This is a genomic window from Streptacidiphilus cavernicola (assembly GCF_042510955.1).
Lineage (GTDB): Bacteria > Actinomycetota > Actinomycetes > Streptomycetales > Streptomycetaceae > Streptacidiphilus > Streptacidiphilus cavernicola.
Map to the genome: position 1 here is coordinate 112,612 of NZ_JBHFAB010000009.1, position 56,836 is coordinate 169,447.

Here is a 56,836-nt window from a genome sequence, read left to right on the forward strand (position 1 = left end):
CTGCAGCACAAGGTGCTCGGAACGGCCCAGATCAGCGGCAACAAGGCGGCGGCGGCCCGGATGACCGTGCTCGGCTCCGAGGTGGCCGGCTCCAGTCCGGTCACCGACCTGCGCAAGGACGCCTCGGTCGACCTGGTCCTCGGCAACGGCTTCACCGCGCTGGCCACCCCGGCCCAGCAGGCGCAGACCCTCGCCCTGGCCGCCAAGCCGGTCGCCGCCCCGTCCCCGGGGCACTGCTGACCGGCTCCCTCAGCCCCTGGCGGGCCGTGGAGCTCAGCCCCTCGCGGTGCTGCTCAGTCCCCCGCGGTGCCGTTCAGTCCCCCGCGGTGCCGTAGAGGCGGTCCCCGGCGTCGCCCAGGCCCGGGACGATGTAGCCCTGCTCGTTGAGGTGGTCGTCCACCGCGGCGGTCACCACGGTCACCGGCAGCCCGGCGAGCTCCTTCTCCAGCACCGCCACCCCCTCCGGCGCGGCCAGCAGGCAGATCGCGGTCACGTCGTCCGCGCCGCGCGCGATCAGCAGCCGGATCGCCGCCACCAGCGTGCCGCCGGTCGCCAGCATCGGGTCGAGCACGTACACCTGGCGGCCGGAGAGGTCGTCCGGCATCCGGGTCGCGTAGGTCGACGCCTGCAGGGTGTCCTCGTTGCGGACCATGCCGAGGAAGCCCACCTCGGCGGTCGGCAGCAGCCGGGTCATACCGTCCAGCATGCCGAGCCCGGCCCGCAGGATCGGGACCACCAGCGGGCGCGGGTAGCTCAGCCGGGTGCCGGTGGTGACCGCGACCGGCGTGGTGACCTCGACCGGCTCGGTCCTGACATCCCGGGTGGCCTCGTAGGCGAGCAGGGTCACCAGCTCGTCCGCGAGGCGGCGGAAGGTGGGGGAGTCGGTGCGCTCGTCGCGCAACGTGGTGAGCTTGTGCGCCACCAGGGGGTGGTCCAGGACATGAATCCGCATGCAGCGACAGTATCCCGAGGCGCCCCGCCCGCACGACGCCGCGGGGTGCCGCGGGGTGCCGCGGGCCGCCGCGCGGGCGGCATCGGGGAGCGGCTCCGGCGGCGGCTCAGGGGCTTTCTGGCGGGGACATGGCAAAATAGTGTCAGTTCGCGCTCGCGGGGAAGGTGGTGAAACACAGCACCCGACCGACCCGAGCGGTGGCGAGCATGCCCGACGAACCGAACGACGACGCCGAGCAGCGGCAGCGGACCGAAAGTCCGATAGAACGCCGCCGCCGCCGCGCCGCATTCCTCCGTGAGCTGGACGAGGCCAAGGAGTTGCAGGCCAGGGTGCACCCGCGGCGCACCAAGAACGAGCGGATGCGCCAGGCGCTGAGAATGCGCACCTTCCGGATCTGAGGCCCGCCGCAGCCGCCTTCCCCCCGCCCCACACCTCCGCCATCCGGGCCAGCCACCCCCCTCTCGCGACACGACCAGCGAAGACGCAGGGCCGAACACTCCCCGGAGCGGCCTGCTTTCTGTCACGATGCCGATGGGGCGTTCGCATGGACCCCTGGACTCCGGGCCCGCGCAGAGCCCGGTCCTGTGGCCAAGACCTGGGAGAGTCGCTGGTGGCGTACTTCGCTGCATTGCTCGCTCGCACCGAGGACGGGTGGGACGTGAGCGAGACCGAGCTTGATGACGTCGAAACCCTCGCTGACCTGGCTGACCTGGCGCGCGAGGCCGCGGAGGACGAGGAGACCGTCCTGGTCTTCATCGAGCAGGAGGACTCCTGGTTCGCCGTGGTCCGCGTCGACGGCGAGGAGGATCCCCGGATCTTCGTCTCCGACGCCGCCGCCGCCTCGCGCAGCGCCTACGGCGAGATCGTCCTCACCGACGAACTCACCGGCCGGGGCTCGGGTGACGACCTGGACGACCTGGTGGTCGAACTCGACGAGGACGATGACACGGACTCCGCGGACCCGGACGAGGACGACGACGCTGACGACGAGGCAGCCGCGCTCGACACCGACGGCCTGCCCAACGGGCCGCTGGGCGACGCCGGCCTGCTGATCGACTTCGGCGTCGGCGCCAAGGAGCTGATGGACATGAGCGTCGAGGGCTCCGTCCCCGGCGACGCCCTCACCGAGATCGCCGACGCCCTGGGCTGCGGCGACGTACTGGAAGCAGTCCGCTAGCGCCGCGGGCGCCGACAGCCGCCCACACGGCCCGTGCGGGCAGGCGAGGCCCGGCGTACCACGACGTCCGCCGGGCCTCGCCGCCCCGCGCGCCGTCGGACCACGCCACCTGGCTTCGCCTCCGCCTCCCCGTACCGCCGGACCACCCAGCGGGTCCAGCCCCTCCGGGGGTCCGCCCGCCCAGCAGGACTGACCGGTACAGCAGGTCCAGCCCTCCAACGCGTCCGGCCGGTGCAGCGGGTCCGGCCGCCCAGTAGGTCCAACCACCCAACGCGCCTGACCCTCCCCACGCACCTGACCGCCCCTGCGAACCGGGCCGGTGCAGCAGACTGGTGCCATGCGCGCCTCTGCTCCTGCTCCCGCCGGCTCCGGCGACGGCCCCCGCCTCCGGCCGGACCCGCTTCGCGACCCCTGGGCCCCTGCCATGCGCCTCGCCCTGGCGGAAGCCGACCTCGCGCTGCCCACGGACGACGTCCCGGTGGGCGCACTCGTGCTGGACCCGTCCGGTGCGGTCCTCGGCCGCGGCCACAACGAACGCGAGGCCGTCGGCGACCCGACCGCCCACGCCGAGGTGCTCGCCATCCGCGACGCCGCCCGCACCCTCCGCCGGGACGGTGGAGCCCGCGACTGGCGCCTGACCGGCTGCACCCTGGTGGTCACCCTGGAGCCGTGCACCATGTGCGCGGGCGCGATCGTCCTCTCCCGGCTGGCCCGGGTCGTCTACGGCGCCTGGGACGACAAGGCCGGCGCGGCCGGCTCCCTCTGGGACGTCATCCGCGACCGTAGGCTGAACCACCGCCCTGAGGTCGTCCCCGGCGTCCTCGCCGCCGACTGCGCCACCGCGCTGACCGCCTTCTTCGACGCCCGCCGCGCCGCCGACCCGTCCGAGGAATCCGTTTAGGAGCACTCCCCCACGTCCGGTAGGCTGTCCCACGGTAGCGTGTCCGAGCGGCCAAAGGAGCACGCCTCGAAAGCGTGTGTGGGGGCAACTTCACCGTGGGTTCGAATCCCACCGCTACCGCCGTGAGCAGGAAAACGTGAGGCCCCGACCAGCGATGGTCGGGGCCTCACGCGTTGTAGTCTCGATCGAGGTCCCGACACGGCCATGCCCCGGCCGCAAATCCGCTAGTCAAGAGCGATTCAGCGAACGCCCAGGGCAAGGAACACGCTCCTGGCATTGTCGACGCTCCGCAGTCGGTCCGGCCAAGGCAACATCAGTCCTGTTCCAGAGCCCGGTACTTGCTTGTGACACCTCGTCCTCCGAGCAGCTCAGCATGCCCTTCCGCGCGCAGCAGTTCCAGGGCGTACTGGGCCTGCCGCTCGCTCAGGCCGCAGCTCATAGCAAGTTCGCCGAGCGTGGCCGGGCCGCCACGCGACAACAGGTCAAGGATCTGCTCGGCGTTGCCACGACGGCTGGTGTACCGGCGCTTGCCGCCCTCCCCTGTTGCACGCCCAGGAGACCGTGCGGGCTCTGCCCGTCCCCTACCCGCTAGGCGGTAGACGCGCCCCGCCCCGTCACCGGACGGCTCAGCCAGTCCCGCGGCAACGAGCCCTGTCAGTGCCACGGTGGCAGTTCTGGAGTCCATCGGGTAGGCCGCACGCAGTGACTTATTGCTCCACACTGCCCCCCCGCGCATGGCCACCAGCGCGTGCCGCTGTACCTCGGAGAGCCTTGCCGCCGCTGCAACCTCTGCCAGCCAGGCGAGATCGTCCGGTGCCAGCAGTGCCTCGTTCGGCACCCGTACGGTGAACCGGATGCCCTGGTCATGGAATCGAGGGGGCACCATGCCGGCATCGCGAAGGCTCCCGAGAATGGCGGGCACCCCGGAGGCCAGAGCTTCGACCACTCGTCGGTCACGTCCCGTGCGGACGTTCTGACAGATCCGGGCAAGGTAGCTGTTCCGAGTGGACGTCACACCAGCTGTTCCCAGGCTGCTCACAGTCAGGCCCCACAACCCGCCCGGATTGCTGATCAGCAGTTGATCGGCACCGAGCTTGAGGGTGATCGCCTGAGTGAGGGCATGCGGGCCGAGATCCCGGTGCACCAATGCGTTCGAGAGCAACTCCCGTACCGCCTCTCGTGGGTACTCGGGCTCGTCGTGGCCATGCCCATCCGGGGTGAAACGGATCCTTGTGCGGGTGTTGCGCGCCACCCACGTCAGCGCCTCCTCCAACATGAGTGGGATCGGCCCGTCGAAGCGCCGGGTGTCCCGGGCCCGGGTCCCGAGCGGATCTCCGACCTGGGGAGCCACACTCGCCTGGATCACTGCATTGGGGACAAACTGCTGTGGATGAACGCCGAGGGCGAGCAGGCCCGCCAGGGTCGGGGATCGCTCAGCTCCTGCGGTCACACCAGTCCTGAACAGGATGTCCGCATCGGTCAGGCGCGCCAGACTCGCCGACGACCTCCGGCAGGAGTCCACGTAGGCGTCGACAAGCTCGGGGTCCAAGTCCCCCTCGATGCTCGCTCCCTGCACCACTTCCTGGTCGAATCTCGGCGCGTCCCGATTTGCCAGGAATGCCTGCTCTTCGACCTGTGACAACTCGAAGTCACCGTCGCCAGCTCGCAGGTACGCCCGCCCCGTGGCATTGACCCTGACCGGCTTGGCCGAACCGGGCGCTTCGTGAATCTCGGCCACCACCAGTGACACCCCCTCGAACCCGAGGGTCTCCGCCACGAACGTCACCGGAGGATCCATCGCCTGCCTGGCCAAGGAGGCAAGCGCAGCCTTGCACTGGGCCGCGTTGTAGACCCCTGTCGCCGAGAACCCCGCCTCCTCGTCCAAGCCAAAGATCAGCAGCCCGCCTCCCGGCGCATTGGCAAACGCTGAGACGGTTGCCGCCACCGACCGCGGGAAGCCTCCGGCGGCCTGCTTGACTTCGACCTCCGCAAGGTCACTCCCCTCGGCGCGGAGCACGTCGATGAGGTCCGGGAGCTGGGAGAGGTCCATGGCAGAAATCTACAATCAAATCCCCAAACAAATCAACAATCCAACTTTAGCGATTCCCAGCAGCGCCCCGGCCCCACTCACATCCTGGGGCTCGATCGCGTTCACGCCAGCCTCCCGTATGCGCAGCCGCGGCAACCGCCGGAACGGCTGCCGGCCGGATTATTCGCTCTATAGTGCTATGCCGCTATTTGTCAGCACCTGCCCCTACTCTCAGGCGGAGCAACGAGTAGCGCGGCGAAAGGGAGCAGATGAACAGCGGCCGACGCGTACCAGCCAAGGCGTGGCGTGACCGGAGCAACTCAATCGGCTACCTCCAAGGCGGCACGGAAGCCCAGGTGGCCATGCTCCGGCAAGTGCTCAATCAACTGCCTTGCGCGGGCGATGAAGTGCTGGCGTGGCGGACGCCGGAGGGGAAGCCTGTCAGCGGACGATGCGAGGACCTGTGCCGGCGGATGCTTTCCCCTCTGGGTCTCGCCGAGCGGCCAGGCGAAACTCAGTGGCAGCCAAGTGCCCACGCGCGGCAATGGCTGGCAAGTGAGGACAACTCCTTCCTGACAGCTCATCTGCACACCCATGTGAAGTTCTTCGGTGAACTCCTTCAGGCGATTGGGGACCAGACGAAGCATGCAGATCTGCTGGAGGTAGCGACCGAGACATACGGGCTGAACTGGTCAACTCTGTCTCCGGTGCGGGACCGCACCGGGTGGCTCAGGAGTCTGGGGATGGTCGAACTGTGGGGTCAACGGGTCGTCAGGACCGAGTTGGGGGACGCCCTGCTGGAGGTCCTTCCACTCTGCCCGCCCGAGACCGCCCGGGGAGAAGGGGAGGATGCCGTCGAACTGGACGGCAGCGAAGAAGCGCTGCCGGAATTCTTCGGCGATTTCATACAGTTGGAACAGGTTGATCTCAGGAACCGTCGTGCTCTGATCGGCTACATCCCACGGGGAATCGCTTCCGACACTCGCGACGGGGACTCGGCTCTGACAGTGACCGCCGCCCTGTGGAGGCTGGTGGAGCTGTTGAGCGACGGTGCCGGGCTCGAGGAGTTCGGCGAGCTGTGCGGCAGCGAGTTCAGCATCAGCAGGACGTCCTTCACCTCCGTGACGCACGCCCTTCGTCACATCGGACTCGTCGAGCAGACGAAGTTCAATCACTTCGCGCCAAGCGAGAACGCACACCGACTCGTCGACGAGGGAAACGAGCGGCTGCTCGCCGCCTATCTCCACGCGCGGTATCTGTTTTTCGGTGAGATCCTGCTCCACCTGGGCAAGTCCGCGACGACCTCGGCGCTGGTGAGCGTGGCGAAGGAGGTGTACGGCTACATCCAGGCCTCAAACGGAGAGATCCGTCTCAGGCTAGCCTTCCTCCAAGACGCGGGCCTCGTCGAACGGATGGACTGGCAGCGGTTCCGGGTCACCGCAGCAGGACGCAGTTTCGCGAAGGGCCTGACACTTCAGCTGCCTGTCGAGGACGAACCAGAGGCGAACGATCCGGCAGAACCGCAGGATGCTCACTCTTGCCTGTTACCCGATGGGATCATCGACCAGTTGCGGCAGTACGGCAATGTCGGGACGGATAGCCAGGAGTTCGAAGCGGCCGTCGGCCGTGCCTTCGCGTTCCTCGGCTTCCAAGCCGAGCACCTCGGTGGCTCGGGTCGCAGCGACGTGCTCGGCATCGCACAGTTGGCCACCAAGGACCGCTACCGGGTCATCGTGGACGCGAAGAGCTCAGGGAACGGCCAGGTAGCCGAATCCAGCGTTAAGTTCGACGCACTGCGCGACCATAAGCGCAAGCACAAGGCCGATCACGTTCTCGTCGTAGGCCCGGAATTCGCTCCACGACTTAAGAATTGGGCAGTGGAGCACGAGGTCATCCTGCTGCACATCGAGGACCTCGCAGTTCTGCTCACCCGCCACTCGCAGAACCCGATGCCCCTCACCGAACTCCGTGACGCCTTCTCCCGCGTCGACACGTTCAATGACGACCTGGCCGAGCGGTACTCGGCACTGGAGCGGCGCTCACTGCTGATGGGCAGAATCATCGGCCTAGCCTTCCAAGAAGCTGTGGACGAAGACCCCGTCGACGACGGGTACATCAGCGTAGAGAACATTCTCTACGCCCTGCGGAAGGAGTTCACTCCCCGCCCCTCCCGGCAGGAGGTGGACGAGCTGATCGCGTTTCTGGCGAGTCCTGTCGTGACAGCGCTGGAATCCGTCAAGGGCCGCCACAAGCTGATCGACTCACCTCGGAATCTGGCGCTACGTCTAGCTGGTCTAGGTGGCAGCGTCTCCACGGGCTGAGCGGACAGCCCTCAGTACATCTGCCCGAGACGCTAAGGCAGGGTCCCGCGCACGCAGTCTCGTCTATGGACTCATCCGCTGGCGTTCGGCTGTGTACGGCATTGGTCGATCGGTTCATGCGCAGGGCGCTGACCAGTGCAAACGCAGGTCTAGGCTCTCCCGAACCGCCGCGGACGGCCACTATGATGCAGGTGCAGACCTCGAAAGCGTGGGGGCAACTTCACCGTGGGTTCGAATCCCACCGCTACCGCTCTGAGCAGCAACGATGAGGCCAGGCTGATGTCGAGCCCCAGCGCGGCCACATCGGCAAGCGGGCCAGGTTGCCCCCCACTGCCGGCCACTTCACGTCCACCGATGGTGGGTGCGCTATCACGTCCTCCGGCACGTCCTCGCCTTCGCAGGCCGGCCGCCATGCGAGTCCAAGGGCAATAGCAGATAGCGCTCAGTTTGGTGGATCTTTCAGTGACTTCGTGCGGCCATGCTGGGAAAACGCGTAAGACGCGGTGATTTCGGCCTATTTATGGGCACTTGGAGGTCACCGACAGTCGCGTTAGCGTCGCCGTCGGACGCGCAGCGCCCGGCGGTTCGGGAAAACCGTCGACCCGAATGCTGCGCGCCCTCACATTGACGTCAACCGAGGACGAAACCTTGAAAAGGCCACCTCAGCCACGACGGTCCAGGCTCCGAACGGGGCCTGCTCGCGGTGCACAGCCTAACGCGAACGACAAAAGCATCCGAAGGATGAACCGATTGGGCAAGCGTGCCCAACAGTGCATCGTCTCTAGGACGACCCGCGAGCCGCACACCTCCGCGGAGATGTGCCAGCCCCCGCGTGACACCCAGACGCGACCCCGTGCAACCCGTCATCGCGTCAGGCCGCCCCGCTCGACCACGCCGTCTCCGACCCGACCCGGCCCACTATGGTTTCGTCGTCCGACGCCCGCAGATCGCATCGCAATCGGCGACGAATCCCCCGGTTCCCCCACCACTTTTCCCTCAGCTTCTAGACGGAGGTCCACCATCATGCCCGGCGCTGTCTGCGCATGCTGCGGTCGACAGTTACAGCATCAGGCCACTGGCCGCCCAAGGAAGTTCTGCTCCACCAAGTGCCGTCAGACCACGCACCGCACTCAGCGCCGCCTCCCCCCGGACAGCACACCCAGCAGCGCGCGCACCCCGCAGCACGAGGACTCCGGCCAGGTGCCGGCACCCGCGCCCGGCCCGGCCCGGCCCGCCGTGCACAACAGCTCCCCGAGGATCCTGGCGGGGCAGGCGATCGACGACATCCGCGATATGCAGGATGCTCTGCGCCAGATCACCCGCAACCTCAACCAAGGTGCCCGCGCCGTGGAGGCACTGCCCTACGTGGTCGACCTCGACCGCCAACTCCGGCAGCTGACACGCACACTGACGACCCTCGCCCGCGACCAGCGCACACCCTGGCGGCCGATCGGCCACGCCCTCGGCGTCAGCCCCGACACCGCCCGCGGGCACTACCGCGGCGACCACGCGGAGTGGCGGCTGCGCCGCACAGCCCGGCCCGGAAGGCCCGGAACCACCCCCGTGGCTCCGGCCCCGGACAGCCACACCGCGCCGATCTCCGTCCACGACCCGGGCCCCGCCGCCAACCGCCTCTCCCCCCTGTTGTCCAGGCTGGCCCGCCGGTCCGGACTCACCGGCCAGACCATCGCCGACCACCTCGACTGTTCCCCCTCCTACCTCTCCCGGGTTCTGAACGGCGAACGCGTTCCCACCTGGACCCTGACCGAACGCTTCGCCCGGCTCTGCAACGCCGACCCGGCCCAACTGCGGCGACCGTGGGAGGTCGAGCGCCTGCGCGAGCGACACCCCCGCCCCGCGCTGCTGACCCCGGTCGGCGGCGAGGCCGACGACCTCGCCGCCTTCCGAACGGCCCTGCGCGCCCTGTACATCCGGGCCGGCCGGCCCCACGACAGGGAACTGGCCCTGGCGATCCAGTGTCGCCTGGCCGACGACCGGATCCACACCATCCTCAACGGCCCCTCGCTGCCCACCCGGGACGAGACCAAGGACGTCGTCCGCGCCCTGGCCGGCGACACGGTCGAGTTCGACCGGCTCTGGCAGGCCGCCGCGCGCACCCCGGGCCCGACGGCTGGATCCGGCGACACGTCCACCGTCTCACCGGCAGCAGGTAGGCCGTGAACGAGAAAGCACGGCTGCTCGCTGTCGGCGTCGCCGTCCTGATCGCGGTGATCGTGGCCTTGGTCGCCTACATCCTGGCCAAGGCCGAGCGCTGCACTACCATCACCGCGTTCAAGACCGCGACCATCGCCTTCGCGACAGCACTGACCCTCGGCTACGGGATCATCGCCGTCATCACCTAGAACCGCTTGAGCCGCGCTGGTCTCAGCTTCGAACGTCCGGGGCCGTTACCCCGAATGGGTGTCGAACATGTGCACTCAATCGGGGAATGGTCCGGGCCCGCTCCGCCCGGCACGCTGGAACCGATGGAAAGCCGTCAGGGAGCAGCACCGGCGAGGAGCCCACCTGTGCATGAGTCCGTCGTCAAAGCCGAGTCCGGCCACGTGTTCTCCGGGCCGACGGGACTGGGCACCTCCGCGGCCCGTCTGGTCCGGGCCGAACCCCCGCCGTCCGAAGGGTCCGCGGAGCGGTCCGCGATCCGCGTCCCGCCGCTGCACTGTCCCGACGCCGTGCGGGACGATCCGGCGCTCGGGGAGGAGGTCAACGACCGGCTGGTGGCCTGGGCCGCGGAGGTCGGATTGTTCAGCGGACGGCTGGAGCGGCTGAGGTCGCATCAGTTCGGGCGGCTGTTCATGCTCGCCCATCCCGACTGCGACGATCCCGACCGGCTGCTGGCCGCGGCCAGGTGCGGGCTCGCGGAATGGGCCGTGGACGACCACTGGGTCGACGAAGGGGATGACACCACACCGGAGTTGCTCGGTCCGCGGCTGGCGCTGACCCATGCCGTGGTCGACCCGGTCCGGCTCCCCGCGCGGTACATGGCACAGTTCGAGCAGGTAGTCGAGCGGGAGCCGGTGCTCCGCGCCTTCCGCTCCGCCCTCGGCCACCTCTCCGGAATCGCCAGCCCCACCCAGGTGGCCCGGCTCCGGCACGAGTTGGCGGTGATGTTCGTGGGCTACTCGCAGGAGGCCCAGTGGCGTTCGTCCGGGCGCACCCCCGCGGTCTGGGAGTACCTGCTGCACCGGTACGAGAACGCCTTCTTCCCGTGCATGGTGCTGATCGACCCGATCGGCGGCTACGAGCTGCCCGCCCACGAGTTCGCGGATCCGCGGGTGCGCCGCACCTATCTCTACGCGGCCACCGCGAACGTCCTGCTCAACGACCTCTACTCAATGCACAAGGAGGACCCGACCGACACCAACCTGCCCAACCTGATCGCCGCCGAGGAGCGGTGCACGCTGCAACAGGCGGTCGACCGGGCCGCCCTGATCCACGACGAACTGATGTACACCATCGAGGCCGAGGCCGCGGTGCTGAGCGCGGCCGGCTCGCCCCAGTTGCGGCGGTTCCTGACCGGGCTGTGGGACTGGATGGGCGGCAGCAAGGAGTGGCACGCCACCAGCCCCCGCTACAACAGCCCCGCCGCGCAATGACGTTCACCTCACCTCACTTCACCATCACTTCACCACCCTGTTGATCCAGACGAGCCAGATGACCCCAGAGAAGGAGTCACCATGACCGCCATCCAGGATTCCCCCGCCCTCGCCAGCCCCTACCAGCGCTCCGTCGCCTCGTACTGGAACGCGGAGAAGAATCCGGTCAACCTGCGCCTGGGTGACGTGGACGGCACGTACCACCACCACTACGGGATCGGCGAAGCGGACTGGTCGGTACTGGAGGGGCCGCAGGGCACCCGCGAGGAGCGGACCATCAAGGAGCTGCACCGGCTCGAGTGCGCCCAGGCCGACCTCCTCGCCGACCACCTGGGCGCCGTCACCGCCACGGACCGGCTGATGGACGCTGGTTCGGGCCGCGGCGGGGGGAGCTTCGTCGCCAACCGGCGGTTCGGCTGCCGGGTGGACGGGGTGTCCATCTCGGAGACCCAGGTCGCCTTCGCCAACGAGCGGGCCCAGCAGACCGGCGTGGCCGACAAGGTGCGGTTCCACCTGAAGAACATGCTGGACACCGGCTTCGAGACGGGCGCGTTCCGCAGCATCTGGAACAACGAGAGCACCATGTACGTGGACCTGTCGCTGCTGTTCGCCGAGCACTCCCGGCTGCTGGAGCACGGCGGGCGCTACGTCACCATCACCGGCTGCTACAACGACGCCTACGGCCTGCCGTCCAGGGCCGTCAGCCAGATCAACGCGCACTACATCTGCGACATCCACCCGCGCAGCGCCTACTTCAGGGAGATGGCCGCGAACCGGCTGGTGCCGGTCGACGTGGTGGACCTCACCGCGGCCACCATCCCCTACTGGGAGCTGCGCGCGCGTTCCTCGGTGGCCACCGGGATCGAGGAGGCGTTCCTGGACGCCTACAAGGGCGGCAGCTTCCAGTACCTGCTGATCGCCGCGGACCGGGTCTGACCGACTCGGACGACGGTCCGGGCAGCGAAGCCGGCTAGGTAGCGAAACCGACGTGGACGTGGTCGTGGTGGGTGTCGTCGGAGAAGAACTGGTTCCCGGTTCCTCCGGACAACTGCCGCGGCCCGCCCACGTTGTAGGAGCCGGCCGCCGCCGCGGCCCGCATGAAGCCGTCCACCAGGGCGTGCGGGGTGGACGGGTCCACCACCGCGTGGCCGTCGATGCGCCAGACGTCGAAGGCGCGCCCCTTCGGGTGGTCGCTCGGGCGGGAGGTGCCGAAGACGTCGATCGGATGGCCCGAGCGCACCACGCTCAGCTCGATCCGGTGCGCCCTGGCCAGCGTCAGCATCGCCTCCAGCGCGCTGTCGTGGACGTTGCCGCTGCGGACGTCGGCGAGGGCGGCCGGCGGCAGGGTGATCGCGTCGGAGGCGAGCACCGCGTGGGCTGGTGCGCTCAGCCCGGAGACGGCCGGTCCTGGCTGGGCCGGTTGCAGCGCGGTGACCCGCCACTGCGGCTGCGCCCGGCTCAGCCGCACGTCCACGGTGGTGCCGCCGACGGCGACCGCACCGCCGGCATATCCGCCGGTGTCGTCCGTCCACTGGCGGCAGACCACCAGGACGCTCGCCGAGTCGCTGAGGATCCCGCCGTACTGCGCCTCCAGCACCTGCAGCGCGGCACGCGGCGACGGGCCGAGCAGGGCTGCGGCCTGGGCGGCGAGGGCCGGGTCGTACCCGGCCGCGGCGGCGCGCTGCCGGGCGGCGCCCTGGCCCTGGCCGCCTTCGGGCCAGCTGCCCAGGGCCTCGATCAGCCGGACGGCACGCAGCTTGACGGCCGGTTGGATGTCGATGCTGCTCGGCTGCCAGGCTTTCGGCACCGGCAGCCCGGCGGACGGGCTCACCGACGGGCTCACCGAGATCGTCCCGGACGGCCCGGTGGACGCCGTGACTCCGGACGGCGCGGCTCCGCTGCCGCCGGTGCCGGGCCGCGAGCCGCCGCAGCCGGCGACCGTGCCGAGGACCCCCGCCGTCCCTGCGACGAGCAGGCTGCGTCTGCTGAGAGTGCTCACCGCACCAGTCTGCGCCCCTTAGGGCAGAAGGTCGGTTTTGGGAACCGAACGGTCAGTGCTCATACCATCGTCTTACCTGCAAAGACGGACCCTCCGGGGTAACGTTCCCCAGTTGTCTGTGGACCCATCTGGGGGAATCTTGTCGCACCGCCCGTCCGCCGCGCTGGCCGCCGTCGCGCTGGCCGCCGCCATCGGCCTCCCCGCCCTCGCGGCGGCTCCGGCCACCGCCGCCGCGACCACGCTGTACGTGAACAACAACACCACCGCGCACTGCAGCGACAAGGGCACCGGCACCGCCGCCCAGCCGTACTGCACCGTCTCAGCCGCCGCGGCAGTCGTGCTGCCCGGCCAGACCGTCAGGATCGCCCCGGGCCAGGGCTACAACGAGGAGCTGGACATCACCCGCTCCGGCACCGCCGCCGCCCCGATCACCTTCGAGGGCGTGCAGGCCGACCCGGACTCGGACGACAACTACGCGGTCAGCCTGGGCAACACCTTCACCGGCCCCCAGCAGCAGATCCCCTACGCGGTCAAGGTCGACGGCGCCCAGCACATCGTGGTCCAGGGCCTCTCCCTGATGGCCGACGACGCCAACGTCCGGGTGCAGAACTCCTCGGACGTGGTGATCCGGAACAACTCCAGCATGAGCGTGTCCGGCGACTCCGCGCAGTTCCAGATAGCCGGCACCTCCTCCGGGGTCACCGTCACCCAGAACCAGTTCCAGGACGCGGGGGCGCTCGGCATCGACGTCGCGGCCGGCGCCACCGGGACGGTCCTCAGCAGCAACCTGATCCCGACCAGCGGCAAGAACTCGATCACCGTCACCGACGCCCCGGGCACCGTGGTCACCGGCAACACCCTGATGTCGGGCTGCGCCCCGGCGCTGGTGCTGGCCGGGGCCTCCACCGGGGCGACCGTCGAGAACAACGTGATCGAGGCCGCGCAGTACGAGTCGGCTCCCGCGCAGCCCTGCCCGGCCGGCTCCAAGGACACCGGGATCACCGTCGCCGCGGGCTCCACCAGCGGCACGAAGGTCGCCTACAACGACATCGACCCCAAGAGCGGCGGCCCCGCCTACTCCTGGGCCGGGACCAGCTACTCGACCGTCGCCGCCTTCGCCGCGGCCAGCCACCAGGGCTCGCACGACCTGCTGGCGGACCCGCTGATCGCCGGGGACAACGGCTACCCTCTCAGCCGGACCTCGCCGGTGGTCGACTCCGCTGACGCGAACGCCCCGGGCGAGACCGCGACCGATGTGATCGGGGATCCGCGGGTGAACGTCAGGACCGTGCCGAACACCGGTACCGGGTCCGGCTTCTACGACCGCGGCGCGCAGGAGTTCACCGGCGTCGGCTCCTCGTTCACGACGGTCGCCCCGGTGCGGGTGCTGGACACCCGGGCCGCGATCGGCGTGAAGACCACGGTGCCGGTCGCGCCCGGCGCCACGGTGACCCTGCCGCTGGCCGGTACCCACGGCATCCCCACCGACACGGCGAACCTCGGCGTGGTCCTCAATGTCACCGCGGCCGACACCAAGGCCGCCGGACACCTGTCGGTCTACTCCCAGTACGACGGGATCCAGCCGGGCGGACTGCCGCTGTCCACCCTGAACTGGAGCAAGGGCCAGGTCATCGCGAGCCTGGTCACCGTCCCGATCAGCCAGAACAGCGTCTCCTTCACCAACCACAGCACCGGCACGGTGAGCATCGTCGCCGACCTCTCCGGCTACTACGCCATGAACGGCGACAGCGGCTTCAGCTCGCTGCCGCCCACCCGGATCCTGGACACCCGCTCCGCGAAGGGCGTGTCGACCAGGACCCCGGTGCCTGCAGGCGGCACCGTCTCGCTCAAGGTCACCGGTGTCGGCGGCGTCCCGGCGAGCAACGTCACCGCGGTCGTCCTGAACGTGACCGCGACCGGCCCGACGGCCAGCACCTACGTCTCCGTCTACCCGGCCGGGCAGAGCCGTCCCACCGTGTCGAACCTCAACCTGAGCGCGGGTCAGACCCTGCCGAACCAGGTGATCGTGCCGGTCGGGACCGGCGGCAAGGTCACCTTCTACAACCACTCCGGCAGCGTGCACCTGGTCGCCGACGTGGCGGGCTACTACAGCCCGAACGCGGTGCAGACCTTCCACCCGTCCGACGGCTACAACTTCCTGGACACCAGGACGGCGCTCGGCGTGCCGACCACCACCCCGCTGGGCGCGGGCAAGTCCATCGCGGTGGCCCCGCTCGACTCGGTGTACGTCAACCAGGGCGACAAGGTCTCCTCGGTGGTGCTGAACATGACCGCGTTCCAGTCCACCGCGGCCAGCTTCCTCAGCGTGTACCCGCACGGCACCGCGCTGCCGACCGCGTCCAACCTCAACTGGGCGCGCGGCCAGGCCGTCTCCAACCAGGTGATGGTGCCGGTCGGTTCGGACGGCAAGCTCAGCCTCTACAACCACACCGGCACGGTCGAGCTGATCGGCGACTACGCGGGCTACTTCGCGCCCTGACCGGCGCCGTCCCAGCACACCTCGAACCACCGACACAGGTTAGGACGCCCTCCGTGCGCCACAGACGCCTCGCTCCACCCGCCGCGCTGCTCCTCGGCGCGGCGCTCGCCCTGCCGGCGTTCACCGGCACCGCCGCACACGCCGCCGTGACCACCCTCTACGTCAACAACGCCGCCGCCGCGCACTGCAGCGACAAGGGCTCCGGCACCGCCGCCCAGCCGTACTGCACCGTGACTGCGGCAGCCGCCGTGGTCACGGCCGGACAGACGGTCCTGGTCGCCCCCGGGACGTACCCGCAGCAGCTGACCATCACCCGGTCGGGCACGGCCGCAGCCCCGATCACCTTCAAGGGGTACCGGGCCGCCGGGGACAACGGCGACGGCCTGCCGCAGATCGGCGAGGACAGCGGCGACGGCCTGGACACGCTGCACGGGATCGTGGTCAAGGGCGCCCAGCACGTGCTGGTCGAGGGGTTCGCACCGATCGGCCAGGTGGACTCGATCGCGGTGACCGGCGGCTCCCAGTACGTCACGGTCCAGCAGAACCTGCTGAACATCACCGGGATCTCGGTGACCGGCTCCAGCCACACCGTGCTCTCCACCAATATCGCCGCTGTCATGGTCGACACCGCGATCTCCGTCTCCACCTCCCCCAGCACCGTCGTGACCAGCAACACGGCCACCAGCCAGTGCGACTACGGCATTGCGCTCGACGGCAGCTCGCCGAACGCGGTGATCGAGAACAACGTGGTCGACTCGGCGGCCCTGGGCAACGGCGGCACCGCCTGCCCCGCCGGTTCGACGGACACCGAGTTGGTGGTGCCCACCGGTTCCACCACCGGGACGAAGGTCGCCTACAACTACCTCGGGACGGTGAGCGGCGGCCCGGCGTACCAGTGGGGCGCCCACACCTACTCCACCCTCGCCGCCTTCGCTGCGGCCAGTAAGCAGGGCTCGCACGACATCCTGGGCGACACCGGGACGGCGGGCAGTTACGACAGCCCCAACCAGCCCGCCGTGGACTCCGCCGACGCCTCCGCGCCCGGTGAGCTCAGCACCGACTTCCGCGGCAACCCGCGGGTGGACGTCCGCTCGGTGCCCAACACCGGTACCGGCGTCGGCTACTACGACCGCGGCACCAGCGAGCAGGGCACCGGCGCCGCCTACGCGCCGCTGTCGCCGAAGCGGGTGCTGGACACCCGGTCGGCGGTCGGGGTGCACACCACCACCCCGGTGGCACCGGGCGGCGCGGTCACCATCGACCTCCGCGGTGCCAAGCAGATCCCGGCCGGAGCGGAGGGCGTCGCCCTGAACGTGACGGTGACCGGCGGCAGCGCCAGCGGGACCCTGAAGGTCACCCCGACCCATCCGTTCGACGGCGGCGGGTACTCCACCACCATCGCCAAGGTCGCGGTGAGCAACCTGACCTGGACCAAGGGCCAGAGCGTAGCCAACCTGGTGACGGTCCCGGCCGGCGCCGACACGGTCACCTTCACCAACGTCAGCTCCGGCACCGTGCATGTGGTGGCCGACCTTGAGGGCTACTTCTCGGAGACGGCGGCGAACGGATACACCGCAGCCACACCGGTCCGCGTCCTGGACACCCGCGCCGCAAAGGGCGTGCCCGGGACCAAGCCGGTGGGCAGCGGAGCCACCGTGGCGCTGCCGCTCGGCGGGAAGTACGGCATCCCGGCCTCGGCCACGGCGGTGGTCCTCAATGTCACCGTCACCGCGCCGAAGACGGCCGGCTACCTGACCGTGTACCCGGACGGGATCGCCCGCCCCACGGCCTCCAACATCGACTTCGCCGCGGGCCAGACCATCCCCAACCTGGTGGTCGTGCCGGTGCACAACGGCAAGGTCGACTTCTACAACCACTCGGCTGGCGTCCATGTGGTCGCCGACCTGGCGGGCTACTTCAGCCCGAGCGGGCTGGCGACTTTCCAGACCCTCACCCCGATCCGCCTCCTGAACACCGTGGCCACCAGTGGCGACCCCACCGGCCCCACTCCGCTGGCACCGGGGGCCTCTCTGACCGTCGACGTCGACCAGCTGTACGGCATGGGAGGCATGAACCCCAAGGCACTCCTGCTCAACCTCACCGTGCTGGACACCAAGGCGGCCGGCTACCTCACGGTCTACCCGTACGGGTCCAAGGCTCCGGTCGTCTCCAACGCCAACTGGACCAAGGGCGCCAGCGTCTCCAACCTCACGCTGGTGGCGGCGAAGAGCGGCAAGGTCGTGATCACCAACCACAGCAGCGGCAGCGTCGACCTGCTGGGCGACCTGGAGGGCTTCGCCCTGAACTTCTGAGCGCAGGCCCCGGCAACGGCCCCCGCAGCGCAAGAGACGCAAAAAGGCCCCTCGCCCAGGGTGTTGACCACCAAGACCCGGGCGAGGGGTTCCTCACGACCGTCGAAGGTCGAGGGGGGAGCGGCTACAGGGGGACTGGCCGCTCCCCCGGGTGAAGCCCCGCAACCGGCCGTCGCCGTCAGGGGGGCGATAGCGGCGGTCGGTCCCACAGTGGGGGCTCCGATCTGCGTACCGGGCGGTCCCTGCCAGTCTCGCTCGGTACGTTCTCCACTCTGCTGCAGACGGCGCCGCCGCGCACCCGGCGGGAGTCCTGTTCCCGGGGGACCTTCGTCCCGCCGGGCTCACGCGGCCTTTAGTCCGATCATCCGGCAAACAGAGCGCTAGGCTTCGGCCATCGGGTGTGGGGCGCGGGGAGGCGGGCGGGTCATGGGGCAGGCCAAGAAGATCGCGATGTACCTGCTGGTCATCTTTGTGCTGTATACGATCATCACGGCGCCGGTGCGCGCGGCCGACCTGGTGCAGGTCGGCTTCACCGGCATCTCCAACGCGGCCAAGTCCGTGGGAACCTTCATGAGCAGCCTGGTGAAGTGACTCCCGGGCGGCCCGAGTCCCCTCCCGAGCCTCCCGAGGAGTTCGTACGATGATCCGTCACCTGGTGCTGTTCAAGCTGAACGAGGGCGTCGCCAAGGACGAGCCGCGGGTGCTGGCCGGCGTCGAGGCGTTCCAGGCCCTGGGCAAGCAGATCGACGAGCTGCGCGCGTGGGAGTGCGGCTGGAACATCACCGTGCGGGACATCGCCTACGACTTCGCCATCAACAGCCTGGTGGACGACCCCGCCGCGCTGCAGGCCTACCTGGCCCACCCCGCGCACCAGGCCGGGGTGGCGCTCTGGCGCGAGTTCGCCACCTGGGTCGTCGCCGACATCGAGGTCTGACGCCGGATGGCGGCGCTGATTCACCCGCTGGAACACCCTTGGCCAACACACCTATATAGGGTGCTTGCCCTACTAGCATCCCACTTGTGATGCTATGACCGGTTTGCCGGATGGTGAACTGGGGCACGCGTTGCGCCTCACGGGAGCTCGCGAGGGGTGGCGTGTCGGTGCAGACACAGGGGAGCGCGAAGGACGAGGGTGACGCACCCGCGGCCCCCGTGCCGGTACCGGAGCAGGCCGCCGAGGCCACCGCGACCACGTCCGCCACCCCGCCCATCCCGACCGCCGCCCCCGCCCCGGCCGCATCCGTCCCGACCCCGCCCGGCCCGGCCGCCCCGCCCCCCAGCGAGGCCTCGACCATGGACCCGGGCCGGGTGGACGTCCGCACGCTCACCCGGGTCCTGTTCGAGCGGATGGCCGAGCTGACCCCCGGCACCCCCGAGCACGAGCACGTCAGGGCCGCCCTGATCGAGGTCAACCTCCCGCTGGTGCGCTACGCCGCGGCCCGGTTCCGCGGGCGCAGCGAGCCGATGGAGGACGTGGTCCAGGTCGGCACGATCGGGCTGATCAACGCCATCGACCGGTTCGACCCGACCCGGGGCGTGCAGTTCCCCACCTACGCGCTGCCGACGATCCTGGGCGAGATCAAGCGCTACTTCCGGGACAACGTCCGCACCATGCACGTGCCGCGCCGGCTGCAGGAGCTGTGGGTCCAGGTGAGCGCCGCGATGGAGGACCTGACGGTGGCCCACGGGCGGATGCCGAAGATCCCGGAGATCGCCGCGAACCTGCGCATCCCCGAGGAGGACGTCCGGGCCTGCCTGGACGCCGGACGGGCCTACAACGCCACCTCGCTGGAGGCGACCCAGGAGAACGACGGGGGCCTCGCCCTGCTCGACCGGCTCGGCTACGAGGACTCGGCCCTCACCCATGTGGAGCACAGGGACATGGTCCGACATCTCATGGTCCAGCTGCCCGACCGTGAGCGACAGATTGTGATGTTGCGTTTCTTCGGCAATCTGACGCAGTCCCAGATCAGCACCGAGCTGGGAATGTCGCAGATGCACGTATCCCGGCTGCTGGCAAGGATCTTCGCCCGTCTGCGCAGCGGCAACACCTGGGACAACTGAGCCGCACCCCTGGTGACAATCCGTCACATTCTCCACCAACCCCTCTATTGCAGCGCGTTACCATCGCGTGACGGCTGGTCGTGTTGGGGTTTGCGAGGGATGCTGTGCCGGTATCCCAGTGGAGGTACGTCGAGTCGTCGTCTTGTCGACTCGGATCGCGGTGGCTTTGTCGACATGAGGGGGTAGCGTGTCCGTAGACCTGGGCAGCCCTGAGATTCTCTCCAACGCTGCGGTTCTCCCCGCCCCCCGGGCGGCCGAGACCGAGCCCCCCGAGCCCGACGCCCTGATCGCCGCGGAGGCGGCCGAGCACGAGGTCGACCAGCTCGACCAGGAGGTCGAGCAGGAGGCGCTCGACACCCGCTCGCTCTCCCGCACCCTCTTCAAGCGGTTCGCCACGCTGACCCCCGAGGACCGCGACCACCCGTACGTCCGGGACACCCTGATCGAGCTGAACCTCCCGCTGGTCCGCTACGCCGCGGCCCGCTTCCGCAGCCGCAACGAGCCGATGGAGGACATCGTCCAGGTCGGCACGATCGGCCTGATCAAGGCGATCGACCGGTTCGACCACGAGCGCGGGGTCGAGTTCCCGACCTTCGCGATGCCGACCATCATCGGCGAGATCAAGCGCTTCTTCCGGGACACCAGCTGGTCGGTGCGGGTCCCGCGGCGACTGCAGGAGCTGCGGCTGTCGCTCACCCGGGCCGGGGACGAGCTGGCGCAGAAGCTGGACCGCTCGCCCACCGTCGCCGAGTTGGCCGTCTGCCTCGGCGTCAGCGAGGAGGACGTGGTCGAGGGCCTGGCCGTCGGCAACGCCTACACCGCCAGCTCGCTGGACACCGCGCCGACCGACGAGGACGGCGACGGCCCGCTCGCCGAGCGCCTCGGCTACGAGGACGCGGCGATGGAGGGCGTCGAGTACCGGGAGTCGCTGAAGCCGCTGCTGGCCCGGCTGCCCGCACGCGAGCGCCGGATCATCATGCTGCGCTTCTTCGGCAACATGACCCAGTCGCAGATCGGCGAGGAGATCGGCATCTCGCAGATGCACGTCTCCCGACTGCTCACCCGCACCCTGGCCACCCTCCGCGAGGGCCTGATCGCCGAAAGCTGACCGCGGCAGCAGCTCAGCCCGCGTCCGAGCCCGAATCCGCGTCCGTCAACAGGTTCTTGCGCAGGGCGGCCAGCGTCGCCGCGTCCAGGCCCAACCCCTCGGCCAGGAACGCGTCGAAGCTCGGCCAGCCCTCCGCCACCGCGTCGAACGCGGCGTCCAGGTAGGCCGCCTCGGCGCGGATCACCGGCATCATCAGGCCCGGGTCCTCCATCACCGCGTTGGTCCGGAACACCTCCATGACCCGCTCGGTCAGCGCGGCCGAGCGCTCATTGGTGAGCAGGTAGTCCGCGTAGACGGTGTCCCGGTCCACGCCCAGCGCGGTGAGCAGGACCGCCGCGGTCCAGCCGGTCCGGTCCTTGCCCGCCGTGCAGTGGAACAGCACCGGGGCGGCGTCCGGGTCGGCCGCCAGTCGGACCGCCGCGGCGAACAGCGCCCGGATCCCCGGGTCGGTGACGAACCAGCGGTACATCCCGGCCATGATCCGCTCGGCGCCGCCGTTGCCCAGCAGCGCCTGCTGCGCCACCGCGTCCTGGCCGGCCAGCACCTCGCGCAGGGACAGGTAGATATCGTGCTCGGGCGAGTACACCGGCAGCGGCACCAGCCGGGCGCCCTCGGGCAGCCGATCGTCCCCGTTCTGGGCAACCTCGTTCAGCCCGCGCAGATCGACCACGGTACGGACGCCGAGACCGCCGAGCAGCTCCACGTCCGGGTCGGTCAGCCGGCTCAGCGCATCGGCCCGCAGGGCCAGCCCGCGGCGCACCGTGCGTCCGTCAGCCGTGCGGTATCCGCCCAGGTCGCGGCCGTTGGGCGCGGCGCTGAGGCCAAGGGCGCGGGCAGTTTCCGGCGGCATTCGGCGTCTCCTGGGATCAGGGCAGCACGATGCCGACCGCCGCGCGGTGGCGGGGGTCGGCAGGGTGACGGCGGTCGGCGGGGCGGCGGTCGGGGCTACTTCATCGCCAGGTAGACGACGCCGACGACGACGATCAGCGCGATGACCGCACCGACCACGATCAGGCCGGTGCGGCTGCCGCCGCTGGCGGCGGTGGCGGGCTGGGGCTGCGGTTCGTCGACGAACGCCCGGAACATCTGGGTGCTCGCGGACGGGTCCTCGACGGGGCGGTTCTGGTAGTCGGACATGGGAAGTGACTCTAGCCAAGTCCGCTACGACCTCACCAGCCCGGCGTGTTCGGCGTGTAGCCGGGCCGCACCCGCTGCATGTACCCGGTGTCGTCGCGGCGTCGCAGCCCGCAGTCGAGGTAGAGCCGGTGCAGCCGCTCCAGCGCCTCCGGGTCCAGCTCGACGCCCAGGCCGGGCCCGCCGGGGACGGCCACCGCGCCGTCCGTGAAGCTCAGCGCGCCGGGCACGATCACGTCCTCGTCCTCGCGCTTCCAGGGCCAGTGGGTGTCGCAGGCGTAGCTGAGGTGCTGGGTCGCCGCCGCGAGCTGGACCATGGCGGCCAGGCTGATCCCCAGGTGGCTGTTGGAGTGCATGGACAGCCCGACGCCGAAGTTGGCGCAGAGCGCCGAGACCTGCTGCGAGTGCCGCAGCCCGCCCCAGTAGTGGTGGTCCGAGAGCAGCACGCCGATGGCCCGCTGCCGCAGCCCGGGGTCGAGGTGCTCGGGGGCGACCACGCACATGTTGGTGGCCAGCGGCATCGGCGCCTGCCGGGCCACCTCGGCCATGCCCTCGATGCCCGCGGTCGGGTCCTCCAGGTACTCCAGCACGCCGTCCAGCTCCGCGGCGACCTTGAGCGAGGTGGGGACGGTCCAGGCGGCGTTGGGGTCGAGCCGCAGCGGCAGCTCCGGGAAGGCGGCGCGGAGCGCCCGGATCGCCGCGATCTCCTGCTCGGGCGGGAAGACCCCGCCCTTGAGCTTGACCGCCTGGAAGCCGTAGCGGTCGATCATGCGGCGGGCCTGCCGGACGATGCCGTCCGGGTCGAGCGCGGCGCCCCAGGCGTCCTCCTCGCCGCCCGGGTGGGCCGCCCACTTGTAGAACAGGTAGGCGGAGAACGGCACTCGGTCCCGGACCGCGCCGCCGAGCAGGTCGGCGACCGGACGGCCGACCGCCTTGCCCTGGGCGTCCAGGCAGGCCACCTCGAAGGCGGAGAAGACCGAGAGCACGGTCTTGGAGCTGGACGAGCCGCCGGTGAGCCCGTGGCTGTCGGCGAAGGCGCCGCCGCCGATGACCCGGGCCACGGCCTGCTCGATCAGGCCGAGGTGGAACACATCCATCCCGGTGACCGCCTCGGCCGCGGCGTCCAGCAGGGCCAGGAAGGCGTCGTCGCCGTAGGACTCGCCGAGGCCGACCACTCCGTCGTCGCAGTGCAGCTGGATCACGCTGCGCAGCGCGTAGGGCTCGTGCACGCCGACGGCGTTGAGCAGGGCCGGGTCGTGGAAGGCGACCGGGGTGACGGTGACCTGACGGATCTTCACGGGGGTGCCCCTCAGCTCTCGGTTGCGGTGTGTGCGGCCAGGACGGCCCGGCCGGCGGCGATGACGCGGACCAGTTCGTCCACATCCTCCTCGCGTGCCTCGACCAGTGGCGGCCGGACCGGGCCGACCGGCAGGCCCTCGCGCCGGGCGGCGGCCTTGACCAGCGAGACGGCATAGCCGGGGACCCGGTCGCGGAGGTCGGCCAGCGGCAGCAGGAAGGCCGCGAGCAGGGCGTCCACCAGCGCGTCGTCGCCTCGGTCCAGGGCGCGGGCGAAACCGTGGGCCAGGTCGGGGGCGAAGGCGTGCACCGCGGAGGAGTAGCTGCCGACACCGATCGCCCGGTAGGCGCGGGCGGACAGCTCGGCGGTCGGCAGGCCGTTGAGGAAGGAGAAGCTGCCGGCCCGTTCGTGCCCGCTGGTGCGGACGGTGGCGACGATCCGCTGCATCTGCTCGATGTCGCCGAGGCCGTCCTTGAGGCCGACCACCTGCGGCAGGTCCAGCAGCGCCAGCGCGGTGGCCGGGCTGAGCCGGGCGTTGGCCCGCTGGTAGACGATCACCGGCAGCGGGCTGTCCGCGACCACGTAGCGGATGTGCCCGAGCACGCCCTCCGGGCTGGAGCTGACCAGGTACGGCGGCAGCAGCAGCACGCCGTCCGCGCCGCACTCGGCGGCGTCGGCGATGAACTCGCGGGCCGCGGCCGGTCCGCCGCCCGCGCCCGCGAACACCGGGACCCGTCCGGCCACGGTCTTCACGGCGAGGGCGACCGCCTCGCGGTACTCCTCGCGGCTGAGCGCCGTGAACTCCCCGGTGCCGCAGGCGATGAACACGGCGGTGGCGCCGGCCGCGACCTGCTGCTCGACATGGAGTCCGAGCACGTCGAGGGCGAGCCGGTCGTCCTCGGTGAAGGGGGTCAGCGGGAAGGAGAGCGGCGGGGTCAGTACGGCGTGGAGGTCCATGGGGCTCCTCAGCGAGTCAGCGAGGCGTGATGTCACGTTCATGTTCGTGAACACGATTCAGTTTACTGAACGAAACGCCGACGCGCTAACCCAGTCAATCGATTATCGGGTCCCCGATCCGCTCCCAGATCTCCAGCACGTGCTCGCGGAACAGCACCCCGGCGACCTCCGGACGACCGCCCCTGAGCGCGGCGACCAGTGGCACGTGGTTCTCGGCGATCTGCTCCAGACGGCCGAAGTAGACCCGGTTGGAGACCGCGGTGAAGCTGCGCAGGCTGGCCTCGGTCACCGTCCACATCCGGGCCAGCAGGCCGTTGCCCGCCGCCTCCCAGACATGCCGGTGGAACGCGACGTCGGCGTCCACCACGCCGCCCACGTGGTCCCGCCGGGCCGCGGCGCGCATCGCCTCGACGTCCGCCCGCAGCGACTCGGCCAGCCCCTCCGGCGCGAGCCGGCACACCTCGGTCGCGGCGAACTGCTCCAGCACCGCGCGCACCCGGTAGGCCTGCCGGGCGTCCTCCTCGGAGATGTCGGCGACATAGCTGCCCCGGCGCGGGAACTGCAGCACCAGGCCGTCCGCGGCCAGCCGCTTCAGCGCGTCCCTGACCGGGGCCTGGCTGACGCCGTAGCGGCGGGCCAGCTCCAGCTCCACCAGCCGGGCGCCGGGGGCGAGGTCGCCGGTCGCGATGGCGGCGCGGACGCGTTCGTACACCTGGTCGGACAGCCGTCCGCTGAGGCCGGGCTCGGCCATGTGCGGCTCCTCGCTGGGCAGTGGGTTCGGTGGTCAGAACTCTAGCGGCGGGCCCTGTTCAGCATTCATCCGATCGATTATCGTTCACACATGTTCTCCCCCACCCTGCTCGACGTCCTCCGCGAGGACCGCCTCCTCGCCGTCCTCCGCGGCGGCGACGCCGACGCCCTCACCGCCTGCGCCGCGGTCCTCGCCGGGAGCGGGGTCCGCGCGGTCGAACTGACCCTCTCCAGCCCGGCCGGGCTGGAGGCCCTGCGCCGCAGCGCCGCCGACCCCGCGCTGCCGCCCGGCACCCTGCTCGGCGCGGGCACCGTGCTCACCCGCGACCAGGCCCGCGCCGCGATCGACGCCGGAGCCCGCTACCTGGTCACCCCGGGCGTCAGCGAAGAAGTGCTGGCCGAGGGCGTCGCCCAGGACGTCCCGGTGCTCTGCGGCGCGCTGACGCCCAGTGAGGCGATGGCCGCGGTCCGGCTCGGCGCGACCGCGGTCAAGCTCTTCCCCGCCTACGCCGTCGGCGGCGCCCGCTACCTGCGCGACCTGCGCGCGCCGTTCCCCGACGTGCCGTTCATCGCCATCGGCGGGATAGCCCTGGACCACGTCGCCGACTACCTCGCCGCCGGGGCGGTCGCGGTCGGCGTCGGCTCCCCGCTGCTGCGCGAGGCCGCGCACGACAGCGGCCCGGCCGCGCTGGCCGCGCTCGCCGCCCGCGCCGGCGCCTACCTCGCGGCGACGTCCGGTCAGGAGCAGGCGTGAGCGCGGGCACGGCCGGGGTGGTCACCCTCGGCGAGTCGATGGCCGCGCTCGGCTCGCCCGCGCCCGGCCCGCTGCGGCACGCCCCCCACCTCACCCTCTCCATCGCCGGGGCCGAGTCCAACGTCGCCATCGGGGTGCGCCGGCTCGGCCACCCGTCCGCCTGGATCGGCCGGGTCGGCGCGGACGAGTTCGGCCGGATGGTGCTGGAACGGCTGCGCGCCGAGCAGGTGGACGTCTCCGCCGCCCGCACCGACCCGGCCGCCCCCACCGGGCTGCTGGTCAAGGAGCAGCGCACCCCGGACGTCACCCGGGTCCAGTACTACCGCTCCGGCTCGGCCGGCTCCCGGCTCTGCCCGGACGACCTGGCCGCCCCCGGCTCCCCCGCCGCCCGACTGATCGCGGACGCGGCCGTGCTGCACGTCACCGGCATCACCCCGCTGCTCTCGCCCACCGCGGCCGACGCGGTCCGGCACGCGGTCGGCCTGGCCGCCGCCGCGGGCGTGCCGGTCTCCCTGGACGTCAACCACCGCACCGCGCTCGGCACCCCGGCGCAGCTCAGGGCGGCACTGCTGCCGCTGCTGCCGCAGGTCACCCAGCTGTTCGCGGGCGAGGAGGAACTGCTGCTGCTGGCCGACGCCGAGGACGAGGCGGAGGCGGTCAACCGGCTCCGCGACGCCGTCCCCGAACTGGTCGTCAAGCGCGGCGCGGACGGCGCCACCCTGCACACCGCGGCCGGAGTGCTGCGGCAGCCCGCCGTCCCGGTGCGGGCAGTCGACCCGGTCGGCGCCGGGGACGCCTTCACGGCCGGCTACCTGGCCGGGCTGCTGGACGGCTCGACCCCGGCCGAGCGGCTCCGGCTCGCCTGCCTGACCGGGGCGTTCGCGGTGTCCGTGGCCAGCGACTGGTCCGGCCTGCCGACCCGCGACGAACTGCGGCTGCTCACCGCCCCGCCGGGCACCACCCTGCGCTGACCCTGCGCTGACCCTGCGCTGACGCTGCGCTGACCCTGCGCCGACGCTGCGCTGACCACAGGAAATACCTCCGCCCGCGGCCACGTTGGAGCACACCATGACCGCCTCCACGAGTTCCCCCCGCGCCCGCCTCGGCTCCTCCGACCTGACCGTCTTCCCGCTCGCCCTCGGCGGCAACGTCTTCGGCTGGACCGCCGACGAGGCGCAGTCCTTCGCCGTCCTGGACGCCTTCGCCGCGGCCGGGGGCGACTTCGTCGACACCGCCGACGCCTACTCCGCCTGGGCCCCGGGCAACTCCGGCGGCGAGTCGGAGACCGTCGTCGGCCGCTGGCTCGCCGCCCGCGGCAACCGCGCGGACGTGGTCCTGGCCACCAAGATCGGCTCACACCCGCAGTTCAAGGGTCTCAAGGCGGCCAACGTCGCCGCCGCGGCGGAGGCCTCGCTGCGCCGGCTGGGCACCGACCACATCGACCTCCTCTACACCCACTTCGACGACGAGAGCACCCCGGTCGAGGAGATCATCACCGCGCTGGACGCGCTGGTCCGGGCGGGCAAGGTTCGGCAGATCGCCGCGTCCAACATCTCCCCGGCCCGGCTGGCCGCCTCGGTCGAGTTCTCCGACCGCGAGGGCCTGGCCCGCTACGTGGCGGTGCAGCCGCACTACAACCTGGTCTCCCGGAACACCTACGAGGGCGGGCTCGCCGACGTCGCCGCCCGGTACGGGCTCTCCGCCGTCCCCTACTACGGTCTCGCCTCGGGCTTCCTCACCGGCAAGTACCGGATCGGCGGCGCGGCCGTGGACAGCGTCCGCGCGGGCGGGGCGGCCAGGCACCTGGAGACCCCGCGCGGCCCCAAGGTGCTGGAGGCGCTGGACACCGTGGCCGCGAACCACGGCGCCGAGCCCGCCACCGTCGCCCTGGCCTGGCTGCTGGCGCAGCCGACCGTGGCCGCGCCGATCGCCAGCGCGCGCACGGTGGAGCAGCTGCCCGCGCTGGTCGCGGTGGCCGGTCTGACGCTCAGTGAGGCCGAACTGACGCTGCTGACCGAGGCCTCGGCGTAACCGCGTCCAGGACACGTAACGACGTCCAGGACAGGAGTCCCGGTGCAGGTCCGCCCGCTCACCCCGGACGCGCTCGGCGAGGTCGTCGCCGAGCGCGTCGCGCTGCTGCCGCAGCCGGAGGGCGGTCGGCCCAGGATCGCCCAGGACGGGGCCCCGGCCGCCGGGACGGCCCCGCTCGCGGACGCCGTCGCCGAGGCGCTGCGGCTGCGCGGGCGACCGGTGCTGCGGATCGGCGCGGGCGACTTCCTCCGCCCGGCCTCGCTCCGCCTGGAGTACGGCCACCAGGACGCCGACGCGTACTTCGACGGCTGGCTGGACGCCAACGCGCTGTTCCGGGAGGTCTTCGACCCGCTGGAGCCGGGCGGGAGCGGCCTGGTGCTCCCGGCGCTGTGGGACGCGGCGGCGGACCGTGCGGTCCGGGCCCGCCCGGTGCCGCTGCCGCCGGGCGGGGTGCTGCTGCTGGACGGCCCGCTGCTGCTGGGCCGCTGGCTGCCGTTCGACCTCTCGGTGCACCTCTGGCTCAGCGCCGCCGCGCTGGCCCGCCGCACCCCGGCGGACCAGCGCTGGACGCTGCCGGCCTTCGCCCGCTACGAGGACGAGGTGCGGCCGACCGAGGCGGCCGACCTGGTGGTGCGCGCCGACGACCCGCGCCGCCCGGCCCTGGTCGTCGGCTGACGCACGGTCAATCCAGGCTCCCTGGTTACGGGGAGACCTTCTGCATCGGGACTTCCTGCTTCTGCGGGCCGACCGGGATGGTGCAGAAGGAGCAGCGGGTGGCCGCCGCGGGGATGGTGCTGAGGCACTCGGGGCAGTCCTTGGTGGCCACGCCCGGCTCCTTCTTCGGCTGGAAGCGCTGGTGCAGCCGGTTGATCGGCATCACCACGCAGAAGTAGACGACAAAGGCGACCAGCACAAAGCTGATCAGCGCGCCGATCAGCGCGCCGTACGGGAAGACCACCCCGTCGGCGTTGAAGCTCTTCTTGCTGAAGTCCCCGGTGGAGCTGGTGACCAAGCCCACGATCGGCGTCAGGAACGCGGCGACGAAACCGTTCACCACGGCCGTGAACGCCGCGCCGACCACGATGCCGACCGCGAGGTCGACGACGTTGCCGCGCAGCAGGAAACTGCGGAAACCCTTCATGCTCTTCTCTCCATACTGTTTCGGCGCCGGAACGGGGGACCGGCACGCGCACACCCTCCCAGGTCCGCCCCCGGGAACGCGAACGGCCCCGCTCAGCGGCGGGGCCGTTCGGGTCGTTCCGCGGGGCCGGGCGTTACCGGACCTCCGCCTCCTTCGTTAGTGCCGCCTGCTTCTCCATCGCCGCCGCTGCGGCCTGGGCCTGCGCCTGGATGCCGGAGACGCTGCGCAGCGGCACCTCCTTGATGAACAGCACCAGCACGAACGCCACCGCGACGACACCCGCGCCGAGCAGGAACACCCCGTGCATGGAGTCGGCGAAGCCCTGCTTGAACGGGGCCGCGAAAACCGCGTCCAGCTTCTGGATGAACGAGGAGTCGCTCAGCACCGAGCTGCCGCCGCCCGAACCCGGGTGCTGGAACAGCTGCACCACCGGCTGGTTCCCCGGCTTCCCGGCGACCGCCGGATCGTGCAGCGCGGCCTGGAACTGCGGGGTCTTCGCCGCCTTGGCGAACGCCGTGTCGATCTTGTCGCCGACGGTGCTGAACAACACCGAGAGGAAGATCGCGGTACCGGCCGTCGCGCCCAGCTGGCGGAAGAACGTGGCCGAGGCGGTGGCCACCCCCATGTCCTTGGCCGGGACCGCGTTCTGCACCGACAGCGTCAGCGTCTGCATGGTGAGGCCGAGCCCGATGCCGAACAGCAGCATGAAGCACATGGTCTCCAGCAGCGGGGTGTTCCACTGCACCTCGAAGTGGAACAGCAGCATCGCCACGGTCAGCAGCGCCGTGCCGATCACCGGGAAGATCTTGTAGCGCCCGGTGCGCGAGGTCAGCTGGCCGGTCAGGATCGAGGCGCCCATCATGCCCAGCATCAGCGGCAGCATCAGCAGGCCGGACTTGGTCGGGCTGGCGCCCTTCACGATCTGCAGGTACTGCGGCACCATCAGCAGCCCGCCGAACATGCCCATCCCGACCAGCACCGACAGCACGCTGGTCTGGCTGAACACCCTGTTCTTGAACAGCCGCATCGGGATCAGCGCCTCGTCGCCCATCCGGCGCTCGACCAGGACCCAGGCGACCACCCCGACCACGCCGACCAGGTAGCAGGCGAGCGAGCGGCCGGAGAGCCAGCCCCAGGACTGCCCCTGCTCCGCGACCAGCAGCAGCGGGACCACGCCGACCGCGATGGTCACCGCGCCCCACCAGTCGATCCGGTGGTTCCGGCGGGTGTGCGGGAGGTTCAGCACCTTGGCGACCACGACCAGGGCGACCATGCCGATCGGCACGTTCACCAGGAACACCCAGCGCCACCCGGCGATGCCGAGGATGGTGCTCTGACCGGCCAGGAAGCCGCCGACCAGCGGCCCGAGCACGCTGGAGGTGGCGAACACGGCGAGGATGTAGCCCTGGTAGCGGGCCCGCTCGCGCGGCGGCACGATGTCGCCGATGATCGCCAGCGCGAGCGACATCAGACCGCCCGCGCCCAGGCCCTGGAACGCGCGGAACGCGGCCAGCTCGATCATCGAGGTGGCGAAGGTGCAGGCGATGGACCCGGTCACGAAGATGCTGATCGCGGCCAGGAAGTACGGCTTGCGGCCGTGCATGTCCGAGAGCTTGCCGTAGAGCGGCGTCGCGATGGTCGAGGTGATCAGGTACGCGGTGGTGGTCCAGGCCTGCTGGCTGAGGCCGTGCAGGTCGTCGGCGATGGTGCGGATCGCGGTGCTGACGATGGTCTGGTCGAGCGCGGCCAGAAACATGCCGATCATCAGACCGGACAGGATGGTCATGATCTGACGGTGGCTCAGCCCGCCGGACGAGGGTATCGGGGCGGGTGCGGACGCCGGGGCGGCCCCGCCACCGCCGCCCTGGGTGGTGCTGCTCACGTGGTTTCTCCTGGATGCGCGGTGGCCGCGGGCGGGGTGGTGATCCCGACCGGACCGCCGAAGAGTTCTGCGCGGTTGTCTGCGAAGTCGTCGTTGAGGCGTCCGAACAGCCGGACCAGCTGGTGGCGGTCCTCGGCCGGCCAGGCGTCGAGAATGCGGGCAAGCTTCTGGTTGCGCTGGTCCCGGGCGTGCTCGAAGGCGAGGACCCCGGCCGGGGTGGCGGAGAGCAGCGCACCCCTGCGGTCCTCGGGATCGGGCCTGCGGTCGACCAGGCCGCGGTCCACCAGCGAGCGGATCTGCCGGCTGACCGTGGAGAGGTCCAGCATGGTGTCCACCGCGAGGTCGGTGGCCCGCCGCGGCCCGCAGCTCACCAGCCGCGCCAGCAACGCCCGGTCGCCCCCGCCGGGATCCTCCCGGCTGCGCTGCTTCCACGCGTTGACCAGCCGGACGAAGCGCTGGATCTCGTCCCCCAGCGCGGTCGCCGCCTCACTGGCGGACGAGCCCTGGTCCTGGCGCACGCGTACTCCCCCGGGAACTTAGTTGCTTGTCTCTACCAAGTAACTGTATCCGACATCTTCTTTTCTCCCGCCCGCACCTCTTTCTCCTGTCCTCACCCCTGTTGCTCCTGCTTCCTCACTGCGGCCGGGGCCGCTTCTCCCCGTGCACCGCGCGGTACTCGGCCGCGAGCCAGCCGCCGAGACCGTCCACCAGCGTGCCGAGCACGGCCAGGTCGCCGGTCGGGGCGCGTCCGACCTCCGCCGCCAGCCGCATCGGAGCGGCCCACTGCGGGTAGTAGCGGCCGAAGACCTCGGCGGACCGGACCAGATCGCTGGTCCAGCCGTTCCAGCGGGGCATCACCAGGGTGAACCCGGTACGCACCAGCCGTCGCCCGACCCTGCGGCCGAGCAGTCGGCACTCGGTCTCCGCGGCCTCGTCCCGCGAGCCGGACCCGAGCGCCGCGAGCTGCTCGCGCCAGCGCGGCAGCACCAGGCCCAGATCCCCGTTGGTCTCCCGGGCGAGCAGCGGGCTGGGACGGTAGCGGGGCAGCTCGGCCCCGAGGTCCGGCCCGAGCAGCGGGGTGCACAGGCAGGCGACGAACCAGCCGAGATCGTGCCGCTCCAGCTCGCTGAGCAGCGTGCCAGTGTCGAACAGCAGTACCCCGACCCCGTCTACCTGGGCGAAGGCCCGGTCCAGCGCGGCCTCCACCGCGTCGGCGTCGGCCCGGTCGGCGGCGGTCGGCGGCCGGCGCAGGGCGACCAGCAGGTCCAGGTCGGAGACTCCGGCCACGGCGGTGCCGCGCGGGACGCTGCCGTAGAGGTAGGCGCTGTGCAGCCGGCCGCCGTCGCCGAAAGCCTCGGCGAGCAGCCGCCGCGCGGCCTCCACCACCGGGGCGAACTCGGCCGCCACCCGGCTCAGCGAACCCTCCCGCGCGATGTATCCGTCCTGGTCCAGCCCGTCAGTGAACATTCACTCACCCTGCCTTGCGGCACCCGCCGGGCGCGAACGCATTCCCCCGCAGGCCCGGGATCGGGTTCGGGTCCAGACTCAGGTCCAGGCTCAGGTTCGGGCTCAGGACGACGCGGACCGGCCCGCGTCGTCCCGGAGCAGCCCGGCCGCCTCGCCGAGGAAGGTCACCCGGTCCAGCGGCACCCCGTACCGGTTGGCGATCTCGATGATGTCCTGCCGGGTCTCGACCTCGACCGCGGGCGCCACGTCGAGGAACATCCGGTCGTAGACCTGCATCACCAGGTGCTGCCGCGGGCCGACCGCTCCCCGCAACCAGACCTGCGCGGTATGGGCGCTCACATGGTCCATGAGCCAAGCATCCGACCACACCCCGATCACCGCGACCGGACCCGGCTCGGCCCCAGCCGACCAGGATGCTGTCAGTCGGCGGAGGGGGCGGAGGAGGAGGCCAGGCGTCCGTCCAGCAGTGTGACCTTGTGGTCGGCCATGTCGGCGATGGCCGGGTCGTGGGTACTGAGGACCACCGTCATCGGGTGCCGGGTGCGCAGGTCGAGCAGCAGGTCGAGCACGTCGCGGCCGGTCCGGGAGTCGAGGTTGCCGGTCGGCTCGTCCGCGAGCAGCAGCCGGGGCCGGTTGATCAGGGCGCGGGCGATCGCCACCCGCTGCTGCTGCCCCCCGGAGAGACGGGACGGCAGAGCAGCCTCGCGCCCGGCCAGACCGACCGCGTCGAACAGTTCCCGGGCTCGCTCGACCCGGTCGAAGCCCGGCCTGCGGTCGGGCAGCACCGGTGCCAGCACATTGTCCAGGGCGGTGAGCGCCGGAAGCAGGTGGAACCGCTGGAACACAAAGCCGACGCCGCGCCGATACCCGGTCAGCGCACGGCGGTTGGCGGTGACCAGGTCGAGCCCGTCCACGGTCAGCGAGCCGGAGTCGGCCCGTTCGATCGCCCCGACCAGGTGCAGCAGCGTCGACTTCCCGGAGCCGCTGGGGCCGACCAGGGCGGTCAGGCTGCCTGGCGCGAGCTCCAGATCCACCGCGTCCACGGCGGTGAGCGCCCTGCCCTCGGCGATCGGGAACGTCTTCGACACCCGCACCAACCGGACCGCCGCCCCCAGGGACGCGTCCTGCACCGGTACGGCGGCGGTGGCGGGAGGCACTGCGCGCGAGGTCATACGGGTCGGCTCCAGGATCGGGGGTGGGCAGCGGGTTCTCCGGGGCGGGCGTCCACGGTATCCGGCACCGGGGTGGCGGCGGCAGGCCGCAGCAACTCGGCCAGGTCGTCCAACCGGGTCAGCGCGACGACCAGCACCACCGCGGTGAGCAGACAGAGCAGCAGCGCCGGAGCCGGGGCCCGCCACAGCGCGGCGGGCTCATCGGAAGGCAGCGCCGCCAGCACCGAACTTGCCAGCAGCAGAACGTTTCTGACGATATGCCATCCCGACGCCGGTGACACCGAGGCGCCGAAGCAGGCGCACGGTGCGGTGGACCCCCGTCGCAGCGCCGACGCCAGCACCGCAGTGAACCCGCACAGCAGCAGGACGGCCAGGCCAGGCCCGGTCCGACCCGCCCCGGGGAGCAGCGACAGCGGCACCACCGCGCACTCCAGCAGCACCACGACCGCGGCGATCGCCGTCGCGGACCGTCCACGCAGGCCGACCAGCGGCTCCAGCGACCGTACGAACCCGGCGAAGGCGCGACGACCACGGAGCTTCGAGGCGGCAGACAGGGCGAAGACCCCGACCACCAGCAGATCGCAGACCAGCACCGTCCACCGCACGGCCGGCCTCAGCGCCTGACGAGTTCGGGCAGTTGCTCGACGGCGTGCCCGGCGACCGCCACCCGTCCCCGGTCCAGCAGGTAGAGGCAGGGGTAGGACTCGGCGGCGAACGCGGCGGCCAGCGCCTCGGCGTCCTCCCCCACCGTCACCCGGGCCACCTCCCGTAGGGCGGCGACCAGTTGCTCGCCGTGACCGCTGTGCCTGCCGTGCCCACCAGCGCCCGCGCCGGCGGAGCCGACGGTGCCGGTGGAGTCTGCCGGGCCGACGCGTCCGACCACGACGGCGAGCACGCTGTCCCGGCCGCCCGGCATCCGCCCGGCGTAGTCCGCGGCGACGCCGACCTCGGTCAGGCAGGAGGCACAACTGTCCGACATCAGCACCACGAACTTGGTTCCCCGCCGCAGCCATTCGGCGGTGACCGGGTCGCCGAGCAGGTCCACGGCCGAGGCCGGGCCGATCCGCGCACCCACCGGCAGCAGCCGGTCCGCGCTCGCCACCCGGTCCAGCCGGACACTGTGCTCGCGCAGCCTGCGGATCACCGCGAAGGTCAGGAACAGGTCGAACAGGCACAGCAGGCCCACCAGGACCAGACCGGCCACCAGGTACGGCACGTTGGTTCAACTCACCTTCGGGAGAGGGACGGTGGTGTCGCCACCGACACCGGGCGCGACCCGGCGGCAGTGGCGGCACCGTTGCGCCGCGAAGCGGTGTGCGGACGCAGGACGGCGTTGCCGCAGGAGCGGTGTGCCCGCGCGAAGCGGCGTACCGCAGGAGCGGAGTGCCCGCGCGAAGCGGCGTACCGCAGGAGCGGAGTGCCGCGCTGCCGCTCAGCCGCCGCTGCAGTAGCTGTGCGAAGTGCAGACGGCGTTGCTGCTGGTGTAGCCGATCGTGGTGTAGTACCACTCACAGCCGGGCTCGCCGAGCAGGTAGCCGGTGGTGCGGGAGTAGGCCACGGTGCAGGCGGACGCCTTGGCGCTCGGCAGGAGCGCGGCGAGCATCCGGTCGCCGATCGAACGGACAGTGCGGGACATGCGTCTCCTCGGGTCATGGCCCGGCCGGGGTGCCGGGCGACTGCGGCAGAGCGTGCGCCCCGCCCGTACCGAGCCGCTACCCGACCCCTACCGAGCGGCTACCGGCGGCCACACCCGCCCGCTACCCGGCCCGTTGATCCCGCTGGTCGGCAGCCGGAGAGTGGACCCCGTGCCCCGTCGAACCGCCGTCCCCCGCGCCACCGCCCAGGCCCAGGCCCCTGCCGCCCCCGCTGCCGTCCCCGCTGCCGTCCCCGCTCTCGCGGTCTCGGTCGGGGCGGGGGCTGCCGTCCTGACCGCCCTCGCGGCCACGGCGCTGCTGCGGCGGCGGTTGTCGGTGGTCCGGGTCGACGGCGACAGCATGCGTCCCGCACTGCTGCCCGGTGACCGGGTGCTGGTGTCCAGGGTGCGGGACGGACGCGGGATCGCGGTCGGCGACGTGGTGGTGTTCCGGATCCCCGGCACCCCGGCCGGGCACGAGGGACGGCTGATCAAGCGGGTGGCGGCGGTGCCGGGCGACCGAATCCCCCCGCCCGTAGCCCCGGCCGTGGCCGCCGCCCAGACTCTGACCTCCGGTCAGGCCCCGGCCTCCGCTCAGGCCCCGGCCCCGACTGCCGCTCCCGCCTCCGCCCCCTCCCTCGCCCCGGCCCCGGCCGTGGGCTCCGCTCAGACTCTGACCTCCGCCCAGGCCCCGGCCTCCGCCCAGGCCCCGGCCTCCGCTCAGGCCCCGGCCCCGACTGCCGCTCCCGCCTCCGCCCCCTCCCTCGCCCCGGCCCCGGCCGTGGGCTCCGCCCAGACTCTGACCTCCGGTCAGGCCCCGGCCTCCGCTCAGGCCCCGGCCCCGGCCCCCGCCTCTGCCCCCGCCCTCGCCCTCGCCCTCGCTCCCGCGCCCGCTCCCGCTCCCGCTCCCGCCGAGGCTTCGCCCGAGGCCTCGCCCGAGACCCCGCCCTCCGCCGACCGGGTCCCGGCCCGCAACCTGGTGGTCCTCGGTGACGCCCCGGACAGCACCGACTCCCGCGACTGGGGCTACCTGCCGACCTCCCTGGTAGTCGGCAGGATGCTGCGCCGACTGCCCCGGGGCGGCTGAAAGCACCCGTGCACAAGCATGCGTGACCCATCATCAGCATCGTCAGATCTCAGCATCGTCAGATCCCAGCAGCGGAGACGGACCCTGGAGGCCTCGGGCATGTGGACAGCGGTGCGGGCGCAGCTCGGCTACCGGCGGGAGCGGACCGTGGCGACCCTGCTCGCGATCCTGCTGGCGGTGACCAGCTTCGCCCTGCTCAGCTCGGCCGCCGAGGGCGCGCAGCTGCAGGCGGTCGGCACGGTCAAGGCCAACTACCGCCCGCTGTACGACATCCTGGTCCGCCCCCGCGGCGCCGCCTCCGCGCTGGAGCACAGCAGCGGGCTCGTTCAGACCGACCAGCTCAGCTCGCTAGGCGCCGGCATCACCACCGCCCAGTGGCAGCGGATCCTGGCCCTGCCCGGGGTCGCGGTGGCCGCGCCGGTGGCGGTCGGCGGCTATGTGATGCAGACCGGTGAGGTCGCGGTCGACCTCACCCGCTACCTCAAGCCCGGCGTGGAGAACCAGGTACTGCGGATCGACCCGACCTGGGTCACCGACCAGGGCACCAGCCGCATCCCGGACGGCCCGATCTACTTCTACGCCACCACCGACCCGCTCCGCGGCGACCCCAAGGACCTGGTCGACCAGTTCTACGCCCTGCAGCAGCACCCGGACGGCTCGGTCAGCCGGGTCTGCGTCTACAGCCAACCCGCCGACAGCTCCGGCACGGGCGCCGGGAACGGCGGATCGACCCAGGGCCCGGCGCTGTCACCATCCGCGCGCAGCAGCTCGGACTGCTGGTCAGGCAACCAGAACAGCACCTATCCCACCTATCCGACGGACAGTCAACAACAGGCTGCTGCACCGCATGTGCTGATCGGCCTGACCGTGCCGATGCTGGTCGCCGGGATCGACCCGGCGCAGGAGGCCGCCCTGGACGGCCTGGACCGGTCGGTGCTCCAGGGGCGCTACCTCACCGAGAGCGACGGCCCCTCGACCAGCAGCTTCACCGACGCCGACCGCTTCTCTCCGGCCACCGCGGGCCAGGTCTTCCGCTCGCCCTCGATCCCGGTGCTGGCCTCCTCGACCCCGGACACCGGCGACCGGCTCCAGGTCACCGTCAGCTCGCTGCCGCCGAGCGCGGCTGCGTCCATCGCGTCCGGCAGTTCGCTGATCTCGCGTCCTGACCAGCTCGGCAAGCTGCCCGCCACCCGCTCCGGCAGCACCACCGTGACCACCGAGCAGGCCTACCGGCAGATCCTCGCCGCCATGGCGTCGCCGCTTCCCGTCTACGCGGCCCAGGGCACCGGCTTCGACCCGGTGGCGTCCAGCATCTGGACCACCGGGGCGCCGACGTTGACGCCGCACGGCTCCGGTCTGATCGAGCAGCCGGTGCAACTGCCGCCCGCCGCCTGGCACAGCGCCGCCTACGAGCCGGGGGCGCACTGGACCGGCCTCCCGGTCCAGCTCGGCGACACCGCCACCCGCGGCGTGGTGAACCACTCCCCGACCGACGTCAACAACAACCTCTACGAGCCGGGGGCGGCCCCCGACGGTACCCATCCGAGGACGAGCACCGAACTGCGCAGCGTCGGCGTGTTCGACCCGGCCAAGGTGAACCTCGGGCCCGCGCTGGCGCCCGCCCCGATGGACCTCTACTCCCAGCCCGGCGCCCCCGGCGCGGACCCCGCCTCCCGGACCGCCCTCGGCGGCCAGGCGCTGGGCCCGGACGGCGATCCGGCCGGACCGGTCGCGCAGCGCCCCACCCTGCTGACCACCCTCAGTGCGCTGACCCAGCTTCAGAAGCCGCCCTACGTGGACACCGCAACCGGCTTCGGCATCGACCCGGCCGCGCCGATCAGCACCATCCGGGTGCGGGTGACCGGCCGGATCGGGATCGACGCGCTCTCCCGGGACCGGATCAGCGCCATCGCCGACAGCATCCGCCGGGCCACCGGCCTCCAGGTCGACTTCGTCACCGGCTCGTCGAGCACCGCGGTCGCCACCGGCATCCCGGCCGGGAAGTACGGCCGTCCCGCGCTGACCCTGGCCCAGCCCTGGCTGAAGCAGGGGGTGGCCGCGGTCGTGGTCACCGCCGTCAACCGGAAGAGCCTGCTGCTCGCGGTGCTGGTCCTGGTCGCCTGCGCGCTGGCGGTCGGCAACGCGGCCGGCGCCGCGGTCCGGGCCAGGGTCACCGAGCTGGGGGTGCTGGCCTGCCTGGGCTGGTCCCGACCCCGGCTGTTCCAGCTGGTGTTCACCGAGGCGGCGGTCGTCGGCGCGGCGGCCGGGGTCGGCGGCACCGGCTGCGCCTTCGCGCTGGCCCCCGCGCTGGGCGTGCACCTCCGGCTGCTCTACGCCCTGCTGGCGCTGCCCGCCGCACTGCTGCTCAGCCTGCTGGCCGCACTCGGCCCGGCCTGGCGGGCCACCCGAGCCGACCCGGGCGCCGCCGTCCGGCCCGCGGTCGCCTTCGTCCGCCGCCCGCGTCCGCGCCGCCGGATCAGCGCCCTCGCCCGCAGCAACCTGCTCCGCGCGCCCGGTCGCACCCTGCTCGGCTCGGTCAGCCTGGCCCTGGGCATCGCCGCGCTCACCCTGATCGCGATGATCGACCTGGCCTTCCACAGCACGGTCTCCGGGACGCTGCTGGGCGACGCCGTGGTGCTGCAGACCCGCCCCACCGACTACCTGGCCGCCGGGGTCACCGCGCTGCTGGGAGCGGTTGCCGTCGCCGACGTCCTCTATGTCAACATCCGCGAGCGGGCGTCCGAGTTCGCCCTGCTCGGGGCCACCGGCTGGAGCGACGGACAGCTGACCAGACTGGCCGGCTACGAGGCGGCGGGACTGGGCGTCCTCGGCGCGGTGCTGGGCGCGGGGAGCGCGCTCGGTCTGGCCACCGCGCTCCAGCCGACGCTCCCGTCGGCCGTCTACCTGACCGCGGCGCTGGGCGCGGTCACCGCCGTCCTGCTGGCCGTCATCGCCGCGGCTGTTCCACTGCGGTCGCTGCGCAACCTGCCCACGGCGCGGCTGCTGGCCGAGGAGTGACGGTGGCTCAGCTCTGTTGGTGACATGTGGTCAGACTCCGGCCTCCACATCGGGAGTGGCCCCGTGCCGGATCAGACGGGCCAGTCGCTGCAACGACTGCCCCGGGCTGATGCCCAGCTCGTCCTGCAGCAGCGTCCGCCCCGTCTCGTAGCAGGCCAGCGCCGCGTGCCGCTGGCCCAGGCGCAGGTAGGCATGGATCACCAGCTCCCTGGCCCGCTCGCCCAGCGGGTTGCTGTCCAGTTCGGGACCGAGATCCTCCAGTACCGCCCAGTAGCGGCCCCGGCGCAGGTCGTGGGTGGCCTTCTCCTCCAGCGCGATGGAGCGCAACTGCTCCAACCGGGCCGCGTGCAGCCGTACTTCCTCGCCCGGGACGTCGGCGAAGGCGGGCCCGCGCCAGGGCCGGAGCGCCTGGTCGAGCAGCTCGCAGGCCGCCTCCGGATCCCCGGCCGCGGCCAGGGCCGAGGCTTGTCGGGCGGACCCGGTGAACTCGTCCATGTCGCAGCAGTAGCCCGGCCCGACCAGTTGGTAGCCGGGCGGGCGGGTGACCAGCACCGCAGCCGTGTCCGGACCACCGGCCGCGCACAGCGCCTTGCGCAGCGCGGACACATGCCCCTGCACCTTGAGCACCGCCGAGCGCGGCGACCGCTCGCCCCAGACGCCCTCGACGATGCGGTCGACCGGGACCACCCCGCCCGAACCGAGGGCCAGCAGCGCCAGCACGGTCCGGGTCTGCGGTGCGCCGATGGCCACCGGTCTTCCGTCGACGGTCAGCTCCATCGGCCCGAGCACGGACACCCGCACGGCTGCGGCGGTCATCTCCCGACACCGCCGCTCGGGCTGGGGGCCGGGGCGGCGCTCGGGACGGTGCCCGGCGGGATGCTCGGCCCGGTGCCTTCTCCGACGCTGGACCTGGCACTCGGCCCGACCGCGGCCAGTTGGTAACCCGCTGCCTGGACCCGGAACAGTTCGGCGTAGGCGCCCTCGCCGCGCATCAGGGTGTCGTGGTCGCCCTGCTCGATGATCCGGCCGCCGCGCAGCACCACGATCCGGTCCGCCTGCCGGACCGAGGACAGCCGGTGCGAGATCAGCAGACTGGTGCGGTGCTCGCGCAGCTCCACCAGCCGTGCGTGCACCTCCTGTTCGGCCTGCGCGTCGAGCCCGGCGGAGGGTTCGTCGAGGATCAGCAGGTCGGCGTCCCGCCGCAGTAACGCCCGTGCGAGCGCGATCCGCTGCCACTGCCCCCCGGAAAGGGTCACCCCGGCCATCCCGGCCTCGGCCACTCCGCTCGCCCCGGCCCCTCCCGCCCCGCCGGCCCCGCCTGCCCTGCCTGCCGGGGTGACGGCGGGACCGTCGGCCGCGGGGGAGGCGGCAGGTGCCGGAGCGGACGCCGCGGAGTCGGAGCCCGCCGCTGCGGGCGTTGGAGCAGACGCCGCAACGCGCGTTCCGTTCCGCAGCACCGGGCTGCTCGTCCCAAGGGACGACGGCGTGGCGGCGAAGGTCCGGCTCAGCATCGTGCGATAGCCGTCCGGCAAGGCGCTGGCCAACTCATCGACCCCGGCCGCCGCCGCAGCCGCCCGGACCCGCAGGCCGCCCTCGGTGTCCGGCTGCTCCGCGCCGGGCAGCGCGGACACCTCCCCCACGGCGATGTTCTCGGCGACCGTCAGCGCATACGTCATGTAGTCCTGGAAGAGCACCCCGATCCGCCGCCGCAGCGCCGCCGGGTCCAACTCCCTTACGTCGAACCCGTCCCAGGTGATGCTGCCGCGCTGCGGTTCGTAGAGTCGGCACAGCAGCTTCACCAGGGTGGACTTGCCCGCCCCGTTCAGCCCGACCAGCGCGACCGAGCCGCGCACCGGCAGGGACAGGGTCACCCCGCGCAACACCCAATCCTGCTCCGGGTGGTAGCGGAACCACACGTCCCGCAACTCGATGCCGACCCGCAACGGCCCAGGCTCCCGCACCACCCCAGTACCAACCCCGGCCCCGGCCTCAGCCCCCGTCCCCTCCTCCGCGCTCGCCTCTGCCTCCGTGCACGGCCCGTCCGACGCACCGACGATCGCGTCATAGTGCCCGTACAGGGCCAGCGCCGGGCCCACCGCGCTGAGCTGCGAAACCAGCCCGGCGAGCGCGCCCTGCACTCCGGCCAGCGCGGCCATCAGCAGCACCAGGTCCCCGGCGGTGGCCCGCCCCTGCCCCACCCGGGCCGCGGTGACCAGCAGCGCCGCCGCCGAGACCGCCGCGGCGGCATACACGCCCGAGGCAGACGCCCCGAATTCCGGTTCACCCGGATCGCGGTTCACCCGCTGTCGACTCCGCCTCCCCGAGACCCTCCTCTGCCCCCTCCAGCCCCTCCCCCACCGTCGTTGCCAGGCCCATGGAGGCGGCCCGCGAGGCGGAGCCGGGCCGTTCTGGCGCAGTGCCGCGAGTGCAGCCCATGGCGGCGCCGCTCGGCGAACTCGTCCCGGAACCGGCCCCGCCGCACCCGGCGTTCCGCCGCGTCGGCGATCCGCGCACGCACCCGAGCGTCCGCGGCGGCACGCAGGCCCTCGACACCGGGGCAACCAGGAACCGTTCCGGCGGCGGACGGGTTGATGCCACTGCTGCTGGTCATGTGTCAGATCCCATCTGAATAGCGAGCGGGTACGCCGAGTTGACCCGGTGCCGACGCACAGTCCGGCCAGGCGCAAGCACGGGAAACGTGGAAGTGGAAAGCACAGGATCACGTCCTCTGGCGTGGTGCATTGACGGCCAGTCGTGATCTCTCTTCGAGGCTAGGCGCTGAGGACGATCGGATCGGTGGTGTCGGAGGCTTGTCCCTCGATCGTGTACATCCGACAGCGGCCGAAACCGTTCCGCCGCCACCCCTTGGCAGCAGGTCGTCGCCGTGGACTTCCTTGAACCAACTCGGATGATCAACGGTCATATCCACTTCGCCACAGCGGCAGACCCACGGGGGCTCACTGCTACGGGCGGAGGCAACCGTCTGGCCGCGGCGCCCGCAATCCCCGATCGATCACGTTCACCTGGCAGCAGCGCGCCCCGCGGGTGAGATGTCGGCTCACGCACGCATCCTCGCCGACTCTCTCCAGGGGCCGAGAGCAGCTCAGAGGGTCAGGTCTTCCCAGGAGATGCTGATGCGGAACGGCTCAGGGAAGTCGATCCCCACGTCGCCCGGGTTCCACTCCCCGACCAGCGCGTACATCGCCGGGCGGAGCGGCTTGACCCTGAGGCCATCGGTCTGGATGAGAGCAAGCTCGTAGGCCCGTACGACGGTGACGTCCCAGGTCTTGCCCGAGTCGAGCTCGACCTCCCAGTACCAGGGGATGCCGGCTTCGGCGTACTGGATCTTCTTCCACTCGCGACGCGAGGGGGTGTCGGAGCGGGATAGCACCTCGCCGGCCAGGGAGACGTCAGCCGCATAGGTGTCGGCCCCCCGTTCCAGGCAGCGACGCACCAGGAAGTCCGGAGTGAGGAAGCTGTTCTTGTCAGCGGAGAAGAACACATTCGTCTCCAGGCTGACCTGCCAGCACTGCCCTTGGCCGTCGTCCCGTGGGCCGGCCGCCCTCCGCCTGGCGTCAGTGGTCAAGGCACGCCACATGAGTGCACTCACCTGCTGGTGCTCATGCGGGGGTCTCCGAAGCCAGGTGACGTTCCCGTCCCACAGCTCGATCTCTCTGGCAACCTCTTCAGGCAGCTGTTCTAGTTCGTCCCAGGTCAACCTGGCCGGGAGGCCGCCCCCGGGTCCTTCAACCGCATTGGTCGACATGCTGCCCTCCTACCAGCGCTGGTTCCCGCAGCCTCACTTTAGCGGGACCCCCTCGCGGAAAACGGCGGCGGTGGCGACGGCGAGCCCGGTATCCGAGGTCCTGGACTCCCAGCTGACGGAGACCCAGAAGGCCGTTGCCGTCAGCGTTGCCGCCAAACCAACGACAGGGGCCCTTCGCCGTTTCCGGCGAAGGGCCCCTGTCCTGCGGTGCGCTCAGCAGGATTCGAACCTGCAACCTCTTGATCCGTAGTCAAGTGCTCTATCCGTTGAGCTATGAGCGCCTACTCGGCTTCAGGGCGTTTTTCGTTCGCCCCGCTGCCTTGCGAGGACAACATTACACGAGCCCCGGCCTGGGGTGAAATCGGGTTTTCGGGACGGCCGCCGCGCGGGACACGGGCCCGGAGCGCAGGCTGGAAGCATGCGCAGAGCACTCACCGCGACCGGCTGCGCGGCCGTCCTCGCCCTCGCCGCGTGCAGCAGCGCCACTGATGTGGCGCCCGTCCCGAAGACCCCGGTGCGCAGCACCGCGTCCAGCAGTGCCCCCGGGGCTCCCACTGCCGCGGCCACGCCCACCCCGGCTGACACTCCGGTCACGCCCAGCAGCAGCCCGGCCGACCGGACCCCGACGACGGCTCCCCGGCCGCCGACCACGACCCCGCGACCGACCAGTCGCGCCCCTGTACCCGCTCCGGCGAGCACCCCGCCGAACTCGAACAGCGGCGGCGGCGTGCTCAAGGCCCCCTCGGGCAACTTCTACGCCGCCGGTGAGTACTGCCCGGACAGGGACGCCGGCCGCTCGACCGTCGATGCCCACGGCAGCACCATCACCTGCGTCATGGAGAGCGGCCGCTACCACTGGCACCACAGCTGATCCGCTGCCCGGTGACCCCGGAAACGACTCAGGGAGCCCGCACCCTGAGGTGCGGACTCCCTGGATCTGACTGCGGAGGCTGGGGGATTTGAACCCCCGATGGGCGTTAAAACCCAAACCGCATTAGCAGTGCGGCGCCATAGACCGGACTAGGCGAAGCCTCCCAGCACTGACCGCCGACACCGGAAACCGGTACGCGCGATCGTCTGCATGGATGATGCCACAGCCACCCGGGCTGCGGCCAACCGGTAACTACGTTACTAGGCGGGTCGCCGCAATCGCAAAATTGATGGGATAGTGCTTGCTGGTGAGCCTGGGGGGAGGTCAGCCGACGCAGCGCCGGGACCGGGCCGCTGCGGAAGGGAAGTACAGCTAGGGAGGACGGCTCGTCGTGAGCAGCAGGCCGACCCGAGGCACTGCTCGCCTCGCCGCCATACTCGACGCGCTCCCGGACGCGCTGCTGCTGGTCAACAGCAACGGCACCGTGGTGGACGCGAACGCCGCCGCCGTGCGCAGCCTGCAGGCCCCGGGCACGTCGCTGGTCGGCATGGGCGTGCTGGACCTCCTCCCCGAGTTCGACCCGAGCCGCATCCCCGGCTCGATGCGCCCCCGCGCCCGCGCCGAGGACGGCAGCGAAGAGGACGACGACGCCCCCGTCCGGATGACCGCGCGGCGGACCGACGGGACCTCCTTCCCGGTCGAGGTCGCCGGGAACGAGTTCGAGGACGACGGACTGCTCGGCGGCGGCCTCGGCGGCCTCGGCTCCGGCAGCGGCAGCAGCAGCGGCGGATCGGCCCGCCCCGGCGGCACGAGCGGCGGCCGGGACGGCTACGGCCCGTACGACTCCTACGGCGGCGTGTCCCGGTACGGATACGGCGCGAGCGGCGGCTCCGGGGCGGGCTCGTCCCGGCCGTCCGACCGGGAGCTGCTGCTGATCGTGGTGCGCGACCTGTCGGCCCGGCTCGAAGTCGAGGCCGAGCTGCGCCGCCAGCACAAGCAGACCGAGATGATCCTGCGCGCCGCCGCCGAGGGCGTGCTCGGCGTGGACATCGAGGGGCGGGTGGTGCTGGTCAACCCGGCCGCCGCGCACATCCTCGGCTTCCGCGCCAGCGAGCTGGGCGGTCAGGAGCTGCTGCCGCTGGTGCAGCACTCCAAGGCGGACGGCACCCCGCAGTCGCCCGAGGAGTCGCCGCTCGCGGACACCCTCGCCTCCGGCCGCAAGCACCGGGTGCGGACGGCGGTGCTGTGGCGCAAGGACGGCCGCCCGGTGCACGTCGAGCTGTCCACCGCACCGGTCAGGGACGGCGAGCAGCTGGTCGGCGCGGTGATGACGTTCACCGACCGGACCGCGTTCCTCTCCCTCGAGGCCAGGCACGAACACCTCACCGCCGTGCTGCGGGAGGAGCTGGACGAGCCGCTGGGCCGGTTGCAGGGGACGTTGGAGCGGCTCGCCGCCGACCCGGCCGGGCAGCTCTGGCCGGAGGCCAACTGGGTGCTGCGGCGGCTGGCCGCCGACTGCGCCAGGACCGCGCGGCTGGTCGACGGCGTGCTGTCCTACCAGCGCTTCGACGCCTCGCTGGACGCCGGACGGGAGGCGCTGGAGCGCCATCCGGTCGGCCTGGACGCGGTGGTGCGGCGGGCGGTCGCCGCGGCGACCGAGCTGATCGGCGAGGACCGGGTGCGGTTCGCGGTGCACCCGTCCGAGGTCGAGGTGATCGTGGACCAGGAGCGGCTGGCGCAGGCGCTGGGCCATCTGATCGCGGACGTGGCGCTGCCCGCCGCGGCGGGCAGCGGCGTCGGCGGCGGCGGCAGCAGCGAGGGCGGGAACGGGCTGTACGGGATGGCGGTCGGCGTCGCCTCCGGACTGAGCGGGACGCCGGGGCAGGGCCCGACCGTGGTGATAGCGGCCGCCCAGCGCGGCCCGGTGGCCCGGATCGAGGTACGCGGCCCCAGCGCGGGCGGCAGCCCGGTGCACCTGCCGATCGCCCGCGGCATGGTCGAGCGGCACGGCGGCGTGCTGCAGTCGCACGAGCTGCCCGGCAAGCAGGGCCGGACGTATGTGGTGGAGCTGCCGCTGGACCCGGCGACCGCGGGGGAGGCGGCCGAGCGGGCCGCCGCGGCGGCCCGGCGGGCGGACCGGACCAGGGAGAACGACACCGCGATGCTCCCGGAGCTGCCGGGGCTCGGCACTCCGGCGGGCGGGGGCGGAGGTGCTGGCGCGGCAGGCGGGGGCAGGGGAACCGGCGACGGTTCCGCCACCGGCGGCGGCGCGGGCGCCCGCGCAGGCGGCAGCACAGCCGGCGGAGGCAGGACGGCTGGTGGGATGGCCGACGGCGGGACCGGCGGCGGCACGGCCGGCGGGCCGACCGGCGGCGGTTATGACGGTTATGACGGGGCATCAGACGGGCTCGGCACATCCGCCGGTGGCGCGTCGCTGCCCGGGGCGCGGCGCAGCGCGGAGAGCCTGCCCGAGGCCCGGCCGGAGACGCCCGCCCAGGGGACAGACCGCTCGCGCCGCCGTCGCGCGCTGCCCGCGCCGGAGGTGGTCCGGCCGCCGCGCGCGGTGCTGGAGGCCCAGCAGCAGGCGGAGGCTCAGGCGGAGGAGCAGGCCCAGCAGCGGCAGGAGCAGCAGCCGGTCCAGCAGCAGCCCGGACTGGGAACGAACGGCTTCCCCGGCCTGATCGGCGGCCCGGTGTACCCGGGTCTTGAGCACGCGCTGCCGCCGGCCGGGAGCAGGATCGATCCTGCCCCGGTCCCGGCCCAGGCAGACGCCGCACCGTCGAACGGGCGTCGGCGCCGACTGGCGATCCCGCCGGGCGACGACCAGGCACAGGGCGGGTCGGGCGGACCGCTGGCGCTGGAGCCCCCGGGCGGCAGCACCGGCCCGCAGAGCGGCACCGGCCCGCAGAGCAACGGCGGCAGCGCACCGGGCGGCGGCATCGCCCTCCCCGGGCAGCAGTCGCACGCGCCGGAGCAGGGCTCGGGCCCGTCCGCGCTGCAGCCTGCGGCGCTGCAGCCGGTCCCGGCCGCCGCGCCCTTCGGCGGTCGCTTCGGCCCGGACGGCGGCGGCAACAGCGCCAACAGCAGCAACACCAACAACGGGATGAACGGGAGCAGCGGGAACGGCCCCGGCGGCAACGGGACCGGCACGGCGAAGGTCCGCGCACTGGGCGCCGTCCGCGACGTGTTCGCGCTCGGGCCCGCGTCCGCCCCCGCCGCCCCGCGCGAGCAGACCGCCGCGCAGTCCGCCGCACCGGCGGCCCCCTCCGCCGCACCGCCCGGTGACGACGGCCCCGGCACCGAGAGCCGGCTGGAGTTCATCGCCGGAGCGGACTACCCGACCATGGTCTCCCCGGCCGCCGACGGCCGCCCGCGGCGGCTGCTGGTCTGGCCGGACCCGGACCCGTCGACCCGTCAGGCGTTGCAGGACCGCGGCTACCGCCCGGTCATCGTCCGCACCAGGGAAGAGGTCGAGGGCCAGGTCGCCGGTTTCCCCGCGGCGCTGTTCGTGGACCCGCTGACCGGGCCGATCACCCGGACCGCGCTGCAGACGCTGCGCACCGCGGCCGGGGACGCCAACGTCCCGGTGCTGGTCACCGCCGGTCTGGGGCAGGCGACCCGGGAGGCCGCCTACGGGGCCGACCCGGCCGTGCTGCTGCGCGCCCTCGCGCCGCGGGACAGCGAGCGGCACGCGCCCCGGGTGCTGCTGGTCGAGCAGGACCAGGACATCGCGGCGGCGTTCACCGCCACCCTGGAGCGGCGCGGGATGCACGTGGTGCACGCGCTCAGCGAGAACGACGCGGTGGAGAAGGCCGGCAGCGTCCAGCCGAACCTGGTGGTGATGGACCTGATGCTGATCCGCCGCCGCCGGGTCGGCATCGTGGACTGGCTGCGCGACAACAACCAGCTGCACCGCACCCCGCTGGTGATCTACACCTCGGTGGACGGCCCGCAGCAGAACTCCCGGCTGCGGGCCGGCGAGACCGTGCTGTTCCTCGCCGAACGCTCGACCAGCCCCGAGGTCCAGGCCCGGATAGTGGACCTGCTCGGCAAGATCGGCAGCCTCGGCGGCTGAGCGCAGCCGACCCGGACGACCCCGGTCCGGGCGGCGTCGAGCCCAGCCACCCGGCCCGGCCGACGGCGCCGCCCGTCGTGGACGGCTACGCGTCCTTGCCGAGGGTGGTCACGTCCAGGCTGCCCTCCGCGTAGGACCTGCGGATGACCTTCTTGTCGAACTTGCCGACCGAGGTCTTCGGGACCGACTCGACGATGCTCCAGCGTTCCGGCAGCTGCCAGTGCGCGATCCGGGTGGCCAGGAAGGCGCGCAGGTCGGCGAAGCCGGCCGTGGCGCCGGGGCGGAGGACGACGGTGACCAGGGGCCGCTCGCCCCACTTCTCGTCCGGGACGGCGACGACCGCGGCCTCCAGCACGTCCTGATGGGCCATCAGCTCGTTCTCCAGCTCGACCGAGGAGATCCACTCGCCGCCGGACTTGATCACGTCCTTGGCCCGGTCGGTGAGGGTGAGGAAGCCGTCCGGGCTGATCGTGCCGACGTCGCCGGTGCGCAGCCAGCCGTCGTCGCTGAACTTCTCGCCGGTCTCCGCCGGGTTGTCGGCGCCGCCGTAGTAGGCGGCGGCGACCCAGGGGCCGCGGACCTCGATCTCGCCGGGCGACTCGCCGTCGAACGGGAGCGGCTCGCCGTCCGGGCCGATCACCCGGGGCTCGACCGAGGCCGGGAAGCGGCCCTGGGTGAGCCGGTAGTGCCAGGTCTCCTCCGGGCCGAGCCCGGCGGGCGGGTGCGAGACGCTGCCGAGCGGGGAGGTCTCGGTCATCCCCCAGGCGTGGATGACGTTGATGCCGTGCCGCTCCTCGAACGCCTTCATCAGCGCGGGCGGGCAGGCCGAGCCGCCGATGACGACCCGGGACAGGGTGCTGGTGTCGTAGACGCCGGGGTGGGCGTCCAGCTCGTCCAGCAGGCCGGTCCAGATGGTGGGGACAGCGGCGCTGAAGGTCGGGTGCTCGGCGGTGATCATCGCGGCCAGCGGCTGCGGCTGCAGGAAGCGGTCCGGCATCAGCAGCGAAGTCCCGGCCATGAACGCCGCGTAGGGGATGCCCCAGGCGTTGACGTGGAACATCGGGACCACCGGGAGCACCTTGTCGGCGCTGGTCAGACCGAAGCTCTCGGCCGAGAGCACCTGCATCGAGTGCAGGTACATCGAGCGGTGCGAGTAGGCGACGCCCTTGGGGTCGCCGGTCGTCCCCGAGGTGTAGCAGAGCGCGCCGGCCGTGCGCTCGTCCAGGTCGACGGCATACGGAAAGGTGGTCGGGCGGTCCGCGATCAGCTCCTCGTAGCCGTGCACGGAGCCCGCGAAGCCGTCCAGAGCGGAGCGGTCGCCCTCGCCGACCACCACGATGTGACGCAGCGTCGGGCGCAGCTGCGACAGCAGCGGGGCGAGCAGCGGCAGCACGCTGCAGTTGGCGATGATCACCCGGTCGTCGGCGTGGTTGATGATGAACGCCAGCTGCTGCGGCGGCAGCCTCAGGTTGAGGGTGTGCAGCACCGCGCCCATCGACGGGACGGCGAGGTAGGCCTCCTGGTGCTCGGTGTTGTTCCACATCAGGGTGGCGACCCGCTGGTCGCCGGTCACGCCCAGTTCGTCGCGCAGAGCATGGGCGAGCTGCGCCGCACGGGCGCCGACCTCGGCGAAGCCGCGGGCGACGGCCCGGGTGCCGTCCCAGGTCGCCACGGTGGACGTGCCGTGGAAGGTCGAGCCGTGGGCGAGGATGCGCCCCACCGTGAGCGGGACGTCCTGCATCGTGCTGAGCACCTGGGTCCTCCTTGACCTGGCGGGGCGCTACCTGCGGGTAGCAGCGGGCGCTGACAGGGATTCTGTCGCTCGCACGGCCTCCTGTCAGCACATACCGCGTCCTGCGGGCGGAAAACGGTTCCCGCCGGGGAGGTCAGTGGACCAGGGCGACCGGGGCGTCCACCGCGTTGCGGTCGATGTTGACGGTGACCCCGCCGTGGGTCTCCTTGGCGTTGCCGACGTACTGGTGCACCCGCTGGTGCTCGGTCCACAGGCTGCTGCTCAGCGCGCCGTAGCCGTCGGTGCTGGCGCGCTTGTCCCAGCGCGCGTACCAGAGCACGTCCGGCAGGTCGGCGGCGGCGTGGGCGCCGCGGGTGAGCGCGATCGCGGCGAGGTCGGCGATGCCGGCGTCGGCGCTGCTGTAGAAGCCGGCCAGGTAGCCGGCCGCGCGGACGGCGCGGGACCAGGCGGCGGTGTACTGCATCACCGCGAGGGTGCAGGACGCGCCGCGGGTGTACGACTCCATGTCCAGGTAGACCGGGCTGCCCGCGGTGATGGCCAGTGACTTGGCGGCCCTGACCGCGTCCTTGCCCTCGGCGGTGCCCTGGGTCAGCGCGGTGCCGGTGCCGATCCGGGCGGTCGTGTTCCGGGCCGGGAGGCACGGCGCCTGCGAGCCGACGTAGAGCGGGAGCAGCCGCCAGCCGCTCGCGCTGGCGGAGCGGGTCCAGCTCGCGGTGAGCCGGGGCTGCGAGCAGCCACGGTTCTTGCCGCCGATGTAGATGCCGACGGCGCCGTAGCCGGAGGTGCCGTGCCAGGCCTTGAGGGTGGCCAGGCTGGGCGCGGCGCAGGTGTCGAACGCCTGACCGGTGAACACCACCGGTTTGGGGGCGGGCTTCGGGGCGGGCTTGGGGGCGGGCGGCTTGGGCACCGGCTTCGGGACCGGCGGCTTGGGGACGGGCTTGGGCTTGGGCACCGACCTCAGCGCCTGCGTCTGTGCGTCGGCGGCGGACGGCACGGCGGACGGCACGGCGGCGGCGGTGGCTTCACCGGTGAGCGTCGCCGCGAGGCAACTGAGGCAGACCAGGGCGGCAACGACTGCTGTACGGAGAGTAGTCACAGGGAATCGTGACCACAATGCCGCTTATATCCCTATTAGCCACGCCACGGTAACGCGTTTGCCCCTCTAACGGTCCTTACGCCACACTGACGCCATGTCCGCTTCCCCCACTCCGGCCGCCGTCCCCGCGGCCGGCGTGGCGGCCGCGCAGCTGACGGGCCGTCACCCGTCCGGCCGGATCCCGGCGCCGCTGTTCTGCCTCGCGGCCATGTTCACCGTGCAGACCGGCATCGCGCTGTCCACGCCGCTGTTCGGCAGCCTCGGCGTGGCCGGGACCACCTCACTCCGGCTGATCACCGCCTCGCTGCTGCTGCTCGCCTGGACCAGGCCCCGGCTGCGCGGACGCGGCGTCCGCGACCTGTGCTCGGTCGCCCTGCTCGGGCTGTCCTCGGCCGGGATGACGCTGCTGTTCGCGGACGCGGTGCACCGGCTGCCGATGGGCACGGCGGCGACCATCGAGTTCCTCGGGCCGCTGGCGGTGGCGCTGGTGTTCTCCCGCCGCTTCGGACACGTACTGTGGGCGCTGCTCGCCGCGGCCGGCGTGCTGCTGCTGACCCTGGTCGGCCGGGCCCCCGGCGCCGCGCTCGACCCGCGCGGCCTGGCCAGCGCCTTCGGCGCGGCGGCCTGCCTGGCCGGATACATCCTGCTCACCCAGCGGGTCGGCCGGGCGTTCGCGGGCTTCGACGGGCTGGCCCTCTCGCTCACCGTCGCCGCGATCGCACTGGCCCCGTTCGGTCTCGGCGAGGCCTGGCACGGGCTGCGCCACAGCGATCGGCCGGGGTTGCTGCTGCTCGCGGTCGCGGGGGTGGCGCTGCTCTTCCCGATCGTCCCCTACCTGCTGGAGATGACCGCCCTGCGGCGGCTGCCGGAGCGGATCTTCAGCGTCATCGCCAGCCTGGAGCCCGCCGTCAGCGCGCTGATCGGGCTGGTGGTGCTGGGGCAGGTCCTGGGCGGGGTGCAGCTGCTCGGCATCGCCTGCGTGATCATCGCCAGCGCGGGCGCGACGCTCGGTGAACGACCGTCGCGCCCGGAGCCGGTTCAGCTGTCCTAGCTGCGGGGTCAGGCCCGGTAGGCGATCAGGCCGGTGTAGCCGGAGACCCGGGTCGGGGTGTGGCTGCCGGTCGCGGGCAGGGTGTAGCTGCCGTTCGGGGAGCGGAAGGCAATGGTCCTGCCGTTCGCCGAGAAGTCGGGCTCGGTGTAGTTCGTGGTCGCGCCCGGGGTCAGGTCGCGGACGTGGGCGCCGTTGGTGTCGCTGGTGAAGATGTGGTCGTGGCCCTTGACCGAGCGGACGAACACGATCTCCTCGCCGTTCGGCGACAGCGCGGGCTCGGAGCCCTTGGTGATCGCGCCGCCCTGCTGGCGGAGGTAGTCGTCGCGGATGTAGATCTCGCCGTTGCGGGTGTTGTCGTAGACGACGGTGCCGTAGCCGCCGTTGCCGTCGGCCCAGTTGTTGCCGGTGGTGGGGTTCGCCGGGACGCCCTCGTCGAAGTAGTTGCCCAGCGACAGGGTCGCCAGGGTGCCGTGCGAGGCGGTGGCGGAGATCCGCTTGAGGCTGGTGCTGCCGCCCTTGTTCACGGTGAGGATCAGGTTGTCCTTGGCCGGGAGCCCGTCGGCGGGGTCGTTCTTGGTGACCTGCCAGGTCGGGTGGGACCAGGTCTGGTGTCCCGGGTTGACCGCGACGACGCGGCGGCCCGTCCCGTCCGGGTTGGCGGTCTCCAGGCTGCCGTTGCCGTCCACGAAGGCGGCCTTCTTGCCGTCGGGGGACCAGGCCAGGTCGCGGACGATGACGCCGAAGTCCACCCGGGTCCCGTTCATGACGACGTACCGGGTGCCGGTGCTGATGGTCAGCCCGTTGCTCTTGCTCGTCCCGTTGAGGACCGTGGCGGCCTTGACGGCTGCGGCGGCCTTGGCACTCTTGGCGGCGGGTGCCGCGTTCGCCGTCATCGGCAGCAGGACGGCGGCGGAGACGGCGGTGACCAGGGCGATGGCGCTGGCCGTGGCGACACGACGGGTACGAGCAGACATTGGTGGTTCCCCCAGAAGACGATGGCGCCGGTGACCGGCGGGTGCTGCGGCGGTGCGACAAGAAGAAGACTGTCAGCCCGACGTCGTGGAACTATCGGGCTCCCGTCACAGCCGTGCAACAGCGGTCAGCCGGTCGGTTCCGGGCCGGTCGGCGGGGGCTTGCCAGGCGGGTCAGGCAGCTCAGGCGGGCCCCAGCACCAGGCCGGAGGTCGGCACGCCGGTGCCCGCGGTGACCAGCACGTGCCGCGCCCCCGGAACCTGGTTGACCGCGCTGCCGCGCACCTGCCGGACCGCCTCCGCGATGCCGTTCATCCCGTGCAGGTAGGCCTCGCCCAACTGGCCGCCGTGGGTGTTCACCGGCAGTCGGCCGCCGAGCTCCAGGCCGCCGTCCGCGGCGAACCCGGCTGCCTCGCCCGGCCCGCAGAAGCCGAACTCCTCCAACTGCATCAGCACGAAGGGGGTGAAGTGGTCGTAGAGCACGGCGGTGTCGATGTCGGCCGGGCCGAGCCCGCTGCTGCGCCAGAGCTGCCGCGCGACCACGCCCATCTCCGGCAGGCCGGTCAGGTCGTCGCGGTAGAAGCTGGTCATCGCCTCCTGGTTGCGCCCCGCGCCCTGGGCCGCCGCGGTGATGGCGACCGCGGGACAGCGCAGGTCGCGGGCCCGTTCGGGGGTGGTGACCACGACGGCCTGGCCGCCGTCCGTCTCCTGGCAGCAGTCCAGCAGCCGCAGCGGCTCCACGATCCAGCGGGACGCGGCATGCTCGGCCAGGGTGATCGGGCGCTGGTAGAAGTACGCGGCCGGGTTGGTCGCGGCATGGCGGCGGTCGGCGACGGCGACCGGGCCGAAGGCGTCCGGGGTGAGCCCGTAGTGGTGCAGGTAGCGCTGGGCGTGCAGGGCCACCCAGGACGCCGGGGTGACCAGCCCGTACGGCATGGTCCAGCCCATCGCCGCTCCCTCGGCCGAGGGTTGACGGCTCGTCAGGCCTGATCCGAAGCGGTGCTGCGAGCGCTCGTTGAAGGCCCGGTAGCAGACCACGACCTCCGCCACCCCGGTCGCGACGGCGAGTGCCGCCTGCTGGACGGTGGCGCAGGCAGCGCCGCCGCCGTAGTGGACCCGGGAGAAGAAGGACAGCTCGCCGATGCCCGCCGCCTGCGCGACGGTGATCTCCGGGCTGGTGTCCATGGTGAAGGTGACCAGTCCGTCCACATCCTGTGGACGGAGCCCGGCGTCGTCCAGCGCGGCCTGGACCGCCTCCACCGCGAGCTTCAGCTCGCTGCGGCCGGAGTCCTTGGAGAACTCGGTTGCGCCGATGCCGGCGATGGCGGCGCGACCGCCCAGGGTGTCGGCGCGGGTGAGGCTCATGGCTGCGGCTCCGATGCGCCGTCGGCGGTGGGGACGGTCAGCCGGACGGTGGCGGTGACATGCGGGCCGCGACGGGTCCGGCCGGTGACCAGGACCGTCCGGCGGTCGCCGTCCCGCCCGGTGACCCGGCCGGTGAACGTCAGCTCGTCCCCCGGGTGGGCCGGGACGCCGAGGCGCACGGCGATGCCGGTCAGCACCGCGCGCGGTCCGGCCCAGTCGGTGACATACCGTCCGACCAGGCCGTTGCTGGTCAGGATGTTCATGAAGATGTCCGGCGCGCCCTTGGCGTGGGCGAGTTCGACGTCATGGTGGACGTCCTGGTAGTCGCGGGAGGCGATGGCACCGGCCACGATCAGCGTCCGGGTGACCGGGATCCGCAGCGGCGGGAGGTCGTCCTCGGTCGCCGGGCGGAACATCGGGAGCGTCAACGCGTCGTCGCAGCACTCGAAGGAGAGCCGGACCGGCAGCCCGATCCGCACCTCGTCCGCCGGGAGGCCGACCACGTTGCTGACGAGCCGCACCCCCTCCGCGAGTTGGACCAGCGCGACGGCGTAGGGGCCGCCGGAACGGAACGCGGCGGGCAGCGGGTGGTGCACCACCACGTGCGAGTAGACGGCGCCCTCGCCGCTCGCGGCCTCCGCCGTCCATTCCAGGGAGCCGCAGGCGTTGCAGCCGGGCAGCCAGGGGAGGCGCGGCACCGCGCACACCGCGCAGCGCTGGAACCGCAGTTCGCCTGCGGCGACGCCGTCCCAGAAGCCCTGGTTGTCACGGTTGACCACCGGACGCGGCCGAAGCGGCGGGGCGGTGGCGGGTTCACCGCCGGTCGTCGGCGACGTGTGGTTCGTCGGCCGTCCTGCCGGGCGGTACTTGAGGATGCGGAAGCGGTGGCCGGCCACCGGCACCGCCTCCTCCGGCTTCTCCCCCGCGCTCTCGTCATACGCACGGAGGTCCATCCGGGTGGTCACGAAGTGCCCGACGCCCAACGCGGTCGTCTTCCGAGCCGACACCGATTCGATCTCGGCGTCGAACAGCACCCGCTGGCCGGGCCGCAGCGGGCGGAGGTAGTCCTGCTCGCAGTCGGTGGCCACGACCGAGCTGAAGCCCTCGGCGTCGAGACGGGCCAGCAGGTCGTCGTAGTCGCTGCTGCGCCCGACCCGGGCGGCCGAGGCGTCGGCCCCGCCGTCGGCCGCGCCGAAGCCGAGACCGGCCATCGTCCAGGCCTGCAGCATCGCCGGGGGCGCGGTCGCACCCGGGCCCCGGTAGGCGGGATTGGTGTCGCCCATGGCCTCGCACCAGTGCCGGATCATCGGCTCGTTGACGAGATCCGGCCCGCGACCCCCGGCCGCGGCGGGTCGGCCCGCGTACTCCTGCAGCTCCATCACAAATCTGACTGTGCGTCAGATACGCTGCCGCAGTCAAGGGTGCGGAGACGCCCGCCCACCCCGGGGCGTGGGACCCACCCCGGGGCGGACAGGCGTCAGGGGGACCGAACTAGAAGAAGATCCGCACGTCGCTGTTCGACTGGCTGCTGTAGACGGTGTTGCCGGTGCCGTTCACACCCAGCGTGTTGTTGGCATTGGACGCGCCCGAGCCCGTCGCGGTCTGCTGGGTCCAGTTGGAGTTGCCGTTCAGCCAACCGGACAGGCTCCCGCCGCCGGAGTCGGAGACGATGCTGCTGCTGGAACCGCCGTCCGCGAACGACCCGTTGTCGGCAGCAGCCGCACCGGCGCCCACCAGGAGCATCGCGACGGCGATCGGAGCGGCGGCAAGGGTCATACGGATACGGGACATGTGATTCCTCCAAGTGGTGGAAGTCGAACTGTCATTGGGCAGGCACATGGCCAGCTGCGGCCTGCCCGGGTTGCGGCGTCGCACTCTCAGACTGCCCACGGAATCACCCCCCGGCCAACATCGGAGCGATAGTTCGCTCATAAGCGTGACAGGGGGCCGCTAAACCTGGAACGATCTACAGTTCGCACGGTAACGGTCTGCCAACGTGACACCGTCCGAATGGCGCCTCTCCGGCACTTCGGTGCTGTCGGACCCCAGGAATGACGCTTCGTCGGCGTCAGCCCAACACCGCGTCCACGGGGAGCCGTCGCAGTCGCGGCGCGGCAGCCGAATCGTGCCGCAGAGCGTATGCGGCGGCGTGGCCCTCGGCCTCGTCCCGGGCGAGGTCGAGGTCGGCGACCGTCCAGCCGGGCGGGGTCGGGGCCAGGCCGCCGCTGCCGAGATAGTCGGCGGCGGGGTCACGGCCGAGGCCGGTGCCGATCCCCTTGAGGTAGGCCTCCTTGCGGGTCCACAGCCGGGCGAAGGCGGCGGTCCGCAGCTCGGCCGGAACCCCTGACAACTCGCGCTGCTCGCCGGGGTGCAGTACGGCCGCCAACTCCGTGACCGTGCGCGGCTCCGGCAGCGCCTCGACGTCCACCCCGATCGGCACGTCCGCCAGCCCGATCAGGATCAGGTCGCCCCCGTGCGACAGCGAGAAGTGCGGGAGTCGGCCCGGCTGCTCCGCGCCGGGCCGGACGGCCAGGGCGGGCCGACCGTGCAGCGCGCCGCAGCAGGGGCAGGGCTCCCTGACCATGACC

Annotated in this window: 51 protein-coding genes and 3 tRNA genes (2 of these 54 running past the window's edge); 25 read left to right on the forward strand and 29 right to left on the reverse strand. The window is 72.0% G+C overall.

Annotation, left to right across the window (positions count from 1 at the left end):
- Positions 1-240: the final stretch of a LytR C-terminal domain-containing protein gene (locus ACEZDE_RS14600; RefSeq protein ID WP_380536344.1), read on the forward strand. The gene continues 534 nt to the left of window position 1, outside the view; the window shows 240 of its 774 coding nt (coding positions 535-774); the start codon falls outside the window, past its left edge; the stop codon is at positions 238-240.
- Between the two features lie 73 nt (positions 241-313).
- On the opposite strand, the gene upp is transcribed toward ACEZDE_RS14600, so the two are convergent.
- Positions 314-952, reverse strand: coding sequence for a uracil phosphoribosyltransferase (gene upp / locus ACEZDE_RS14605; RefSeq protein WP_380536347.1), 639 nt, complete (start codon positions 950-952; stop codon positions 314-316).
- A gap of 206 nt (positions 953-1,158) precedes the next feature.
- On the opposite strand from upp, the gene ACEZDE_RS14610 reads away from it, so the two are divergent.
- The 4 genes from ACEZDE_RS14610 to ACEZDE_RS14625 all read left to right on the forward strand — a co-directional run bounded on the left by ACEZDE_RS14610 (position 1,159) and on the right by ACEZDE_RS14625 (position 3,150).
- On the forward strand, positions 1,159-1,350 hold the full coding sequence (locus tag ACEZDE_RS14610; RefSeq protein ID WP_380536350.1) for a hypothetical protein: 192 nt from the start codon (positions 1,159-1,161) through the stop codon (positions 1,348-1,350).
- Positions 1,351-1,610: 260 nt separating this feature from the next.
- Positions 1,611-2,129, forward strand: coding sequence for a tRNA adenosine deaminase-associated protein (locus tag ACEZDE_RS14615; protein ID WP_380536353.1), 519 nt, complete (start codon positions 1,611-1,613; stop codon positions 2,127-2,129).
- A gap of 337 nt (positions 2,130-2,466) precedes the next feature.
- On the forward strand, positions 2,467-3,030 hold the full coding sequence (locus ACEZDE_RS14620) for a nucleoside deaminase (protein WP_380536356.1): 564 nt from the start codon (positions 2,467-2,469) through the stop codon (positions 3,028-3,030).
- 33 nt (positions 3,031-3,063) lie between these two features.
- Positions 3,064-3,150 (forward strand) — tRNA-Ser (locus tag ACEZDE_RS14625).
- Positions 3,151-3,343: 193 nt separating this feature from the next.
- Here the strand turns inward: ACEZDE_RS14625 and ACEZDE_RS14630 are convergent.
- Positions 3,344-5,080: an ATP-binding protein gene (locus ACEZDE_RS14630; RefSeq protein ID WP_380536358.1), complete on the reverse strand. Its 1,737-nt coding sequence runs from the start codon at positions 5,078-5,080 to the stop codon at positions 3,344-3,346.
- A 248-nt stretch (positions 5,081-5,328) separates the two neighbouring features.
- Here ACEZDE_RS14630 and ACEZDE_RS14635 point away from each other — a divergent pair, with 248 nt between their 5' ends.
- The 5 genes from ACEZDE_RS14635 (at position 5,329) to ACEZDE_RS14655 (ending at position 11,930) form a co-directional block, all read left to right on the forward strand.
- A complete protein-coding gene (locus ACEZDE_RS14635; protein WP_380536362.1) occupies positions 5,329-7,380 on the forward strand; it encodes a restriction endonuclease in 2,052 nt (683 codons plus the stop codon).
- A gap of 1,200 nt (positions 7,381-8,580) precedes the next feature.
- Positions 8,581-9,561: a helix-turn-helix domain-containing protein gene (locus ACEZDE_RS14640; protein WP_380536365.1), complete on the forward strand. Its 981-nt coding sequence runs from the start codon at positions 8,581-8,583 to the stop codon at positions 9,559-9,561.
- Positions 9,558-9,743 carry a hypothetical protein gene (locus ACEZDE_RS14645; RefSeq protein WP_380536368.1) on the forward strand — a complete coding sequence of 62 codons (186 nt, stop codon included), beginning with the start codon at positions 9,558-9,560 and terminating at the stop codon, positions 9,741-9,743. Before ACEZDE_RS14640 ends, ACEZDE_RS14645 begins: the two co-directional genes overlap by 4 nt.
- Before the next feature lie 165 nt (positions 9,744-9,908).
- On the forward strand, positions 9,909-10,994 hold the full coding sequence (locus tag ACEZDE_RS14650; RefSeq protein ID WP_380536371.1) for a family 2 encapsulin nanocompartment cargo protein terpene cyclase: 1,086 nt from the start codon (positions 9,909-9,911) through the stop codon (positions 10,992-10,994).
- 81 nt (positions 10,995-11,075) lie between these two features.
- On the forward strand, positions 11,076-11,930 hold the full coding sequence (locus ACEZDE_RS14655) for a geranyl diphosphate 2-C-methyltransferase (RefSeq protein WP_380536374.1): 855 nt from the start codon (positions 11,076-11,078) through the stop codon (positions 11,928-11,930).
- A 34-nt stretch (positions 11,931-11,964) separates the two neighbouring features.
- On the opposite strand, the gene ACEZDE_RS14660 is transcribed toward ACEZDE_RS14655, so the two are convergent.
- Positions 11,965-12,993 (reverse strand): hypothetical protein, encoded by a 1,029-nt coding sequence (locus ACEZDE_RS14660; protein WP_380536377.1) that lies wholly within the window; start codon positions 12,991-12,993, stop codon positions 11,965-11,967.
- Between the two features lie 139 nt (positions 12,994-13,132).
- Here ACEZDE_RS14660 and ACEZDE_RS14665 point away from each other — a divergent pair, with 139 nt between their 5' ends.
- From ACEZDE_RS14665 to ACEZDE_RS14690, 6 genes are all read left to right on the forward strand, one after another.
- Positions 13,133-15,493 carry a right-handed parallel beta-helix repeat-containing protein gene (locus tag ACEZDE_RS14665; RefSeq protein WP_380536380.1) on the forward strand — a complete coding sequence of 787 codons (2,361 nt, stop codon included), beginning with the start codon at positions 13,133-13,135 and terminating at the stop codon, positions 15,491-15,493.
- 53 nt (positions 15,494-15,546) lie between these two features.
- Complete coding sequence (locus tag ACEZDE_RS14670; protein ID WP_380536383.1) at positions 15,547-17,805, forward strand: right-handed parallel beta-helix repeat-containing protein; 2,259 nt, start codon at positions 15,547-15,549, stop codon at positions 17,803-17,805.
- A 426-nt stretch (positions 17,806-18,231) separates the two neighbouring features.
- Positions 18,232-18,396 (forward strand): hypothetical protein, encoded by a 165-nt coding sequence (locus ACEZDE_RS14675; protein ID WP_380536386.1) that lies wholly within the window; start codon positions 18,232-18,234, stop codon positions 18,394-18,396.
- Positions 18,397-18,445: 49 nt separating this feature from the next.
- The gene (locus tag ACEZDE_RS14680) at positions 18,446-18,739 is read left to right on the forward strand and encodes a Dabb family protein (RefSeq protein WP_380536389.1); all 294 of its coding nucleotides are present in this window, start codon (positions 18,446-18,448) and stop codon (positions 18,737-18,739) included.
- 167 nt (positions 18,740-18,906) lie between these two features.
- On the forward strand, positions 18,907-19,869 hold the full coding sequence (locus ACEZDE_RS14685; protein WP_380536634.1) for an RNA polymerase sigma factor SigF: 963 nt from the start codon (positions 18,907-18,909) through the stop codon (positions 19,867-19,869).
- Positions 19,870-20,056: 187 nt separating this feature from the next.
- Positions 20,057-20,977: an RNA polymerase sigma factor SigF gene (locus ACEZDE_RS14690; protein ID WP_380536392.1), complete on the forward strand. Its 921-nt coding sequence runs from the start codon at positions 20,057-20,059 to the stop codon at positions 20,975-20,977.
- A 13-nt stretch (positions 20,978-20,990) separates the two neighbouring features.
- On the opposite strand, the gene ACEZDE_RS14695 is transcribed toward ACEZDE_RS14690, so the two are convergent.
- The 5 genes from ACEZDE_RS14695 to ACEZDE_RS14715 all read right to left on the reverse strand — a co-directional run bounded on the left by ACEZDE_RS14695 (position 20,991) and on the right by ACEZDE_RS14715 (position 25,116).
- A complete protein-coding gene (locus ACEZDE_RS14695) occupies positions 20,991-21,827 on the reverse strand; it encodes a tyrosine-protein phosphatase (protein ID WP_380536395.1) in 837 nt (278 codons plus the stop codon).
- A gap of 95 nt (positions 21,828-21,922) precedes the next feature.
- Positions 21,923-22,114, reverse strand: coding sequence for a hypothetical protein (locus tag ACEZDE_RS14700; protein ID WP_380536397.1), 192 nt, complete (start codon positions 22,112-22,114; stop codon positions 21,923-21,925).
- A 32-nt stretch (positions 22,115-22,146) separates the two neighbouring features.
- Complete coding sequence (locus ACEZDE_RS14705) at positions 22,147-23,409, reverse strand: enolase C-terminal domain-like protein (RefSeq protein WP_380536399.1); 1,263 nt, start codon at positions 23,407-23,409, stop codon at positions 22,147-22,149.
- 11 nt (positions 23,410-23,420) lie between these two features.
- On the reverse strand, positions 23,421-24,365 hold the full coding sequence (locus ACEZDE_RS14710) for a 5-dehydro-4-deoxyglucarate dehydratase (protein WP_380536402.1): 945 nt from the start codon (positions 24,363-24,365) through the stop codon (positions 23,421-23,423).
- A 94-nt stretch (positions 24,366-24,459) separates the two neighbouring features.
- Positions 24,460-25,116: a GntR family transcriptional regulator gene (locus ACEZDE_RS14715; protein ID WP_380536404.1), complete on the reverse strand. Its 657-nt coding sequence runs from the start codon at positions 25,114-25,116 to the stop codon at positions 24,460-24,462.
- 90 nt (positions 25,117-25,206) lie between these two features.
- Between ACEZDE_RS14715 and ACEZDE_RS14720 the strand changes: the two genes are divergently transcribed.
- From ACEZDE_RS14720 to ACEZDE_RS14735, 4 genes are all read left to right on the forward strand, one after another.
- On the forward strand, positions 25,207-25,869 hold the full coding sequence (locus ACEZDE_RS14720; protein WP_380536407.1) for a bifunctional 4-hydroxy-2-oxoglutarate aldolase/2-dehydro-3-deoxy-phosphogluconate aldolase: 663 nt from the start codon (positions 25,207-25,209) through the stop codon (positions 25,867-25,869).
- Positions 25,866-26,840: a sugar kinase gene (locus ACEZDE_RS14725; RefSeq protein WP_380536410.1), complete on the forward strand. Its 975-nt coding sequence runs from the start codon at positions 25,866-25,868 to the stop codon at positions 26,838-26,840. The genes ACEZDE_RS14720 and ACEZDE_RS14725 overlap by 4 nt, the downstream gene beginning before the upstream one ends.
- A gap of 97 nt (positions 26,841-26,937) precedes the next feature.
- A complete protein-coding gene (locus ACEZDE_RS14730; protein WP_380536413.1) occupies positions 26,938-27,900 on the forward strand; it encodes an aldo/keto reductase in 963 nt (320 codons plus the stop codon).
- A 42-nt stretch (positions 27,901-27,942) separates the two neighbouring features.
- Positions 27,943-28,575 (forward strand): uridine kinase, encoded by a 633-nt coding sequence (locus ACEZDE_RS14735; protein WP_380536415.1) that lies wholly within the window; start codon positions 27,943-27,945, stop codon positions 28,573-28,575.
- Between the two features lie 25 nt (positions 28,576-28,600).
- Here ACEZDE_RS14735 and mscL read toward each other — a convergent pair whose 3' ends face one another.
- The 9 genes from mscL to ACEZDE_RS14780 all read right to left on the reverse strand — a co-directional run bounded on the left by mscL (position 28,601) and on the right by ACEZDE_RS14780 (position 35,198).
- Positions 28,601-29,041 (reverse strand): large conductance mechanosensitive channel protein MscL, encoded by a 441-nt coding sequence (gene mscL / locus ACEZDE_RS14740; protein WP_380536418.1) that lies wholly within the window; start codon positions 29,039-29,041, stop codon positions 28,601-28,603.
- Positions 29,042-29,174: 133 nt separating this feature from the next.
- Positions 29,175-30,827, reverse strand: coding sequence for an MDR family MFS transporter (locus ACEZDE_RS14745; protein WP_380536638.1), 1,653 nt, complete (start codon positions 30,825-30,827; stop codon positions 29,175-29,177).
- Positions 30,828-30,919: 92 nt separating this feature from the next.
- Positions 30,920-31,441, reverse strand: a complete 522-nt coding sequence (locus tag ACEZDE_RS14750) for a MarR family winged helix-turn-helix transcriptional regulator (RefSeq protein WP_380536420.1) — start codon at positions 31,439-31,441, stop codon at positions 30,920-30,922.
- 115 nt (positions 31,442-31,556) lie between these two features.
- Entirely contained in the window at positions 31,557-32,390 is an 834-nt protein-coding gene (locus tag ACEZDE_RS14755) for a nucleotidyltransferase domain-containing protein (RefSeq protein WP_380536423.1), read from the reverse strand.
- Positions 32,391-32,492: 102 nt separating this feature from the next.
- Positions 32,493-32,738: a hypothetical protein gene (locus ACEZDE_RS14760; protein WP_380536424.1), complete on the reverse strand. Its 246-nt coding sequence runs from the start codon at positions 32,736-32,738 to the stop codon at positions 32,493-32,495.
- A 71-nt stretch (positions 32,739-32,809) separates the two neighbouring features.
- On the reverse strand, positions 32,810-33,562 hold the full coding sequence (locus ACEZDE_RS14765) for an ABC transporter ATP-binding protein (RefSeq protein WP_380536427.1): 753 nt from the start codon (positions 33,560-33,562) through the stop codon (positions 32,810-32,812).
- The gene (locus tag ACEZDE_RS14770; protein WP_380536431.1) at positions 33,559-34,167 is read right to left on the reverse strand and encodes a MauE/DoxX family redox-associated membrane protein; all 609 of its coding nucleotides are present in this window, start codon (positions 34,165-34,167) and stop codon (positions 33,559-33,561) included. The genes ACEZDE_RS14765 and ACEZDE_RS14770 overlap by 4 nt, the downstream gene beginning before the upstream one ends.
- A gap of 8 nt (positions 34,168-34,175) precedes the next feature.
- A complete protein-coding gene (locus tag ACEZDE_RS14775; RefSeq protein ID WP_380536433.1) occupies positions 34,176-34,778 on the reverse strand; it encodes a hypothetical protein in 603 nt (200 codons plus the stop codon).
- A gap of 216 nt (positions 34,779-34,994) precedes the next feature.
- Positions 34,995-35,198 carry a hypothetical protein gene (locus ACEZDE_RS14780; RefSeq protein ID WP_380536436.1) on the reverse strand — a complete coding sequence of 68 codons (204 nt, stop codon included), beginning with the start codon at positions 35,196-35,198 and terminating at the stop codon, positions 34,995-34,997.
- Positions 35,199-35,367: 169 nt separating this feature from the next.
- Here ACEZDE_RS14780 and lepB point away from each other — a divergent pair, with 169 nt between their 5' ends.
- Together lepB and ACEZDE_RS14790 are read left to right on the forward strand one after the other, a co-directional pair.
- Positions 35,368-36,282, forward strand: a complete 915-nt coding sequence (gene lepB, locus ACEZDE_RS14785; RefSeq protein WP_380536439.1) for a signal peptidase I — start codon at positions 35,368-35,370, stop codon at positions 36,280-36,282.
- 99 nt (positions 36,283-36,381) lie between these two features.
- Entirely contained in the window at positions 36,382-39,300 is a 2,919-nt protein-coding gene (locus ACEZDE_RS14790; RefSeq protein WP_380536441.1) for an FtsX-like permease family protein, read from the forward strand.
- A 30-nt stretch (positions 39,301-39,330) separates the two neighbouring features.
- Here ACEZDE_RS14790 and ACEZDE_RS14795 read toward each other — a convergent pair whose 3' ends face one another.
- The 4 genes from ACEZDE_RS14795 to ACEZDE_RS14810 all read right to left on the reverse strand — a co-directional run bounded on the left by ACEZDE_RS14795 (position 39,331) and on the right by ACEZDE_RS14810 (position 43,347).
- Positions 39,331-40,116, reverse strand: a complete 786-nt coding sequence (locus ACEZDE_RS14795) for an AfsR/SARP family transcriptional regulator (protein WP_380536443.1) — start codon at positions 40,114-40,116, stop codon at positions 39,331-39,333.
- Positions 40,113-41,456: an ATP-binding cassette domain-containing protein gene (locus ACEZDE_RS14800; RefSeq protein WP_380536641.1), complete on the reverse strand. Its 1,344-nt coding sequence runs from the start codon at positions 41,454-41,456 to the stop codon at positions 40,113-40,115. Before ACEZDE_RS14800 ends, ACEZDE_RS14795 begins: the two co-directional genes overlap by 4 nt.
- 947 nt (positions 41,457-42,403) lie before the next feature.
- A complete protein-coding gene (locus tag ACEZDE_RS14805) occupies positions 42,404-43,066 on the reverse strand; it encodes a Uma2 family endonuclease (RefSeq protein WP_380536445.1) in 663 nt (220 codons plus the stop codon).
- 208 nt (positions 43,067-43,274) lie between these two features.
- Positions 43,275-43,347 (reverse strand) — tRNA-Arg (locus ACEZDE_RS14810).
- A gap of 137 nt (positions 43,348-43,484) precedes the next feature.
- Here ACEZDE_RS14810 and ACEZDE_RS14815 point away from each other — a divergent pair.
- Positions 43,485-43,937, forward strand: coding sequence for a hypothetical protein (locus ACEZDE_RS14815; protein ID WP_380536447.1), 453 nt, complete (start codon positions 43,485-43,487; stop codon positions 43,935-43,937).
- 73 nt (positions 43,938-44,010) lie between these two features.
- On the opposite strand, the gene ACEZDE_RS14820 is transcribed toward ACEZDE_RS14815, so the two are convergent.
- Positions 44,011-44,101 (reverse strand) — tRNA-Ser (locus ACEZDE_RS14820).
- Between the two features lie 227 nt (positions 44,102-44,328).
- Here ACEZDE_RS14820 and ACEZDE_RS14825 point away from each other — a divergent pair.
- Complete coding sequence (locus tag ACEZDE_RS14825; protein ID WP_380536449.1) at positions 44,329-48,012, forward strand: PAS domain-containing protein; 3,684 nt, start codon at positions 44,329-44,331, stop codon at positions 48,010-48,012.
- Positions 48,013-48,097: 85 nt separating this feature from the next.
- On the opposite strand, the gene ACEZDE_RS14830 is transcribed toward ACEZDE_RS14825, so the two are convergent.
- Complete coding sequence (locus tag ACEZDE_RS14830; RefSeq protein ID WP_380536451.1) at positions 48,098-49,765, reverse strand: long-chain fatty acid--CoA ligase; 1,668 nt, start codon at positions 49,763-49,765, stop codon at positions 48,098-48,100.
- Positions 49,766-49,898: 133 nt separating this feature from the next.
- Positions 49,899-50,861, reverse strand: coding sequence for a glycoside hydrolase domain-containing protein (locus ACEZDE_RS14835; protein WP_380536453.1), 963 nt, complete (start codon positions 50,859-50,861; stop codon positions 49,899-49,901).
- A gap of 94 nt (positions 50,862-50,955) precedes the next feature.
- On the opposite strand from ACEZDE_RS14835, the gene ACEZDE_RS14840 reads away from it, so the two are divergent.
- Positions 50,956-51,912: an EamA family transporter gene (locus ACEZDE_RS14840; protein ID WP_380536455.1), complete on the forward strand. Its 957-nt coding sequence runs from the start codon at positions 50,956-50,958 to the stop codon at positions 51,910-51,912.
- Between the two features lie 8 nt (positions 51,913-51,920).
- On the opposite strand, the gene ACEZDE_RS14845 is transcribed toward ACEZDE_RS14840, so the two are convergent.
- The 5 genes from ACEZDE_RS14845 to ACEZDE_RS14865 form a co-directional block, all read right to left on the reverse strand.
- On the reverse strand, positions 51,921-52,886 hold the full coding sequence (locus ACEZDE_RS14845) for a hypothetical protein (protein WP_380536457.1): 966 nt from the start codon (positions 52,884-52,886) through the stop codon (positions 51,921-51,923).
- 180 nt (positions 52,887-53,066) lie between these two features.
- Positions 53,067-54,248 carry a lipid-transfer protein gene (locus ACEZDE_RS14850; protein WP_380536459.1) on the reverse strand — a complete coding sequence of 394 codons (1,182 nt, stop codon included), beginning with the start codon at positions 54,246-54,248 and terminating at the stop codon, positions 53,067-53,069.
- On the reverse strand, positions 54,245-55,627 hold the full coding sequence (locus tag ACEZDE_RS14855; protein ID WP_380536643.1) for an OB-fold domain-containing protein: 1,383 nt from the start codon (positions 55,625-55,627) through the stop codon (positions 54,245-54,247). Before ACEZDE_RS14855 ends, ACEZDE_RS14850 begins: the two co-directional genes overlap by 4 nt.
- A gap of 112 nt (positions 55,628-55,739) precedes the next feature.
- Positions 55,740-56,039 (reverse strand): hypothetical protein, encoded by a 300-nt coding sequence (locus ACEZDE_RS14860; RefSeq protein ID WP_380536462.1) that lies wholly within the window; start codon positions 56,037-56,039, stop codon positions 55,740-55,742.
- 277 nt (positions 56,040-56,316) lie between these two features.
- A protein-coding gene (locus ACEZDE_RS14865; protein ID WP_380536465.1) for a 4'-phosphopantetheinyl transferase family protein crosses the window boundary here: on the reverse strand, positions 56,317-56,836 show its 3' portion. 404 nt of this gene lie beyond the right edge of the window; only the last 520 of its 924 coding nucleotides appear in the window; the start codon falls outside the window, past its right edge; the stop codon is at positions 56,317-56,319.

Coding starts and splice junctions, on each gene's coding strand:
- upp (WP_380536347.1), bottom strand. CDS start 952: ATGCGGATTCATGTCCTGGACCACCCCCTGGTGGCGCACAAGCTCACC.
- ACEZDE_RS14760 (WP_380536424.1), bottom strand. CDS start 32,738: ATGGACCATGTGAGCGCCCATACCGCGCAGGTCTGGTTGCGGGGAGCG.
- ACEZDE_RS14790 (WP_380536441.1), top strand. CDS start 36,382: ATGTGGACAGCGGTGCGGGCGCAGCTCGGCTACCGGCGGGAGCGGACC.
- ACEZDE_RS14675 (WP_380536386.1), top strand. CDS start 18,232: ATGGGGCAGGCCAAGAAGATCGCGATGTACCTGCTGGTCATCTTTGTG.
- ACEZDE_RS14805 (WP_380536445.1), bottom strand. CDS start 43,066: ATGTCGACCAATGCGGTTGAAGGACCCGGGGGCGGCCTCCCGGCCAGG.
- ACEZDE_RS14840 (WP_380536455.1), top strand. CDS start 50,956: ATGTCCGCTTCCCCCACTCCGGCCGCCGTCCCCGCGGCCGGCGTGGCG.
- ACEZDE_RS14795 (WP_380536443.1), bottom strand. CDS start 40,116: ATGACCGCCGCAGCCGTGCGGGTGTCCGTGCTCGGGCCGATGGAGCTG.
- ACEZDE_RS14755 (WP_380536423.1), bottom strand. CDS start 32,390: ATGTTCACTGACGGGCTGGACCAGGACGGATACATCGCGCGGGAGGGT.
- ACEZDE_RS14635 (WP_380536362.1), top strand. CDS start 5,329: ATGAACAGCGGCCGACGCGTACCAGCCAAGGCGTGGCGTGACCGGAGC.
- ACEZDE_RS14715 (WP_380536404.1), bottom strand. CDS start 25,116: ATGGCCGAGCCCGGCCTCAGCGGACGGCTGTCCGACCAGGTGTACGAA.
- ACEZDE_RS14850 (WP_380536459.1), bottom strand. CDS start 54,248: ATGAGCCTCACCCGCGCCGACACCCTGGGCGGTCGCGCCGCCATCGCC.
- mscL (WP_380536418.1), bottom strand. CDS start 29,041: ATGAAGGGTTTCCGCAGTTTCCTGCTGCGCGGCAACGTCGTCGACCTC.
- ACEZDE_RS14695 (WP_380536395.1), bottom strand. CDS start 21,827: ATGCCGCCGGAAACTGCCCGCGCCCTTGGCCTCAGCGCCGCGCCCAAC.
- ACEZDE_RS14845 (WP_380536457.1), bottom strand. CDS start 52,886: ATGTCTGCTCGTACCCGTCGTGTCGCCACGGCCAGCGCCATCGCCCTG.
- ACEZDE_RS14710 (WP_380536402.1), bottom strand. CDS start 24,365: ATGGACCTCCACGCCGTACTGACCCCGCCGCTCTCCTTCCCGCTGACC.
- ACEZDE_RS14655 (WP_380536374.1), top strand. CDS start 11,076: ATGACCGCCATCCAGGATTCCCCCGCCCTCGCCAGCCCCTACCAGCGC.
- ACEZDE_RS14700 (WP_380536397.1), bottom strand. CDS start 22,114: ATGTCCGACTACCAGAACCGCCCCGTCGAGGACCCGTCCGCGAGCACC.
- ACEZDE_RS14610 (WP_380536350.1), top strand. CDS start 1,159: ATGCCCGACGAACCGAACGACGACGCCGAGCAGCGGCAGCGGACCGAA.
- ACEZDE_RS14860 (WP_380536462.1), bottom strand. CDS start 56,039: ATGTCCCGTATCCGTATGACCCTTGCCGCCGCTCCGATCGCCGTCGCG.
- ACEZDE_RS14745 (WP_380536638.1), bottom strand. CDS start 30,827: ATGACCATCCTGTCCGGTCTGATGATCGGCATGTTTCTGGCCGCGCTC.
- ACEZDE_RS14815 (WP_380536447.1), top strand. CDS start 43,485: ATGCGCAGAGCACTCACCGCGACCGGCTGCGCGGCCGTCCTCGCCCTC.
- ACEZDE_RS14680 (WP_380536389.1), top strand. CDS start 18,446: ATGATCCGTCACCTGGTGCTGTTCAAGCTGAACGAGGGCGTCGCCAAG.
- ACEZDE_RS14780 (WP_380536436.1), bottom strand. CDS start 35,198: ATGTCCCGCACTGTCCGTTCGATCGGCGACCGGATGCTCGCCGCGCTC.
- ACEZDE_RS14765 (WP_380536427.1), bottom strand. CDS start 33,562: ATGACCTCGCGCGCAGTGCCTCCCGCCACCGCCGCCGTACCGGTGCAG.
- ACEZDE_RS14630 (WP_380536358.1), bottom strand. CDS start 5,080: ATGGACCTCTCCCAGCTCCCGGACCTCATCGACGTGCTCCGCGCCGAG.
- ACEZDE_RS14720 (WP_380536407.1), top strand. CDS start 25,207: ATGTTCTCCCCCACCCTGCTCGACGTCCTCCGCGAGGACCGCCTCCTC.
- ACEZDE_RS14800 (WP_380536641.1), bottom strand. CDS start 41,456: ATGGCCGCGCTGGCCGGAGTGCAGGGCGCGCTCGCCGGGCTGGTTTCG.
- ACEZDE_RS14730 (WP_380536413.1), top strand. CDS start 26,938: ATGACCGCCTCCACGAGTTCCCCCCGCGCCCGCCTCGGCTCCTCCGAC.
- ACEZDE_RS14855 (WP_380536643.1), bottom strand. CDS start 55,627: ATGGAGCTGCAGGAGTACGCGGGCCGACCCGCCGCGGCCGGGGGTCGC.
- ACEZDE_RS14620 (WP_380536356.1), top strand. CDS start 2,467: ATGCGCGCCTCTGCTCCTGCTCCCGCCGGCTCCGGCGACGGCCCCCGC.